We start from the raw sequence: 57671 nt of genomic DNA, 5'->3' as shown, positions 1-57671 counted from the left end.
AGGCTGCAATACTCGCGAGCCACCCCCAACTGATTGTTAAACCATTGTTCAAAGGGCGGCGATAAAAGGAGCGTTTGAACCCCCATAAAATCAAAGCAAATACGCATAGAATGGTTGCCTCTTCCCAATCAAGTCCTTTGGTGAGACAAAAAACCGCTCCTGCAAGCAAAAGGAAAATTGTGACAAACCAGGCATTGACCAGACGGCGCGCCAACCCATAGGAAATGACGAGTAACGTAACACCGATAAGACTTGCTGCAAGATTTGAGGTTTCGATAAAAATCAGAGGCAAAATATCCGACAATACGTCAAGCCGTATTCGCCGCCCCGGTGTGACAACCGATATTAACATCACAACACCGGCAAGAAATGTCAGTCCGGCTGAAATAGAAGGTATCATCGGTTCGATAATGCGGGATACCTGAGCGGCTTTTGCTGAAACACGCTTGCGTTGCCTGAACATTTCCCAAAACGCAATGCCGACGATTGCCACAAGAAGTGGGAGAATTGTGTATATCAGGCGATAGGTGAGGAGAGCAGCAACGCCTTCGGCATTACCTGCAAGACCGAGCCCACCGATAAGAATCGCTTCAAACGCACCCAGTCCGCCAGGTGAATGGCTCACCACGCCAACGACAATCGCTACTGCAAAAACCAGATTGAAAGCCAGAAAGCCGGTTTGCAAATCCGACGGCATAAGCACATAGAGAGTTGCAGAAGCCGAGGTAATATCGACAAGCCCCGCAAATATTTGCATCAATGCGCCGCGAGAGCCTGGAAGTTTTAGCGATAACGGGCCGATTTTAAGCTCCCTTGCTCCGCCATAAAGCCATAAGATAAGAGCAACAAGAACAAGGATGATGGCAATGCCGGCTATCCGGTCGCCCACGAGATTGAATGTTCCAAGAAGCGGAAGGTTTTCAGGTTCAAAAGCCAGCGCAAAACCGATAACCGTGAGCAACGCAAACCACATCGAGAACCAAGACATGCTGATAATGCGCCCGATATCGGCAAGACCGACACCTTCGCCCGCATAGACACGGTAGCGCAGTGCGCCGCCTGTAAGAAACGAAAAACCTAAAGCATTCGATACCGCATAACCGGCAGATCCCGCCAATGCCGCTACAGGCATTGTGATTTTTCCGGGCGCAATCGTTCGAGCCGCCACAACGTCATAAAGCGCGATACCGCAAAAACTCAAAATTGTGAAAAAAAGTGCCAATAACAGAGTAGGCGTTGTATAGCTTTTGAACGCTTCAATTGTGTCGTGTCTTGAGGTTGTCTTTAAAAGCTCCCAAAGTACGAAAAAGGAAATGGCCGCAATCGTCAGGCCCAATAAAGGAACGATAGATGTTTTTGCCAGATGTAAAAGGCGCGATGGCTGCTTGGAAGCGGCATTGCCAACGGCGTCTTCATCCAGTTTATTCTCGGTTGTCATGTGATTCCTTTTAGACCGTGGTCTCGTTTGCGATAGCGGACTTGTTCAGGCACTTATCGTAGAATTATATGAATTTTATTTGACATCCTTATATGAAGGAACATTTTTTTTAAACGGGAGTTTTCGCAAGGTTGAAGGTTTTCATACAGGTTAATATAAGATAGAACTATTGCAAACTTTATGGAACGAGACATTTGTTTTCAGAATTATCCACATTCGGAGTGTTTTTAGGCGGAGCATTATCTTTCCTCTCACCTTGCGTGTTGCCGCTCGTTCCTCCTTATCTTTGCTATATGGCCGGCGTCAGCGTTGAAGATTTTCGTCATAGTGGCGCGCAGGATAAACAGCCTGTCCGTTTACCTTTGTTCATCGCGGCCATTGCCTTTTCTTTAGGTTTTTCAACAGTTTTTATCGCTCTCGGCGCAACGGCCAGTACAATCGGTCACATTATAGGTCAATATCGCGATATATTGGCAATGATTGCCGGAGTTATTATCATCATCTTCGGGCTTAATTTTTTAGGCGTTTTCAGAATTGGTATTCTTGCGCGTGAAGTTCGCTTCCAGACAAGAAAAACACCGGCAGGGCCTTTAGGAGCCTACATTATAGGCCTCGCATTTGCTTTCGGTTGGACCCCTTGTGTGGGGCCGGTTCTTGGACCGATCCTTACTTTTGCAGGTACTAAAGAATCAGTTGGTGAAGGCGCATTTTTGCTCGGCATCTACTCATTGGGATTGGCGATTCCCTTCGTTCTCGCGGCACTATTTTCCAACTTCTTTATGTGGTTTTTGAGCTCTTTCAAAATGCATTTGGGGAAAGTGGAAAAAATTATCGGTATATTACTCATTGTCGCTGGTATCCTTTTTTTAACAGGTTATATGCAAAACGTGTCATTCTGGTTGCTTGAGAAATATCCGGCATTGAGCGCTATAGAAGGGTTAAGCTGGTCAGATATTGTCGAATTTTTTCGGACTCTTTTTTGATTGGTCGTGAGGAAAATAATGAACCGAAGCTGTCTTGCAATTATTTTAGCAGCCGGTGAAGGCACGCGAATGAAATCGGCATTGCCGAAAGTGTTGCATAAAATCGCCGGTTTACCTCTTGTTTGTCATGTTGTCCGACAAGTGCAGTCGGCAGGTGTTGACGAAATCGCCATTGTCGTCGGACGCGGTGCCGATGAAGTTTCCTCTGCTGTCAAAAACGTATCGGCGCGGGCGCAATTTTTTACGCAAAATCTTCGGCTCGGCACTGCGCATGCTGCCTTGAAAGCGCGTGAATTATTGAAAAAAGATTATGATGATGTGCTCGTTGTCTTTGGAGATACGCCGCTTGTTCAAACTGCTTCTCTCAAACGCGCCAGACAAGAACTGGAAGATGGTGCCGATATTGTTGTTCTGGGATTTGAAACGGAAAATCCTACCGGCTATGGGCGTTTAATCCAGGAGGGTGGAAAACTTAAAGCGATTGTTGAGGAAAAAGATGCAACCGCCGACCAGAAAAAGATAAAATTCTGTAACGGTGGCATTATGGCAATCAACGGCAAATATGCGCTGTCTTTGCTTGAACAGGTAAAAGACGATAATGCCAAGAAAGAATATTATCTCACCGATATTGTTTCGATTGGTGTTGCTCAAGGGCTTGATGTCACAGCGATTTCTATACCGTTTGAGAATGTTATCGGTGTTAATACGCGCGTTGAGCTGGCGCAGGCAGAAGCCCTCTGGCAAAAACGCAAAGCCGATGAACTTATGTTGTCGGGCGTAACACTGTTGCGGCCGGAGACTGTTTATTTTTCATATGATACCGAAATTGCCAATGATGTTGTCATCGAGCCGAATGTCTATTTCGGCCAAAACGTAAAAGTGAAAACAGGTGCAATCATCCATGCGTTTAGTCATTTGGAAGGTGCAATTGTCGAAGCGCAAGCAGAAATCGGGCCTTTTGCGCGCTTGCGTCCGGGGGCAATTGTCGAAAATTCGGCCAAGGTCGGCAATTTTTGCGAGATAAAAAAGGCAAAAATCGGTGAGGGTGCAAAAGTCAACCACCTTACCTATATCGGTGATGCCGAAATTGGCCGACACACCAATATCGGGGCAGGCACAATTACATGTAATTATGACGGCTTCAACAAGTGGAAGACTATCATTGGCGAAAATGCATTCATAGGATCGAATTCCGCTTTGGTTGCGCCGGTTGAAATAGGTGACGGTGCTTATGTTGCTTCGGGCAGTGTGATAACCGATAAGGTACCGGCTAATGGTGTGGCATTCGGGCGAGCACGTCAGTCAAACAAGGAAGGATACGCCGCGACATTGAGAGAGCGTTTTTCTTCCATCAAGAATAAAGATGGTTAATGGCGAAAAAATGCCATTTTTGAGGTTTTAAAGCCTCGGCGAGTTCTCTATTTTTGTTAAAAATGTTCTAAAAGAGGCCACGCGGAACAAACGAAGCTGGTAAACAGTTAATCGGGTGGTTTTTGTAAAACAGGTTTATTTTTTGATCCGGAGCGGAGTTATATATGTGCGGAATAATTGGAATCCTGGGCAAGCAAGACGTTGCACCTCTTCTGCTTGACGGATTAAAAAGACTTGAATATCGCGGTTATGACTCGGCAGGGGTTGCAACAGTCTATCAGAAACATCTTGGCCGGTTGCGTGCACCTGGAAAACTCGTCCATTTAGAAGAAAAATTGGCGAAAACGCCGTTAAAAGGCAATGTCGGGATTGGTCACACGCGTTGGGCGACCCATGGTGCTCCGATCGAGCGCAACGCCCATCCCCAGATGACTGATAAAGTCGCGGTTGTTCACAATGGTATTATTGAAAATTTTGCCGAATTACGTGACGAATTGATCGCTGACGGCTGTGTTTTTGAATCGGATACCGATACCGAGGTTCTCGCCCATCTCGTCACGAGAGAAATCAAGGGCGGGTTGACACCGGTGGAAGCAATGCGCGTCAGTTTGAAGCGGTTGCGCGGTGCATATGCCGTTGCACTGATTTTTGAAGGTGAAGAAGATTTGATGATTGCCGCACGTTTCGGCCCGCCGCTTGCCATTGGCTATGGCAAAGGTGAAATGTTCGTGGGATCAGACGCGATAGCACTTGCACCTTTTACCAACAGAATAAGCTATCTCGAAGATGGCGACTGGGTGGTACTTACCCATAATAGCGCGACAATCTATAATTCCGATGACCTCGTCGTTGAACGTGACATTTCTACCTCGTCGGGCAACGAGTTTCTCGTTTCAAAAAGCAATCATCGCCATTTCATGCACAAGGAAATGTTTGAACAGCCGGAAGTGATTTCGCATACGCTTGCGCATTATCTTGATTTGGGTAACGACAAAATAAATGAAAATGCAAACCCTATCGACTGGAAAAACGTTGAACGTTTAAGCTTTGCAAGTTGCGGTACAGCCTATTATTCAACTTTGGTTGCACGTTACTGGTTTGAAAAATTATGTGGGTTGATCGTCGAAAATGACGTTGCTTCGGAATTTCGCTATCGTGAGCCACCCATGACAGACAAAACTTTGGCAATGTTTGTTTCGCAATCCGGCGAAACAGCCGATACGCTTGCTTCCTTGAGATATTGTCGGGCAAAGGGGGTGAAAACCGCCACAGTTGTCAATGTTCTGGAATCGACTATGGGAAGAGAAGCGGATTTCGTACTTCCCACGCTCGCGGGACCGGAAATCGGCGTTGCCTCGACCAAGGCTTTTACCTGCCAGTTATCTGCACTGGCTTCGGTTGTTTTGACTGCAGCAAAACATCGCGGGACACTCGATCGCGCAATGGAAACGAAACTGGTTCGCCAACTTGCCGAATTGCCACGAATTATTACCGATGTGTTGAAGCTCGATAGCGATATTGAAGAAATTTGCAGAGATCTTATGACTGTAAAAAATATTCTTTATATCGGTCGTGGCACATCTTATCCGATTGCATTGGAAGGTGCACTCAAGCTTAAGGAACTTTCCTATATCCATGCGGAAGGTTATGCTGCTGGAGAACTGAAACACGGCCCGATTGCGCTGATAGATGAAACCATGCCAGTCATCGTTGTCGCCCCTCATGATAGATGGTTTGACAAGACCGTTTCCAATCTTCAGGAAGTGGCGGCACGTGGTGGGCGTATTATTCTCATTACCGATAAAGAGGGAGCGAACGCGGCCGGAATAAATAGTCTGTCAACAATTGTTATGCCGGATGTTCCCGAATTTATCGCACCGATTGTATATGCTGTTCCGGTTCAGTTGATTGCCTATCATACGGCTGTCTTGCTGGGTACAGATGTCGACCAACCAAGAAACCTCGCAAAATCGGTAACAGTTGAATAAATCAACAGGATGTAACAGGTAGAGATCATTCCGGCCTGCAAAAAGCAGGAATGATCTCATTGACCGGATTTTGGAACGGTTCTCTCCGGCTCAAGCGGGATCGTGACAGCGATGATCGGCCCCAGTCCATACCACCAATCATAACGCTTCAATTCCGGTGCATAGAGGCTTGAAATCGAACCATCGAGGAAAAGCGCGTTCGGCGTTTTCATTTCGTCACGAAAAAAACGCGCGAATTCATCAAAATTCACTCGTCCTTCCGAATTGACAAAGACCACAGTTCCGTCTTCTTTAACGCCGACGCCGTTACGATACTCAAGATAGGGGGAGTTTACGATAAAACGGGGATGGATTTTGTTGTCTATGACAAGCATAGGCCCCGATTGCGTTGCAATATCGGGTTTTATTTTTGACTTCAAAAAACTGTCTGTGTCCATAACGCCGGCGGTTTTATTTGCAATAAAGAAAATTCCGTTCGGCTTCATATGGAAATTTCCCGGCCCGTCTCTGGTTGACACGGACTGAAGTGTTTTACCATTTTCAATATATAAACCAACTGCCGAAAAATCTTTGTGATACATACCGCCATTTACCGCAAAAGCTATGCTTTGCCCGCGTTCATTCAGGTATTTTTCGACGTTGCGGAAATATTTGAATGGTTGCCCATCCGGATTGTTGAGAAAAAGTGAAATGTTGTTTTTGCGTGGATCGACTTCACATACAACATAAGACTTGTTTTCAAATTTTTGATGGAAACAAAAATTCGGTCGAGTTCTATTCTGCCGGTCTTCATCTGTCTTATTTCTGTTTTCGCTTTGCTCGCCACCGACTGATGATTTGCTCGAACTGTCAGGAGGCGTCGCGGGTTTCTCGACCAAAGGAGGTTGTCTAAAAAAGAGAAAGCCTCCAACAGTCACCAATATTCCCGTTAAAGCAATCAACAATGGTGTAATGATGTGGTTTTTTTTCATATTTTATCCGGCTCGCAGAAGTCTGATTGCTCCATCCTTTCTAAAAAGATAAAGCAAAAGGCGTAACGCTTTACCGCGTTCGGAAATCAAATGCGGGTCTTTTTCCAATATCAACTGCGCATCTTTTCTGGCAATAGTCAGTAAATCGCTATGAACTTCAAGGTCTGCCATATGAAATTCCGGAAGTCCTGATTGACGGGTTCCGAGAACTTCGCCTTCGCCGCGAAGCCGCAAATCTTCTTCAGCAATGCGGAAACCGTCTTGAGTCTCGCGCATAACATTCAGTCTCGCCTCGGCAATTTTCCCGATCGGAGCCTTGTATAGCAAAATGCAGGAAGATTGCTTGTCTCCTCTGCCTACGCGTCCTCGTAATTGATGGAGCTGGGAAAGACCGAATCTTTCGGCATGTTCTATGATAATGATTGATGCATCCGGCACGTCTACCCCCACTTCAACCACAGTTGTGGCAACAAGCAGACGGGTTTTTCCTTCCTTGAAGTCTTGCATGGCCTGATCTTTTTCCGAACCGGTCATTTTCCCATGTACAACGCCGACAATGTCACCGAAACGTTGGTGGAGAAATTCAAAACGTTTTTCTACCGATGTCAGCTCCAGACTTTCGGATTCTTCTACCAAGGGACAGATCCAATAAATCTTGTCTCCTCTTTGGAGCGCGACATTCACCCGATCGAGAAGTTCTCCCAATCGCTCCTCCGGTAATATAGCGGTGATTACATTTTTTCGTCCCGCCGGTTTTTCCTTCAATATCGAAACGTCCATGTCACCGAATGCCGTCATTACCAAAGTGCGAGGAATGGGGGTCGCAGTCATAACGAGCATATCCGGATGCACACCTTTTGCGAGCAGGTTTAAACGTTGGTGTACGCCGAAACGGTGTTGTTCGTCGATAATGGCGAGTGACAAATGATGATAATCGACGCTTTCCTGAATAAGCGCATGTGTACCGATTATAATGTCGGTTTTGCCGTCTTTTATATCGTCCAGAACTTGCTGGCGCAGTTTACCTTTTTCGCGGCCGGTGAGTAAAACCGTCTTAAGTCCGATGATTTCTGCGAGTGGCGCAATTGTCGCAAAATGCTGTTGGGCCAGAACTTCAGTAGGGGCCATCAAAGCCGATTGACCATTGTTTTCCGCAACCTGAGCCATTGCCATAAAGGCAACAACGGTTTTTCCGGAGCCGACATCCCCTTGTAAAAGCCGCAACATCGCTTCATTCGACGCGAGGTCTTTCGATATTTCGGCAAAGGCTTGATTCTGGCCTTGGGTCAAAGTGAAGGGAAGGGCATCGCGTAATTTTTGCGTATAGGTTCCCTTCAGAATATTGGCTTTTCCGGCGAGTTTTTTTGTTTTATGGCGAACCAGCCCAAGTGCCAATTGGCCGGCAAGAAATTCGTCATAAGCGAGACGCTTACGTGGTAAACTGTCAACCGGAAGATCAGCCGGATCAATCGGTGTGTGAATTTTGTGCAAAGCAACGTTGAACGAAGGAAGACCGAATTGCTTCACCATCGTTCGATCAATCCATTCCGGCAATAATGGCAACCTTGCGAGAGCCTCTGTGATTGCCCGTTGCAACGTTTTTGCCGACAAACCCGCAGTCAATGGATATACCGGTTCGATGAGCGGGAGTTTTTCATTTCGGGATGCCGGAATAATATAATCCGGATGAACCATTGAGAGCTGGCCGTTAAAACGTTCAACTTTTCCGGAAACAACCACTTTTTCGCCGATCGGAAGTTGGCTTTGTAGCCAGCTTGTCTGGGCATGGAAAAAAACCAGAGTGATCTCGCCCGTTTCGTCATGTCCAATAACCCGATAGGGCAAACGTTTGTTGAATTTCGGTGGTTCCTGATGATAGTCAACGACAATTTCAACAGTTGTAACAGCGCCATCTATCGCATTGGCGATGCCGGGCCGTTGTCTGCGATCAATCACCGAATGAGGCATGATTTGAATGAGGTCAATAAGCCGTGGCTCATCTTGCGCCGCGTCAATACCAAGCAATTTGGATATTGAAAGGCTCACTTTTGGTCCTATGCCGGGAAGGCTTCGTATTGTCGCAAAAAAAGGATCTAATATTGTCGGGCGCATGGGGATAAATCTAGCGGGAGTTGGTTATATTTACCAGTATCGACAATTATTTTTTTGTTTGAATCGCAATTTAATATCAGATGCAACGGTTCTAACTCGGTGGCTATTCAATGGTTCTGCGTCAAGAACCAATGGAAAAGATCAAGATTCGAGAAGAGTGAAAAAGTGAAGAAGTAATGTGAGGAGGGCGGATGCCTGTTTATTTCTCCGCTCATATATGGCTCATCATTTCCCTTCTTTTGTGCCGATCAACGAGTTCAAAGGCAAAAATCTTTTTTCAGCCAGAATGACTAAAAGCATGTTCTATCATTTCTGCTTTTATCCGAAACGTAAAAAACAACAAACCCCGATCGCCGGCAAACCTGAAAAAACCGGAAGGCTAACGATTTGTTAAGCATGAGGTCAATCATGAAAATTGATACTTGAAATAAGAACAAAACACGAACATAAAGGATACATAACATGAAAGGAAAAGATGATGTCCGATATTCTATATGATGTGTTATCCTTCATTTCTGTGAGTTTGTTCGTGACAACCGTGGGAATTTGGTTGATAACGTTCTAGTTTGAAGGAAGGCTTTTGTGCGATAATCTGTTGGCAGGTTGGGGCATAATGCCAACCATAACGGTAAGCCTGCCGCCATTGGGGGCATAAAGTTCGGATTGTACAAAACCGGCTATTCAGGATTCAATGATCGGGAAAAATAGAAGGCATAAACGTGTCAGACGATAGCAAAAGCAACAAAGAAGAGGCGATAGAGCGCCCGCGTTTTATCCATTTAAGGGTTCATTCGGCTTATTCATTGTTGGAAGGTGCATTGAAGGTCAAGGAGGTTATCAAATACGCGCTTCATGACGGGGCACCGGCTATTGCAATGACCGATACCAACAATCTATTCGGAGCGCTTGAATTTACCCAATATTGTTTTGCCGATGGTATCCAGCCTATCATCGGCTGCCAGTTGGCTATCGATTTTGAAGATGTCGGCTATGATCCGCGAATTACCAAATGGCGTTATCCTTCCGATTTTACCTCCATTGTTTTGCTGGCGGCGACCGAGACAGGTTATAAAAATCTGGTTCATCTTGTAAGCCGTGCCTATCTTGATAAGAGCGAAACCGATCCGGCCAATGCAAAAATAGAATGGGTCGAGGAACTGGGTGAGGGGATTATTGCTCTTACAGGCGGGCCAAACGGGCCGATCAATAGTGCAATTGTAGCCGATAAAAAAGAACGTGCAGTCGAACGGTTGCAACGCCTTCAAAAAATCTTTGGTGACCGTCTCTATATGGAATTGCAACGCCATGGCAATTATGACCATGTAACAGAGGCGGAAATAGTCGACCTTGCCTATAAATATGGAATCCCGCTTGTTGCAACAAATGAAGCCTTTTTTAAAGATAAAAGCGGTTACGAAGCGCATGATGCGCTATTGGCTATTGCCGAGGGACAAATAGTATCCAATCCGGACAGACGACGTGTAACGCCCGACCATTACCTCAAATCACAGGACGAGATGGTCAAACTATTTTCTGATCTTCCCGAAGCTGTTGACAATACGGTTGAAATTGCGTTGCGCTGCCATGCCTATACGCCGACAAGGAAGCCGATATTGCCGCGTTTCACCGGTCAATCCGATGACCCCGAAGCGGCTGTGAAAGCGGAAGCCGACGAAATGATACGGCAGGCAAGAGAAGGGCTGAAAATGCGTCTCGAAACAGCCGGACCATCGGAAGGTTATACAGCCAAAGATTATGAAGAACGGCTGGAATATGAAATTTCCATTATCACAAAAATGCAATTTCCCGGCTATTTCCTTATCGTTTCCGACTTTATCAAATGGGCAAAAGCCCATGATATTCCGGTCGGGCCGGGGCGCGGTTCGGGTGCCGGTTCGTTGGTTGCCTATGCATTGACCATTACCGATATTGATCCATTGCGTTTTTCATTGCTGTTTGAACGTTTTCTTAATCCGGAACGCGTTTCCATGCCGGACTTTGACGTGGATTTCTGTCAGGATAGACGTGAAGAAGTTATTCATTACGTCCAGTCGAAATATGGGAGTGAACAGGTTGCCCAAATTATTGCACTGGGTAAACTTCAGGCAAGGGCTGTTATTCGCGATGTCGGTCGCGTTCTCGAAATGCCTTATCGGCAAGTAGACTATCTTTCCAAATTGGTACCGCAAACCCCCGGCAACAATGTAGAACTCGCAAAAGCTATCAAAGATGAGCCGAAATTCGAGGAAGAAAAGAAAAAAGATCCTCAGGTAGGGCATCTTCTCGACATAGCTTTGCAACTTGAGGGGCTATATAGACACACGTCGACACATGCCGCCGGTATTGTTATCGGTGATCGTCCATTGTGGCAATTGGTGCCAATGTATCGCGATCCGCGCTCGAACATGCCGGTTACCCAGTTCAACATGAAATTTGTTGAAAAAGCAGGTTTGGTCAAGTTCGACTTTCTTGGTTTGAAAACATTGACTGTGTTGAAGACAGCTGTCGATTTTGTGGCTCGCAAGGGAATAAAAATTGATCTGTCCCATATCCCTCTGGACGATAAACTGACATACGACATGTTGACACGGGGTGAAACCGTTGCAGTATTTCAGGTTGAAAGCGCGGGGATGCGGAAGGCTTTGATCGGCATGAAGCCGGACCGTATCGAGGATATTACCGCCCTTGTCGCGCTTTATCGCCCCGGACCAATGGAGAACATACCGACTTATATTGCCCGTAAACACGGCGAAGAAGAAATCGCTTCCATTCACCCGAAGATCGATTATCTCGTGAAGGAAACACAGGGCGTTATCATCTATCAGGAACAAGTGATGCAGATTGCACAGGTTCTTGCAGGTTATTCTCTCGGACAAGCTGATCTTTTACGCCGCGCAATGGGTAAAAAAATCCATGAAGAAATGGAACGTCAACGCGTACACTTTGTTGCCGGTGCTGTTGAACGTGGTGTCGATAAAAATCAGGCAAATTCGATTTTCGATTTATTGGCAAAGTTTGCCGATTACGGTTTCAATAAATCCCACGCTGCCGCTTATGCATTTGTTTCTTATCAGACAGCTTATATGAAAGCGCATTATCCGGTCGAGTTTCTGGCTGCATCTATGACCTATGATATGAACAACACCGAAAAACTCAATGATTTTCGGCGCGAGGCAAACAGGCTTGGTATTGAAGTGGTTCCGCCTTCGGTTCAGACATCCTACCGTGCCTTTGAAGTTGGCGAAAAGCGTATTTATTATTCGCTAGCAGCGATCAAGGGGGTTGGGGAGCCGGCAGTCAACCATATTGTTGAAAAAAGAGGCAATAAACCGTTCAAGGATTTGGAGGATTTTTGCGAAAGGACTGATCCGCGCATCATAAACAAAAGAGTGATGGAAAGTCTCATCCATGCGGGAGCCTTTGACTGTTTTCATATTTCGCGTGAAGTGTTGATTGCCGGTATTGATATGATAAATGCCCGTTCGATGCGGGTGCTTGATGATAACCGGAGCGGTCAAACCGATATTTTCGGTATGAGCGACGGTCCTAAAGAACCGCTGATGTTGCCGCAGGCCAAACCTTGGCTACCGGCGGAAAAACTTCATCATGAATTTCAAGCGATCGGTTTTTATCTCTCTGCCCATCCGCTTGATGAATATAAAGATGTTTTGCAAAAGCTGCGCGTACAAAACTGGAGCGACTTTTCAAATGCCGTTCGTCGGGGTTCGACTGCCGGACGGCTTGCCGGAACCGTCAGCGCAAAACAGGTGAGAAAAACAAAGTCCGGTAAAAAAATGGGTATTATCCAGTTTTCAGACCCTACCGGTCAATTTGAAGCAATCCTTTTTTCTGAAGGTTTGAGCGCTTATGGAGATATGTTGGAACCGGGGCAATCGGTTGTCATAACCGTAAACGCTGAAAACCGGCCGGAAGGAATCAGTTTACGCATTGAAACCGTCCAATCTTTGGAACATGAAGCCGAACGTATTCATAAAACAATGCGCATATTTGTGCGTAATGCCGCAATGGTTGAAGAGATCGGCAGTAGCCTTGAACGTGGCGGAGATGGAGATGTCGGATTTATTGTTATCAAGGATAATGGAGCCCGCGAGATCGAGGTTTCTCTACCTCATAAATATCGGGTAACGCCGCAGGTGGCCGGAGCCATGAAAGCCATTCAAGGTGTGGTTGATGTTGAACTCGTCTAGAGTTAAAAAACCGGTTCAACATATAACAATAAATAACAGTTAAATAACATTAATTATACGACATGAAAAAACATATAGGCAGGCAAATTCATTGCCTGCCCGATGGAGAATTATCAGCTTTTGACAGGCCTTGTTTATAGCCCTGTTGCTGCCAATGCCTGTTCAAGATCGGCTTTCAAATCTTCAAAATCTTCAAGGCCTATCTGCAAACGTAACAATGACCCCATGTAAGAGTGTTTGACAGTCCTGTCGCCCAGATAAACTTCAACGGCAAGGCTTTCATAGCCTCCCCAGGAATATCCGAGTTTGAAAATTTTGAGCGAATTAAGAAAAGCATGGGCTTCTTTCTCGCCACCGCCCTTCAACACAACTGAAAACAGTGCTGAAGCGCCTTTGAAATCCCGCTTCCATAATTCATGACCTTTGTGGCTTTCCAATGCGGGATGGAGGACTTGCGCAATTTGTGGCATGGTTTCAAGCCAGCGGGCGAGGTCAAAAGCTGTTTTGCTCTGGTGAGCAAGTCGAATTCCCATGGTTCGCATCGACCGCAGCGTATTATATGCGTCATCTCCGGAAACGCTCATTCCTAAAAATTTATGCGTATCTTCGACAATTTTTTTTGTTCTCTCGTTGGCCGATATAAAACCGATGAGAATATCGGAGTGGCCGACGGGATATTTTGTACCTGCGGTTATCGAAATATCGACACCGTGTTCAAGCGGTTTGAAATTGAGTGGCGTAGCCCATGTATTATCCATAAGAACAATGGCATCATGGGCATGTGCCACCGCCGATATGGCCGGTATATCCTGAATCTCGAAAGTATTCGACCCTGGCGATTCGGTATAGACGACTTTTGTGTTAGGCTTCATCAACTGTTCGATTTCAGCACCGATGGTCGGGTCATAATATTCAACGTCAATTCCCATTTTTTTAAGCATATTATTGGCAAAACGACGTGTCGGGCTGTAAATGGAATCGGCAATAAGTACATGGTCGCCCTGTGCCAACGTTCCTAACAGCGGAACCGTGATGGCAGCAAGACCCGAAGGCACTAAAACTGTTTTTACTGCTCCTTCAAGCATATTGACGGCTTCACATAACGCATCTGTTGTAGGCGTTCCGTGTGTGCCGTAGGTGTATCGCTGATTCTCGGTTTTCAAGGTTGCAGCATCGGGAAACAATACCGTCGAGGCATGAACAACGGGTGGATTGACAAAGCCGAAATAATCGGCGGGGTTATTTCCGCAATGGGCGAGTTTGGTATTGATGCCAGACGGGTTGGATATTTTATTAACGGTCATCAACTGTACTTTCCAATTTTTAAAACCACGTTATATTTTACCTTTGATAATTCATGATAAAGGTCAAGCAAAATCTGTTCGCTTTTAGCCTTAATGATAGTATGCAATTTGCTTGACCTTGGGATAATTATGCTTTTCGATAGCCGTTAAGACAGATTTTTGCAAACGCAGGAGAAGACGTTATGTTTTTCAATACTTATATCGCCGCTATCGGCGTTGCTCTCACGGCCATCGGCACCGTTTCGGCCTCCGCCGGCACATTGGACGATGTTAAGGCAAGGGGATATTTACAATGTGGTGTCAGCACCGGACTTGCCGGTTTCAGTATCCCCGATGAAAAAGGTCATTGGACAGGTTTTGATGTCGACTATTGTCGGGCAGTAGCTGCGGCCGTTTTCGGTAGTGGCGACAAGGTGAAGTTTGTACCTTTGAGCTCCAAAGAACGTTTTACGGCACTTCAATCAGGCGAAATCGACGTTTTGATCCGTAATACGACATGGACGATCAACCGCGAAACTGCTTTGGGACTGGATTTTGTGGGCGTCAATTATTATGACGGCCAAGGTTTCATGATTAATAAAAAAAATCTCGAAGGTGTAACGTCTGCACTCCAATTGTCGGGAGCTTCGATCTGCGTACAATCCGGCACATCAACTGAGCTCACACTGGCCGACTATTTCCGCAACAATAAAATGGAATATACGCCGGTTGTTTTTGATAAGTTTACCGAAGTCAATCAGGCTTATGATGCCGGACGTTGCGACGTTTATACGACCGATCAATCCTCTCTTTACGGTTTGCGTCTGCAATTGAAAAATCCGGAAGACCATGTTGTTTTGCCGCAGATTATTTCCAAAGAACCGTTTGGTCCGGCTGTACGGCAAGGCGACCCGCAATGGGCAGATGTCGTGCGTTGGACACATAATGCACTTTTGAACGCCGAAGAATTCGGTATTACACAGGCCAATGTCGACGATATGCTAAAATCCGACAATCAGGACATTCGTCGTTTGTTGGGCGTAGAGCAGGGCAATACAATCGGCAAAGATCTGGGACTGGAAAACGATTGGGTTGTCAAAATCATCAAGTCTACAGGCAATTATGGTGAAATTTTTGAACGCAATATCGGGCAGAACACCCCGCTCAAGATCTCTCGCGGCATTAACGCGCTGTGGACCAAAGGCGGGCTGCAATATGGCCTTCCGATACGCTGATAATTATTTATTGTTCTAAATATTGCCAATGCCAAAACACAGCACAATGATGTCTGGACGTTCTTTAAAGGTGGAATTGGGTGCCTTTTTAAACGTGCGTTCACTTTCATCATTTGCTGTGCAGTGTCTGGTCATTATTGCATTATTTCTCGTTATTCGATGGATCACACATAATACAATCGTCAATTTGCGTGCCTCGAATATTGCTTCGGGTTTTGATTTTCTCGATAAAAGAGCGGGATTTAATCAACCATCAAGTATCATTCAATATGACGACAATGCAACGAATGGCGAAGTGATTGAAGCAAGCCTCGTCAATCTGGTTTTTATCTCCGCAATCAGCCTGATAACCGCTACATTTATCGGATTGTTTATCGGCATCGGGCGCTTATCCAATAATTGGCTGATAGCCAAACTTTCACTCTGCTACGTCGAATTTTTCCGGAATATTCCGCCTCTGGTACTGTTGTTTTTCTGGTCGATAGGGGTAATGCAAATTTTACCTCCCGCCAGACAAAGCCTTCATTGGGGTGCAATTGCAATCAATATACGAGGGATTTATTTGCCCCGTCCCGTATGGGGTGAGCATACGGGCTTATTCATCGTGATTTCAATTCTGTTGATCGCGGTTGCATTAGGACTCCATTTTCGTGCCCGCTACATGATAAAGGAGAGGGGATTGACCTCTATCCGATGGTGGTATGGTTTCGTTATCGGCGTTTTATGTCCAGTCATTTTGTTTTTCTTGTTAGCGTATCCCACCTCATGGGACATTCCGGCGTTGAAAGGTTTCAATTTTAACGGCGGTTACTATATCTCGCCGGAGTTCCTGTCACTTTACCTTGCTTTATCAATCTATACAGGAGCACTTATTGCAGAGACGATAAGGGCTGGCATTCAGGGCGTTGATAAAGGCATGTCCGAAGCGGGATCTTCGCTGGGGCTATCAAACGGTCTCATTATGCGTTTGATTATTTTGCCACTCGCACTGCGCATTATTATTCCACCGCTAGCAAGCCAATATATGAACCTCGTCAAAAATACTTCTTTAGGCGCAGCAGTCGGTTATTCCGAACTGATGATGGTTTCAAGCACAATAATGGAGCGAACCGGACAGTCTGTCGAGCTTGCGGTGATATGGATCGAGGTTTATCTGGGATTGAGCATCGTTGTTTCACTCTTCATGAACTGGTTCAACCGTCATATGGCTCTGGTGGAGCGTTAAAATGGTCGGGCGTTACGTTCAAACCGAATTTATTCCGGCTTCTCCTCCCCCTATTCTTGACAGGGGTATCTGGCATTGGCTGCGGAAAAATCTGTTTTCCACACCGCTTAACTGCGTAATCAGCATAGGACTTGTTTTTGCAATCACTTATATCATGGTTCCGCTGATTAATTGGTTGGTTGTCAACGCAGTCTGGACTGGTACCGATCGTCAGGCGTGCACCACGGTCACACAAGGTGGGCTGATGCCGGATGGTTGGAGTGGGGCATGTTGGGCCTTTGTCAAAGCCAATTTCTGGCAGTTTATTTATGGCCGGTATCCGGATGGTGAACGTTGGCGGGTCAATCTCACGGCGCTCGTGGTTATTATTATTAACCTGCCGCTTCTTATACCGTCCGTTCCGCTCAAAATAGCAAACGCACTTGTGTCACTTTTTGTTGTTCCGGTGATTGGCTATTTTCTACTTTTTGGTGGGCACTTCAATTTGCCGACAGTGGAAACGCAATTATGGGGCGGCTTGCTTGTAACCCTTACAATTGCCTATTGCAGTATTACGATTTCGCTTCCATTGGGAAGCCTGCTCGCACTTGGCCGACGTTCAAAAATGCCGGTTGTCCACCTCATCTCGGTCATTTTTATTGAAACCGTTCGTGGTATACCATTGGTTGCCGTGCTGTTTATTGCAAGCGTTATGTTACCGTTATTTTTGCCGCAAGACATGACGTTCGACAAATTTTTACGTGCCCTGATCGGCGTTGCACTCTTTACTTCCGCCTATATTGCAGAAGTTGTGCGTGGCGGTTTGCAAGCCATACCACGCGGTCAATACGAAGCTGCGGAAGCATTGGGGCTTGGCTACGTCAAGACAATGCTGCTTGTTATTCTGCCACAAGCTTATAGCCTTGTGATACCCGGCATTATCAATGTGCTCATCGGCATGTTTAAAGAAACAAGTCTCGTTTATATTATTGGTATGTTCGATCTTTTGGGGATTGTGCGACAAGCCATTCAACAGGCGCAATGGAGCACTCCGCAAACACCTTTAACGGGAATGGTCTTTATCGGTCTTGTATTCTGGATATTTTGTTTCGGCATGTCGCGTTATGCTCATTTTATCGAGAGGCGCTTGAATGCACCTAAAGTCAATGGTGCGGAAGGATAGATCATTGCGGAAAAGTCGCGACGAAAAAGATAAGCAATTGGAAGTATCCATGCACCATGTCAATAAATGGTATGGTCGGCTACATGTCTTGCGCAACATTAATCTCGAAGTCAAACCGAAAGAAAGAGTGATTATATCCGGTCCTTCCGGTTCCGGAAAATCCACATTGATACGGTGTATCAACGGGCTTGAACGCGCCGAAGAGGGCGACATAACGGTAACGGGTATTCCGCTTAAACATGGAATGTGGAGTCTTAATAAAATACGACGCAATGTCGGAATGGTTTTTCAACATTTCAACTTGTTTCCACATTTGACGGTGCTTGAAAATTGTGTGCTTGCGCCCATCTGGGTCAAGCATGTTGGTCGTCGCAAAGCCGAAGAGCAGGCGATGCATTATTTGGAACGGGTTAAAATACCCGATCAGGCCAACAAATATCCGGGGCAACTGTCCGGAGGTCAGCAACAGCGCGTTGCAATCGCCCGTTCGCTCTGTATGGAACCGCGTGTCATGTTGTTTGATGAACCAACTTCGGCTCTCGATCCGGAAATGATAAAAGAAGTTCTCGATACAATGATCGATTTGGCTGAAAACGGCATGACAATGCTTTGCGTTACCCATGAAATGGGCTTTGCAAGACAGGTGGCCGACCGTGTCATTTTTATGGATGAGGGGCAAATTCTCGAAGTTGCGCCACCGGATGAGTTTTTCGATCATCCGGTGCACGAAAGAGCCAAAGCATTTTTAAGCCAGATATTATGAACCGGTTAGCTTACGGGCTGCGCTCTCTGCATCATATCCGTAAAGCCAGTCGAGACTTGCCATAAAACTTTCGGAAGAGCGGAATTTCATTACAACATTGCGAGCAAAAGCCACCGGTCCTGTTGCATGATATACGAAACTGTTAAATGCTCCCCGTTTGTTCACCGCCGCAACACGCGGTGTGCGGATAGTGCTGTAAAGCCTCATCGCATCGGCAAGTGTCAAATTTTTGTTTGACAACAACTCGGCAAGAGTTGCCGAATCCTCGATTGCCATAGCAGCTCCCTGCGCCGCAAACGGTAAAAACCCGTGCGATGCGTCGCCGACAAAAACGCGAAAGCGATTGTCGGAAAACCGATGAGGAAGCATCTGGAACAATGGCCAATAAGTCCATTTTTCAACAAGATTGAAAATATTTCTTATTTCGGGATGCCAATCATTGAAATGTTTGAACAAATCGTTCTTGTCGCCTTCACGTGACCAGCTTTCACCCGGATTATTTCCTCGTGTAATTGCAACAAAATTGAACGATTTACCAGCCTTTAAAGGATAACCGACAAGGTGATTATCAGGCCCCATCCATGCAACGACCGTCTTTACATCGGCAAATGAGCGGATAAATTCCTTGGGAAGTGCATCTATATCGATTGTTGCCCGCCATGCGATAAAACCGCTAAAACTTGCGTGATCGTCAAGCGGCGGGAACTGTCGCATTTTTGACCAAACGCCATCACAACCAATAACCAACGGTGTAACAAAGCGGTCATCTTCGCCCTGATGATCGGACCGGATTTCCGCCAATTGCGGTGTTTCTTCGGATATTGCGGTGACTTTTTCCGATAATCTTATATCAATAAGAGAATTCTGTTTTGCTTTTTGATAAAGCACATTTTGGAGATCTGCGCGGTGAATGGTGATATATGAGCCGTGCCACCGGCGTTCCGACACATCTTGTAAATCCACCTGAAGAAGTGTTTTAGCCGAAAGACCATCTCTTAATTCGAGAAAGCGGGCTTTCACACCCAGATCCGTCAACTGGTCCAGCACATCCCATTTCTTTAACAGTCTGGTAGCGTTTGGTGCCAGTTGAATACCGGCGCCGACTTCTTCAAGGTGATCGCGGCTTTCAAGAACAAGAGAGCTTATTCCTTTTTCAGCCAATGCCAACGCCGAACTTAATCCGGCTATTCCTGCCCCCACTATGATTGGTTTTTCCTGGTTTTGCCAATCCATAGCTTATTCCTTGTATAGTGATTTTAACGATTATCCCGCTTTTTTATAGTTAATTTGCTCCGGATCAAAAGTGCAGTTGGCCGGCTTTGTTTCCAGTTCTCCAAGAGAAGGATTAAACCGGTAGAGCGTTGAACAATAAGAGCAAATCTTTTCGTCATCAGCTCCCATATCAATAAAGACATGTGGATGGTCAAAAGGCGGGTTGGCACCCACGCACATGAATTTCTTTACGCCGATTTCAATCATTTTATATCCGCCATCATTCTGGAAATGTGGAATGTGATGATCTGCCATGTCAGAACTCCATGTAACAATTGGATTGAAAGTGCAAAACCGCACTGCCGTTGATAACGTTTCTTTCTATAGCCTAATTGTTAGGAGATAGCCAATAGTTTGTAACGCAGGTTTGCCAAACTTTGTAGCCTAAGCTCTCATAGAAAAATACATAAAAGTCGTTTTACCGGATTACCGGCGTATTGCCCAAGATCGGAACTTAAAGCATTTATAATAAATGTCATAAAAAAATAATAAATAATTTTATTATTAAAAACATAAATAACAATAACATTTTATGCGTTTTTTAATTAAAATTTTATTATATATAAATTTAAAAAATTTATAAAAATAAAAATTCAATTATAACTCGAAAACTAAAATTATTTATATTTTTTCTTATAAAAAACTGAAGAAATTTATCAATTTTTGGAATTAATATGCTAATAAAAATTGGTTTCGTTCAAATATTTTTAAAATTCAAAAAATTTATGCCGATTGAGAAAGATCGCAATAGAAACATTGGATAAGATCAATATTAATATCAAAAAGTTGATATAGGATTTGTCATTAACGAGCGCGCGTTGTAAACTTTTTTCGCGGGTCATAAAGACCTTATGATTCAAAATATTTTTGTTTGACGCGGGCTGATGTAATCAAGTCGGTTGCAACATAAAACATCAGATTGAAGGGAAAAGCATATGGCTTTACGTACAAAAAACTCATCAAATTCAGAGATAAAGCAACCAAATGCCGAAACCATCAATATGGAAACTCCGGAACGCTTTGTAAATCGGGAATTTTCCTGGCTACAGTTCAATAATCGCGTATTGATGGAAGCAGCAAATAAAAAACATCCTCTTTTGGAACGCTTGCGTTTTGTATCGATTTCGGCAACAAATCTCGATGAATTTTTTATGGTGCGTATTGCCGGCCTTGCCGGTCAGGTGCGTGCAGGCATTGTTACTCGTAGTGCCGATGGCCGCACGCCACAAGAACAACTCGATTTTGTGCTGGCCGAAGTTGCCCGCTTACAGGCTAACCAGCAGCAGGAATTGCGGGCTTTGCGTCATGAGCTTGAACAAGAAAAAATTGTTATTATTCGTCCCGACCGCCTGACCGCGACTGAAAAATCATGGCTTGAGAACCATTTTCTGGAAACCATATTTCCGGTGCTTACACCCCTTTCAATTGATCCGGCCCATCCATTTCCCTTTATACCCAATTTGGGTTTTTCAATTGCGCTTCATTTGTTGCGTCGTGCAGACCATCAACCGATGACAGCACTCTTGAGGCTGCCAACGGCTTTGAAACGCTTCACACTATTGCCTGATGAAGGACAAGGTTACCGTTTCATTTCGCTGGAAGATATTGTGAGCCTTTTCATAGGCAAATTGTTCCCCGGATATGAAGTCAACGGGGCAGGGACATTTCGCGTCATTCGCGATAGCGATATCGAGGTTGAGGAAGAAGCCGAAGATCTTGTCCGATTGTTCGAGAGCGCATTGAAACGCAGGCGCCGCGGACAGGTTATCCGTATCGAATTCGACGCGGAGATGCCCGATGATCTACGCCAATTTGTAACGACCGAACTCGGCGTTCCTGATAACCGTATCAGTGTTCTTGACGGTTTGCTTGCACTCAACATGATTTCGGAAATCGTTTCTATTCCGCGTGAAGACCTGAAATTCGTTCCTTATAATCCGCGTTTTCCCGAACGTATAAGAGAACATGCCGGAGATTGTTTTGCCGCAATCAAAGAAAAAGATATTGTTGTTCATCATCCCTATGAATCGTTTGATGTTGTTGTACAGTTTTTGCGTCAGGCAGCGGCAGATCCGGATGTTCTTGCCATAAAGCAGACTCTTTATCGCACGTCCAATGACAGCCCGATTGTGCGCGCACTGATTGACGCCTCGGAAGCAGGTAAATCGGTTACAGCTCTGGTTGAATTGAAAGCCCGTTTTGACGAGGAAGCCAATATTCGTTGGGCGCGGGATCTGGAACGCGCAGGCGTACAGGTTGTTTTCGGTTTCATCGAACTAAAAACCCATGCCAAAATGTCGCTTGTCGTACGGCGCGAAGAAAACCGGTTGCGTTCCTATGTCCATCTGGGAACCGGTAATTATCACCCGATAACTGCCAAAATTTATACCGATTTATCTTTCTTCACCACAGATGATGACATAGGACATGATGTTCAGTTGATTTTCAATTTCATCACCGGCTATGCACAACCTGACGAGCCTATGAAGCTTGCCTTTTCGCCTTTGACGTTACGTCGTCGCATTTTAGGACATATTGAAGACGAAATTGCGCATGCAAGAGATGGCAAACCTGCTGCAATCTGGATGAAAATGAATTCACTCGTCGATCCGCAAATTATAGATGCGTTATATCGCGCCGGACAAGCGGGTGTTCAAGTTGATTTGGTGGTTCGCGGAATCTGTTGTTTGCGTCCCGGAATACCCGGTTTTTCCGAAAATATTCGTGCCAAGTCGATCGTCGGCCGGTTTTTGGAACATAGCCGCATTTTTTGTTTTGGAAACGGTGAAGATTTACCGAATGAAAATGCAATTGTTTATTTTGGTTCGGCCGACATGATGACCAGAAATCTTGACAGACGCGTTGAAACGTTAGTACCGGTATTCAACAAAACGGTTCATCAGCAAATACTCTCGCAAATTATGTTGGCAAATATAATAGACAATCAGCAGAGCTTCGAGATATTGAGCGATGGAACATCCCGGCGTATTACGCCACTTAAAGGTGAGAAACCATTTAATGCGCAGGAATATTTCATGACCAATCCGAGTCTTTCGGGACGGGGAAAATCTCTGAGATCTTCTGCTCCGCGCATTATTGCTCTTCGTCGCCAACAAACCGATGCGTCAAGTGCAGAAACAACGGATAAAGACTGAAATATAAATGGATAATTCTGTAGCTCAGGGCCGATTAAAAGGTCGAAAACCTGTTGCCGTCATAGACATCGGATCGAACTCTGTTCGTTTGGTTGTCTATGAAGGTCTGGTGCGTTCCCCGACTGTTTTGTTTAATGAAAAAATCCTTTGCGGTTTGGGAAAAGGCGTTGCAAAGACCGGTTGTCTCGAACCCGAATCTGTCGAGATGGCGTTAAGAACATTGCGGCGCTTTCATGCAATTTGCGAGCAAATCGGTGTGTCTGCAATTCACACATTGGCAACGGCTGCTGCACGCGAATCGAAGAATGGCCCTGCATTTATAGAAGACGCAGAAAAGATACTTCAAAACCGCGTAAAAGTTCTAACCGGAAAAGAAGAAGCAACCTATTCTGCCTATGGAATTATTTCGACTTTTCATCATCCCGACGGCATTGCCGGTGATTTGGGCGGCGGTAGCCTCGAATTGGTGGATATTCATGAAACAAAAGTTGGCGATGATGGCATTACCTTGCCGCTTGGTGGATTACGCCTTCAGGATATGTCGGATAACAACCTTTCAGAAGCGACAAAAATTGCGCGTAAATATCTGAAAAACAGTGAAATTCTGTCAAAAAACAAGGGGCGTAATTTTTACGCGGTGGGCGGTACATGGCGCAATTTGGCCAAACTCCATATTGCTGTCAAACGTTATCCCTTACCTGTTATGCATGCTTATGAGGTAGAAGCATCCGATATGGATTCTTTTCTTCATAGGGTAACCAAAGGCGAGATAGAACAGCTAAAAAACATTTCTGCTATCTCCAAGAACCGTCGCCAGTTATTGTCTTATGGTGCAACTGTTCTGACAGAAGTTTTGCGGTGTCTGGCGCCAAAGAAAGTTATTTTTTCCGGTGCCGGTGTCAGGGAAGGGTTTATGTTTTCCCAGTTGACGCAAAAAGTGCAGAGTGAAGATCCGCTGATTGCGGCATGTCAGGAAATGGCAACACTTCGTGCCCGCTCTCCTGCGCAGGCTTATGATCTTATCGGTTTTACCAAAAACGCTTTTGAAGTTTTTGGTGTCGAGGAAAATGAAGAACAAAGGCGTTATCGCGAAGCGGCCTGTTTGCTTGCCGATATTGGTTGGCGTTTTCATCCCGATTATCGTGGCGATCAATCAGCCAATCAGGTTGCATTCGGCCCTTATCCGGGAATTACGCATCGTGGACGTGTCTATGTGGCCTTGTCGGTTTTCTACCGGAATGAAGGTCTTTTCGTGGATGAAGATGCACCGGCAATCATAAAATTGGCAAATAAGGAAATGATAGAGAGAGCGCGTTTTCTAGGCGGACTTATGCGGGTTGCGAACCTGTTTTCGGCTTCAACCGCCGGTATTTTGCCCGATTTGATATGGAAATCGCAAGAAAAGAAGATAGTTCTGACAATTCCGAAGCGACACGCCGACCTGATCGCCGAACGGCCTTTGGGGCGATTGCAACAACTTGCTAAAATAACCAATAAAGAATTAAGCTATCTGGTTGTTTGACATATCTGGAAACTGAACTCTCGCCATTTCTATATTTTAAAGGTGGCGGTTCAGAACCACTTTCCGAAAGAAAAGCAGCCGCCAACTCGTAAATCCAAAATCGGATTTAACTTTACATAACAGCCAAACCGGAACGAAACGAACCACCTCGAAAAATTGGGAATCTGCCGTTTCGGTCGCCACAAACATCATGAAGTTAATCGCATGATGAAAGTCGGTCTGCGTTGATTTTGATAAATAATGTATAACGGTTACCTTCGCTTATCAATGATAGAAATTGCCTTACTGCTCTTCAACTTTTGATCTATTCGGAAATCACTTTTGATCTATCCGGAGATGAAATGTGTTATCAGCGTGTATAGAGTTGCTCTTGTGGTGCAAGGCCAGTTTGTTTCGCTTATTGCGTCTTAAACGTTGAATAATGAGACAAATTCCATTCCGGTTGAGGTTCCTTTACGAGCAGACAATAAACCGGAGATCGTCTAATAAACCGGTACTTACTCAGTTCACGACCTTTTTTGAACAAGCCATAGCCGTTTTGATGAAGTGCACCTCCTTACTCAAAGCATGAGAGGCAATTTACCGCTTCATTCGTTCGAGCTTCCTTGCCACTATAGTCACCGCCTGATGTTGAACACTTTCTCTTTTCAAGCTTGCCGTTTTCCAGGCAATATTGGGGTCGTCTTTTGTTTTTAGAACGAGATCAAGTAATACGTCCGGAACAGACACCGGAATTCGGGAGGCTATCCCGCAGTATGCAATCGACTATCGAACCCGTTTACTCCGGATTTTGCGCAATGAAGTGTTTTCACTAAAAGCACAAAACCGTTGTCGATAGATTTTTTTAAATTTAAATAAGCCTGACCTGACACAATCAGGCGTTAAAAACATCGGGCCATGTAAAACTGTTCAGCGGCTATTCACTTCACCCGTAAATTCACTTCAAACCGTAATTTTCCAAAATTTTGCAGTTATAATTACGCAGCAAAATATATCTGGAAATCCTGCTAACCAAAAACGGTCTAACAATGAAATTGTCGTGTTTTCTCATGTCTAACCGTACTTGCTCACTCTTGAGATAGTGGTGCAGAACCCGCATTCTTACCCTTACGAGCAAGATAGTTATAAAGTCGTTTGATGTTGGGTAATTGACAAAGACCATTGCCTTTTTCGGCCACTGCTGCTGTGCCGCAGGCGGTAGCCAGCCGGAAAGCATCTTCCGCTTCCCAACCAACAGCCAGCCCATGAACCATACCGGCTACAAAGCTGTCTCCGGCGCCGGAAGCACTGATAACCCGAACGTGGGGTGAGGGAAGATAAAGTGTCTTATCTTTTGTCGCCAGCACTGCTCCCTGATGTCCGAGTGTCACAGTGATAATATCCGAAGCTCCTTTGAGACAATATTCTTGAGCAGCTTTGGCAATATCATCAGTCAAATTATAGGTTTTTCCTGTGCACGCCTCAAACTCGCCCTGACTTGGTTTTACGAGTGTCAAACCGCCTTTTTGAAGAACGTGTTTAAGCGCATCTCCTGACGTATCAATAACAATACGGGCGTTGCGCTTATGAGCAATGTCTATCAGCATATCATAGACATCAATTGGAACATTACGTGGCAAACTACCGCTTACGACAATCCAGTCCCATTCAAGCTCTTTGGTTGTTTCGACTACCGCTTTCCATTCAGCTTCTTCCATGACAGGGCCTTCGGCTACAAAGCGGTATTCCATGCCGGAAGCTCTTTCATGAATGACATTATTGACGCGTGTATTTCCGGAAATAGAAATTTTAATGCATTGAATGCCGCGATCTTCCAAAAGATGATTCAATACATTCCCCATAATTCCGCCGCTGGCATAAAGTGCCTTCACGTCACCACCAAGACGATGAATAACCCGTGCGACATTGATACCGCCACCACCGGGGTGAAAACTCTCGTCAAAAGTTCTGATCTTGTGGGTAGGGCGCACCACTTCAGCTTCACTTGCTGCATCAACGGTAGGATTGAATGTAACTGTCAGGACTTTTTCCATTATCTGCCTCTGCAAACAAAGCACGCTTTTCTGCGGAACTAAAAAAGCTGTATATAAAGCTCGTCTGATTATCTCTCTACAGCTAAAGTTCTTTTGTCAATATTTTACCGTTATGAAAGTAAAATCCCAAATGGCCATTCAACATTTTTTCGGCCTTTTTTCCGAAAATATTATACCGCCATCCTTGCATGGCGGATAAGGTGTCGAGGTGGTCTTGTTTGGCTATTTTTTCCAGCTCGTCATTATTTGCGATAATGCGCGGAGCTATATCTTCCTCATCGGCCACGAGCTTTAAAAGAACACGCAACAGTTCGATTGCGGCGGCTGTGCCATTTCCCGTTGCCACATGTTTGTGTATCGCCGGCAAATTATCAAGATCAACAGAATGACCTTTTTGTACCGCTTTCAACAATTCGGCAGCGCTACCGGAATGTTCCCAACCTTTCGGGATGCTGCGCAATCTGGATAAAGCCGTTTCGTCTTTAGGGTGTTGTATGGCGATCTCGACAAGACATTCGTCTTTTAAAATACGTCCGCGTGGAACATTGCGATTTTTAGCTTCCTGTTCACGCCAGGCTGCCACTTGTTGAAGGACAGCAAGCTCCCGCGGTTTACGTATGCGACCCTTTATTCTTTTCCAAGCTTCATCATTCGGCATAATGTAGGTTTTTGGAGAGGTGAGGATCGACATTTCGTCGTCAATCCAGTGTGTTCGACCGTTTTTCTCAAGCTTTTCATTAAGATATTTATAGACATCACGTAAATGGGTTACATCAGCCAAAGCGTAAGACAATTGTTTATCGCTCAGTGGACGCCGACTCCAGTCGGTATAGCGGGAGGATTTATCAATATGTTCGCCGGTTATGCGTTCGACAATTTGTTCATAGGAGACACTTTCACCGAATCCGCAAACAGAACCGGCAATCTGCGTATCAAATAGCGGTGTAGGAATAATATTGCCGAGTTTATATATGATTTCGACATCCTGCCGCGCAGCATGGAAAACTTTTACCACATTTGTATTCGCCATTAATTTGAACAATGGCGACAAATCGATTTCAGGTGAAAGCGGATCAACGATCACAGCAATATCGGGAGAGGCCAACTGGATCAGACAGAGTTCCGGCCAATAGGTGGATTCTCGAATAAATTCGGTGTCTACCGTCACAAAATCGGATTTTGACAGTGTCGATATAACGTCTTCGAGCGTATGTGTATCAGTAACAAGTTTCATATTTCCGGCTATAACGCATTATATTGTATTTGTCTTTTGCTATATTTTTTCATACACAATCCTTCGATAGCTTGACAAATGGGCGGTAAAATGCGCTTTTTCGCACAAGTTTATTATTTCAGAATGCATGTAACAAAAAGGCAAGACTATGCATCGGTATCGCAGTCATAACTGTGCCGCTCTTCGTAAGAGCGATGTTCAATCGAAAGTTCGTCTCTCAGGATGGGTTAATCGTGTCCGTGACCATGGCGGAATATTGTTTATCGATTTGCGTGATAATTACGGCATAACGCAAATTGTTGCTGATCCGGATTCGCCAGCCTTCAAAGTTGCCGAAATGGTTAGAAGCGAGTGGGTTTTGCGTGTTGACGGAGAAGTTCGCGCTCGTTCCGACGATACGGTAAATAGCAATCTACCAACGGGTGAAGTTGAAGTATTTGCCAACGAAATCGAGATTTTGTCGAAATCGGACGAATTGCCATTACCTGTTTTTGGTGAACCGGATTATCCCGAAGATATTCGCTTGAAATATCGTTTTCTGGATTTGCGGCGCGAAACATTGCATAAAAATATCTTGCAGAGAACAAAAATAATCGCTGCCATTCGCCGGCGTATGCAGGAAGCCAGTTTTACCGAGTTTTCTACGCCGATTTTGACAGCGTCATCACCGGAAGGTGCGCGCGACTTTCTTGTTCCGAGTCGCATTCATCCGGGAAAATTCTACGCTCTCCCACAGGCGCCTCAGCAATATAAACAACTTTTAATGATGTCGGGATTTGACCGGTATTTTCAGGTCGCACCATGTTTTCGCGATGAAGATCCACGTGCCGACCGCCTTCCTGGTGAATTCTACCAATTGGATATGGAAATGAGTTTCGTCGAGCAGGAAGACATCCTGCAGGTTATGGAACCGATCATCCGTGGCATTTTCGAGGAATTTTCCAATGGTAAACCCGTCACGCAGAAATTTCCACGTATTCCATATAATGAAGCAATGAGAAAATACGGTTCCGATAAACCGGACCTGCGCAATCCCATTGTTATGGAAGAAGTGAGCGAACATTTCCGCGGATCCGGTTTCAAAGTATTTGCCCATATATTGGAAAGCGACGATAAAGCCGAAGTTTGGGGCATACCAGTCAAGACAGGTGGCAGCCGCGCTTTTTGTGATCGCATGAATTCCTGGGCTCAGGGCGAGGGACAACCGGGGCTCGGTTACATTTTCTGGCGTAAAGAGGGTGACAAAATTGAAGGTGCTGGCCCGATTGCAAAAAATATCGGACCGGAACGCACCGAAGCCATACGCAATCAGCTTAAGCTTGCCGATGGTGATGCATGCTTTTTTGTAGCGGGCGATCCCCGTAAGTTTGCTTTATTTGCCGGAGCTGCAAGAACACGCGCGGGCGAAGAGCTTGGTCTGATTGACCGTGACCAATTCGCGCTGGCATGGATTGTCGATTTTCCTTTCTATGAATGGAACGAAGACGAAAAGCGGATCGAGTTTTCCCATAACCCGTTCTCTATGCCGCAGGGTGGCAAACAGGCATTGGATACTGAAGAGCCTTTAAATATCAAGGCTTATCAATATGATGTCGTCTGCAACGGTTTCGAGCTAGGATCTGGCGGTATACGTAACCATTCACCTGAAACGATGGTTCGTGCATTCGAGATTGCCGGACTTTCACGAGAAACAGTTGAAGAGCGTTTCGGAGCACTTTACCGCGCCTTCCATTATGGAGCCCCGCCGCACGGCGGAATGGCCTGCGGAATTGATCGTATGGTTATGCTGCTTCTGGGTGTCAAAAACCTGCGTGAAATATCGCTTTTCCCGATGAATCAACAGGCTCTTGACCTTCTGATGGGGGCGCCTTCGGAAGTGACGGCAGCCCAACTGAGCGAATTGTCGCTGCGTATTGCGCCGATGAAAAAAGATAACTGATAAATAGAAGTGCCAATCAAAAAAAGCCCGGTTTTACCGGGCTTTTTAATGATTGAAACAATTTTGTAATTGCGTAGGCTATTTGTTGGCTTCTACCTTCAGTTTTATCAAATCAATAAGTTTAGCCATAGAGATACTTCCGGTAGCATAGAGCACCGGCAAGGGAACCGATTTGTCGGGAGTAGCACTGACGGTAAGTGACTTCGGATTATCAAGAAAATTTCCGATTTGTTCCGATGTCGCTTTGACGAAATCCGGATCATCAATCTGGCTCCCCAATAATGGCAACATTGCCTTGGTTTGCTTTATGAAATCTTCGCGTGTTACACCATTTTTTTTCGCATAATAGTCGAGGATTCTATTGGTAAGGGAATTATCATCATAACGTATAGAGACATCGCCAAATTTTAGCTGTTGGATAATTCCAAAAACACTCAACATCTCGGCCGTTGTATCATCCGGGTTATTCGATCTCTCTAACTGCTTCAGAACGCCGATATTTTTGACAAAATCTTCTGTAAGTCCTTCAACATTTGTGGTGATCGCCAGTTTTCCGCCGTTATCAATGGTAATCTCGTTCTGGTCGCCAATATATTTGCCGCTTTCGATATCCCAACTGGCATGAACATTCAAAGAACCCGACAGCTTGTCATAGCCAATATCCGTTAGCCATTTAGACGCCCCGGAAATGCCGGTCTTGTTTGGCTCGTAACTGAAAGATTTTATGCCGACTGTAATGTCTACACCTTTCGTACCGTTTTTGAAGAGATATGCTATCTTCAGATCTTCGGCATTAAAAACTGTCTGGTCGGACGGTGCCAAATAAATCTGAGCTACTTTTACACTCTCATAGGGGAATTGAACAAATAAGGGATTGGCGTCTTTTTTCGGTGTAAGCCTGAGTTTATCTATAGAGATGTCTTTCAAATTCCCTGTAGCATCTGAACTTGTACTCTTCAGCAGAGGTATGGAAACATTTTCTATAAAATAAGTGCCATCCTGACCTTCCGTTACATTTTTAAAGCGCAAGCTGTCGATTTTATCAAAAATAACGCCCTTGGCGGTGCTCACATTTTGATCCCGTTCTTTCGATTGTTTGTCCGACGGTAAAGATTGATCATTTTCTTTTCCACTATTTTGCAACTCCTGAAGCTTTATAGTTACATCACGCAAAACAATATCGTTGCCGTCAGCTTCACAATTCGATGAATCAATCGATAGTTGAGTATTTTTGATAGTTTCTTGCAAGCGGGAATTGAATGCATTCGGATCAACTGCCCATGAGTTCAGGTGAACCGTTGTTGCAGCAAAAAAAGTGCAAGTTGTTAGTAAGAATGCTTTTTTGAATTGTCTCATTGGAAGATACCTTCTCTCTTCGGACGCTTTGAAGATTAGAACTGTCTTGGTGTCATTCCTATCATAGTTAAGTAAGGCTGGAAACAAGTCCATGACTTGCGGTAGATTCTGCGAATTGCTATTCGATACCTATGTCAAATAAAGTGATTCGTTTATCCGAAAAAGACCATATAGAGCCGATAGAATTGCGTTCTGCATTGCAGGAACGTTATTTGGCTTATGCACTTTCTACGATTATGGATCGTGCATTGCCCGATGTCCGCGATGGATTGAAGCCGGTTCATCGGCGCATCCTCCACGCAATGCGCCTATTAAAATTGAACCCCGATCAGGCTTATGCAAAATGTGCTCGTATCGTCGGCGATGTGATGGGAAAATTCCACCCGCATGGCGATTCATCTATCTATGATGCACTTGTGCGGTTGGCTCAGGATTTTGCTGTTCGCTATCCGCTCGTAGACGGGCAGGGGAATTTCGGCAATATTGACGGCGATAATGCTGCTGCAATGCGTTATACCGAAGCACGAATGACAGAAGTGGCGACGTTGCTTCTTGACGGCATCAACGAAAATGCTGTCGATTTTCGCCCTACTTACAACGAGGAAGATGAAGAGCCGGTTGTTTTACCGGCTGCCTTTCCTAATCTTTTGGCAAACGGGTCTTCCGGCATCGCTGTCGGTATGGCAACGTCAATTCCGCCCCATAATGTAGCCGAGCTTTGCGAAGCCGCAACATTTTTGATTGCCCATCCGGACGCAACCAACGATGATCTGGTAAAATTTGTAAAAGGCCCCGATTTTCCCACCGGCGGTGTGTTGGTGGAACCGGCGGATAGTATACGTGAATCCTACAGAACCGGACGTGGTGTCTTCCGTCTTCGTGCACGTTGGCATAAGGAAGAGGGAAGTCGCGGTAGCTATTCTATCGTTGTTACAGAAATTCCTTATCAGGTACAAAAATCTCGACTGATTGAAAAGACGGCCGAGTTGTTGCTCGCCCGTCGCCTGCCAATGCTCGACGATATTCGCGACGAATCGACAAAAGATATACGCATTGTTCTGGAGCCGAAAACACGTACAGTGGATCCGGAATTGTTGATGGAATCAATCTTCAAGCTTACAGATTTTGAAGTCCGTGTCCCTCTCAACCTGAACGTGCTTACCCTTGGAAAAATACCGAATGTTCTTTCACTCGGTCAGGCTTTGCAACAATGGCTCGATCACCGCAAAGATGTGCTTGTCCGCCGTTCCGAATTCAGACTGCATGAAATTACCCGCCGTCTCGAAATTTTGGGCGGTTACCTTATTGCTTATCTCAATCTTGACGAAGTCATCCGAATTATTCGCGAAGAAGATGACCCCAAAAAACAACTCATGACAAGCTTTTCGCTTACTGAAAATCAGGCAGAAGCAATTCTGAATATGAGATTGAGATCGTTGCGAAAACTGGAAGAAGTCGAGATTCGTAAAGAATTCGACACTTTAAAGGCAGAGGAAGCCGAACTTGATGCGCTCTTGCAATCCGACATAAAACAGTGGAAAGCAATTGCAAGCGAAATTGCCAAGGTTAAAAAAGTTTTCGGCCCGGATAGCCCGCTTGGCAGGCGACGCACGAGTTTTGAAGACGCTCCCGATCACGATATTAAAGATATCGAACAAGCGATGATCGAGAAAGAGCCGGTAACAATCGTTATTTCAGAGAAGGGCTGGCTAAGAGCACTTAAAGGGCACTTGAGTGATTATTCCGGCCTTACCTTCAAGGAAGATGACAGGTTAAAAATCGCATTTCCGGCTATGACAACAGATAAGATCATTGTTATGAGCACCGGTGGTAAATTTTTTACCATTGCAGCGAATGCATTGCCGGGCGGAAGGGGACATGGTGAACCTATTCGTATTCTCGTCGATATGGATAATGATGAGGATATATTAACCGCTTTCGTCCACGAGGAAGACAGGAAGTTGCTGCTTGTCTCTTACCATGCAAACGGATTTATCGTGTCTGAAAACGATGTGCTTGGAACGACGCGCAAGGGTAAGCAGGTTATGAATGTAAAACAGCCTGACGAAGCAAAACTGTGTTTGCCGGTTACCGGCGATCATTTGGCGATCGTTGGCGAAAACAGAAAAATGCTCATTTTCCCACTCGACCAAATCTCCGAAATGACCCGTGGCAAAGGCGTGCGCCTGCAACGTTATAAAGACGGTGGCGTCAGCGACGCTATTACTTTCGATCTATCCGAAGGCCTTACATGGCGTGATGCAGCAGAAAGAAACTTTACCCGTGGTGCTGCCGAACTCGTTGAATGGTTTGGAACCCGCGGCAGTGCAGGGCGGATGGTACCAAAAGGTTTTCCAAGGTCCGGAAAGTTTTCAGGCTAATTCAAAACAATTTTTACAAGTCTACGCGCTGTAAACGATAGTTGGACTTAACTTGCTTTAATTAATCGTCATAGTGGTTATTTGACAGTTATCTATTAACCACGACCACGGTAATTGGGTACATTTTGTTCCGGAATCCAGACGTTTTCCGGCTTTTTTCCAGTTTGCCAGAAGACATCAATAGGTATACCCCCGCGAGGATACCAATACCCCCCGATGCGTAGCCAATGTGGTGACAATAATTCCACCAAACGACGGGCTATCGTGACCGTGCAATCTTCATGAAATGCGCCGTGATTGCGGAATGCTCCCAAATAGAGTTTCAGCGACTTACTCTCGACAAGCCATTTGTCGGGAACATAATCAATCATCAGATAAGCAAAATCGGGTTGACTGGTGATTGGACATAAAGATGTAAACTCCGGCGCAGTAAAGCGCACACAATATTCGACATCCGCCTGCGGATTGGGAACGCGTTCCAGAACGGCATCTTCAGGAGACTCCGGAAAAGGTGTCTTCTTTCCTAATTGTTTTAAATTTTCATAAATTGAATGGTCTGAAGTCATCGACAAGAACCTTGAGAACAGAAATTGAAACAAACAAGAATGCTATTTTAACAACTTGCTATTTTTATTACGCTTGACAGCTTCAATCCAGAATTCATTATCTTCATAAATTGTTGGATCATCCACTCCGGCCAATGCGAAAGCTTCCCGCCGTTCAACGCAGGTTCCGCAGCGCCCACAATGATGTTCTCCTCCTTTGTAGCAAGACCAAGTCTCTGTAAAAGGAACGTTGTATTTTACGCCATCTTTAACAATGTCCGACTTGTCGCACGTGACATAGGGCGCAACGAGCTGACATTGCCCTTCCAGTGATAATTGTTCCATTGCGTTGAACGCATTGATAAAATTTTCACGGCAATCGGCGTAAATAAAATGATCTCCACCGTGTACTGCAATAGCAACGCTATCGCCATGTTTAGCCGAGGCAATAGCAAAAGCGATCGAAAGAAAGACAGCATTCCGATTGGGAACGACCGTGGATTTCATATTATCTTCGGCATAATAACCATCGGGAACATCAATATTATCGGTGAGTGATGATCCGGAGAGATTCTTTCCGATTGCCGAAATATCAATTGGATAATAGTCCGCGCCAAGAGCACGCGCACATTCTTTCGCAAAAAACAGTTCTTTTTTATGCCGCTGACCGTAATCGAAAGAAATGATACCTTGAAGGCTTTTCTCGTGAGCCAGACGATAGGCTAGGGTGACGGAATCAAGTCCGCCTGAACAGATAAGATAGGTTTTCATTTTATCCCTTGTTTTTAAAACCGGGTGGGCTGCGACCGGTATCTTTTACAGCTATCAAAGGCTTTGATAGCTGTAAAGCCTGTCATTACTTTCCGTTTTTTATTCGCTCCATAAAGCGCTGGAAACGTGCATAAACTTTAAGATTTTTCTTCGCATTGATCGAAGGAAAATAGGTTCGGAATTTCAGTGCGGACTTTTCCGATATACCATCAATAATCACAATTTCCTGTTTGCCATTGCGATGGGCAAGAACCAAATTCCAAGGGTTCAAGTCATATAAAATAACATCGGTTTGTTTAACCCAATTCTCGAATTCATCAAGTGCATCGCGAATGGGGCTTACATCCTTGGCAAAGGCAGCCACGGGTTGCGCATAGTTGTTGTTCTCATCCTTTTCGGCTCTAACAACAAGTCCCCAACCGAGATCGGTTTGCTGAAGCCCGACAACCGAAAACATGTGCGGCAGCAAGGTTTCAGCATGGGGATTGACGCGGACAATCTCGAAGAATTCGTGCATATTGACAGAATTGGCACCCAACGGCTTAAAACGCTTTTTCCATTCGGCTACTTGTCTGGTTTTAGCAATCCATTCAGGGCGCAGAACTTTCACCAATAAGTCGGGGTTGTCGGGATGAACGAAGACCAGACGTGCATTTCCCTTGAAACGAGGCTTGCACCCCTTCAACTCGATCATCTCTTTAGACAACATATCAATTTCCTCGGCAGATAAACTCTGTCTTATTCTTTTGTTAACGTCCATCCGCTGGATGTCAAATGTTCTTGCGGTCGATAACGGGATTTATAGTCCATTTTCGGTGAACCTTTGACCCAATATCCCAAATAAACATAGGGAAGCCCCAATTGACGAGCTTTGCGGATGTGATCCAAGATCATAAACACCCCAAGTGAAGCGTGTTTTTCAAATGGTGAATAAAAAGAATAGACCATCGAAAGACCATCATCAACTTTATCGGTAAGAGCGGCGGCAACAAGCGAAAAATTATTTTTCTTATTCGCGTCACCGGATAGCTTTCTTCTATATTCGATTAATGACGTTTCAACCTCGGTATCTTCAACCATCATCCGGTAATCCTGAAATGTCATATCGCTCATTCCACCGCCGGCATGACGAACGCCGAGATAATTTTTAAAAAGCGAATATTGCTCTTCTGTTGCGTCACTCCCGCAAACTTCACCGACGAGATCGGCATTTTTTTTGATAATACGTTTCATTGTTCGATCGGGAACAAAATCATCCACAACAATGCGCACCGATACGCATGCATTGCACCCGTCGCAAACAGGGCGATAAGCAATATTTTGCGAACGTCGAAAACCGCATTGCGTCAAAACGGTATTTTTATCTTTTGCGAATTGGCCGGTGAGATAGGTAAATACTTTTCTCTCCCAATGCTCGGCGAGATACGGGCAGGGCGCCGGAGCTGTAAGGAAAAATTGTGGTTCATCTTTATCGCTGTGTGTCATGCTTATCGCATTTAAAGATACCGTCAAGTTGAAACAAATTTACATTTACATAGGAAACTATAGCGCAATCGCCGATCCTTCAAGGAATGATCTTTAAATAAACAGCGATCCTACCGCCTAAACTATCATACCATAGAGATCATAATCATCCGACTGTTCAATCTTTGCGGTGACGAGTTCTCCTGTCCGTATGGGACGACGTGAAGTCAAATGCACGACACCATCAACCTCCGGAGCATCATATTTCGTGCGTCCAATGCCTGTATGTCCATTGGCCTCGTCTACGAGAATTTGCAAACGTTTGCCGACTTTCTTCTTGAGCAAATTGGCCGAAATGGATTTTTGATGAACCATAAAACGGTCCCAACGGCTTTTCTTGACATCATCAGGGACTATTTCCAGCCCCATATCATTGGCCGATGCACCCTCAACAGCCTCATATTTAAAACATCCAGCCCGATCTATCTTTACTTCACTCATCCAATCAAGAAGCATTTTGAAATCTTCTTCGGTTTCTCCCGGAAAACCGACAATGAACGTTGATCTTAAAGCAAGATCAGGACAGATTTTGCGCCATTTCTCGATGCGCTGATTAATTTTTTCCAAATGCGCAGGACGCTTCATGTTGCGTAACACGTTGGGGGACGCATGTTGGAACGGTATGTCAAGATAGGGCAGAATTTTTCCATCGGCCATCAATTCGATGACATCATCGACATGCGGGTAGGGATATACATAATGCATCCGCACCCAAACACCCATATCGCCCAATTCTTTGGCGAGATCATAGAACCGTGCGCGAACCGTACGGTCTTTCCATGGACTTTCGCTATATTTAAGATCAAGCCCGTATGCACTGGTGTCTTGGGAAATGACAAGTATTTCTTTGACGCCTGCTTTCACAAGCCTTTCCGCCTCCCGCAGCACATCGGATGCCGGTCGGGAAACCAGATTTCCCCGTAATTGTGGAATAATGCAAAAGCTGCAATGATTTGAACAGCCTTCGGAAATTTTTAAATAAGCATAGTGACGAGGCGTCAAACGTATTCCCTGAGGGGGAACAAGATCAACAAACGGGTCATGGACAGGCGGTGCAGCTTTATGAACAGCCTCCATAACACTCTCATACGCCTGAGGACCTGTAACAGCCAATACATTCGGATAAGTTTTTGTTACCACTTCCGGCTCTGCACCAAGGCAACCGGTTACAATGACTTTACCGTTTTTCTTTAATGCGTCGCCAATATTGGCCAGCGATTCATCGCGGGCCGAGTCAATGAATGCACATGTATTGACGATAACAAGATCCGCACCATCATGTCTGGGTGCTATTTCATATCCTTCAGAGCGCAATTTTGTAATGATGCGTTCGGAATCGACAAGTGCCTTAGGACATCCTAAAGAAACAAAACTAACGCGAGGAGCTGACATATCACTTCCTGTAGAAGACACGAATTTCTAAAAACGATCAGATGAGACCTAATCTATTTTGTTAAAAATACAAGTTTGTTAAAAATACAAGGCTGTTTTGCAAAAATTTCGCCAGTCCTGCCGGAGGACATATCCATCTATTCGCATTTTCATTATATCCGGACGATAATCACGCCCGAAAAACCTCAAACGCCGCTTCTCTCCCGAACTCGTTAAAACAGCTCTAATAGAACTTCCGTCATTCCCGTTGAAAAACACTATCCGACAATTATGATTGAATTTTTTTACACCATAAACGTTTAAAACATTCAATGACGTGAGCTTAATAGCGGCGTATCAAGCCGACAAGCTTGCCTTGAATTTTGATACGATTAGGACCGAATATCCTTGTTTCATAAGCAGGATTTGCAGCCTCCAAAGCAATAGAGGCACCTTTTCGCCGATAACGTTTCAAGGTTGCTTCTTCATCATCAACAAGTGCCACAATAATTTCACCGGGATTTGCTGTATCTCCACGTCTGATTATAACGGTATCACCATCGAAAATTCCGGCATTAATCATAGAATCGCCCTTGACTTCGAGCGCATAATGTTCACCGCTGCCCACCATATCGGATGGTAGAGAAAGCATATTTGTCTGGTTCTGGATTGCCGAAATAGGAACACCGGCCGCAATTCGTCCCATTACTGGAACATTCACATTGGCTGCCTGCCCACTTTCGCCACTCGACAGTTCCCTGCGAACAACATTCTTCATATTCTTGTTTTTCTGGCCATCTATAACACTGGGTGAAAACTTCCTTACGCTATTTATCGCAGGTGCCATTGTTTCCGGCAGCTTCAAAACTTCAAGAGCGCGCGCACGATTGGGAAGGCGACGTATAAATCCACGCTCTTCCAATGCCGTTATCAACCGATGAATGCCGGATTTCGAAGCGAGATCCAAAGCATCCTTCATCTCGTCGTAAGAGGGGGGTATACCGGTTTCTTTTAGCCGGTTATGAATAAACAGAAGCAACTCATACTGCTTGCGTGTTAACATAAAACTCTCCAATGATGCGAATCAACGAGAAACAAAACCAGAACGTACACTATATGTTCTAGTATTGTTCCACAAGTTATTTTGCGTTTTATGTTCGTGTTTTTATTTTTATGTTCAAATATCCAATCTAACAGAACGTAAAATTATTTCTAACAAGTTCTGCAACATAAAATTCATCCCGATACGACCTGAAAATCGTGACTTTTATGAGAAATACATTTGTCTTCTATAGGGCTTCAAAGATTAAAGAGCATGAATTTTCTATTTTCAAAAACTTGTCTGATCCGATAGTCGATTTAGGTTTTTGACAGGTCATGGACGAGTGCAAAGCGATATGGCCGTAAATATGGCAAGGGATGCAGTCAGAATTTGTCCATCTGTGCGACATTGTTTGAGCAAGGCGGAACGGCGTATTTATAGGCTAGCCATGAAAACCGACGAATTTGAATACAATAAACGCTCATAAAACAGGTTTAACATAAATTGACCTGCGACATTTCAAATCGGCAATGAGACATCATCTGGCAAAGACGAAAATTCCATAGCTGAAAAGGACGAAGTTTTCATTGGAAATGCCGATACGTTGTCGGGTGAATATTGGCATAGAAGGCATTGTGGATTGTTCGAGTGAATGGCCATATGTTATTATAGAAAAAGAAAGCAGCCATGTCATTTTGAAAACGGCATCTATGTGATTTAAGGAATTGAGCGTCTTGACGTGATAGTTGCACAATTGTTGTTTTTTAACGGTTCTCGCCCCTCCTATACAAAAAAGTTCCATAATATATCTTATGCAATTATTCGAGAATAAAACTCCAGCGGCAAAAAGCCCGAATGACCAAATGACAAAGCGCCAAAAAGCCAGAATAAGCGAATGACCAAATGACCAAATACAGAACGATAGAACGGATAAAATGACAAGATGCCAGAATGTTAGAATGTTAGTTAGACTGACATATCCTGCTATCAAATACCGGTATAGAATTTTTATCGATCAGCGAGAAAACGGATTTTCGCCTCTTTTCCATATCTTTCGAGTTTTGGTGAAACCTCTTCCCTCGGCTTTTAAATTGCACCAGAAACCCGATTTCACAAAAAAGTCTTAACGATAGTTCGGCATAGTGCTTCAGTCATGGTTCGGAACGCTGTTTCGATTGTCGTTCGGAATGTTGTTTTGATGATGTTTTGGTATCATTCCGCGGCTATTTCAATTTCCAATTTTTGATTAAGCACGTGAATATCAATGATAACACGTGAATATCAATGACGAATGCTGGTGAACGTTTGGGCTTGTTTCACTTGCCGGATTTTACCATGCATCTTCAAATTGCATTCAACATCTTCCGATAGAATTGCGACTTTAAATTTTTCTGAAGAGCTGTCGATTTTAAAATCCATCCGAAAAAACTTTGAAATTTTTCACAATATTGCAAAATCAATGTCAAAAGGTAAATTGTGCCATTTATTCAATATATTATGAAGGCGTCTTAATATACGACATCTGGTGCTTGGTCATTAACATTTGTTAGCACTAAGGCCTATCAAAAGGTTAAACCCGATAAACGATCGTTCGATTTTCCGATAACCATCGGCTGTCAATCAATGAAACACTAAGACATTTGCAATCTTATCAATCCGGTTTTGAATTCCGGTAACAGGTAGTGTTTTTTCACGCCTTTATTGCTTTTCAGAATTGCTCGAATTTTGAAGATAATATCGGCTTTTAAACGCTCCCAATTTAAGCGTGAGTTCCCTGCTCTTTCTCGGAAATCGTATCAAGAACGGAAAGACATCCAATAATGAGCGCTTGTATACCAATAGCGTATTCGTCATCAATCCCCGGAATACCCAAATCGGACTGATAACGTGTTAAATCGGCTTCATCTCTATTATCCGGCAAAACACTATCGGCTACTGAAAGTGTGTGATAGGAAATAGTGAATGCCAACCAATGCGCTTGAATCAGAGAAAGATTGTAGGCTTTTGCAAGTCTTTGCTGATGATGTGAAATCCGCTCTTCAATTGCCGGCGTAATCATATCTCTGCGCAAGAGATAGGGCGTGATTCCTTGATGGGTTTCTACGAGCTTCCACATAGACGAAGCGAGCTTTACAAGATAGTCGCGCAACGCAATTTCGGGCGTCCAATGAGGCAATTCCCACTTCAAGAAAATTGTTTCGGCAACCAAGGTCTTTAAAGCTTCGAGACCGTCAACATGATTGTAGAGCGCCATATGGCTTACACCCAACTTTTCAGCGACACCCACAAAGGTGATCTTGGGGATGCCAATTTCAATAGCGGCCTCCACTATCCTGTCACGACTGATTGTAGGTGGTCGCCCCCGTGGGAGCTTTTTGGGCGATTGGGTCATTATAGCAATTTTCTGAGTTTGTTATGAATGAGCGAGAAATGTATCACGGATAATTGAACGGTACAACAAAGCGTTCTGTCTTTACTGATACAGCTTATTTATTATGTGACAAGGTGGCCAACATATGGCGCGAAATAGATTTTGCTGTCTTTTTGCGGAAAAGTTAAATCGAACGCGGTATTAGTCTTTTATCTATTGTGACAAGCAAATCATCTCTATTATGACAAGCAAAACAGTTGATAAACCGGAAATACCGATTGAGTTTCAGAATGATAACTTTAGCCGATTGTTTGTGATTTTTTCGAGCGTTCCGGCATCAATGCGCACCTCCTCCCCGTTTTATATTTTATTCCCCCCTATTCAACTTTCAGCTTCTAACGAAGTGGCGGATAATCCGGATAAAAACAAGAAAGCCATACAACAATTCGCGTTCTGTATGGCTTTCTTGGCTTTTGATTGGTTCTGGCCAATCAGATTCAAATTAGAACTTCATTTTGAGGCCGACACCAAATTCGCGCGGTTCGGTGATATAGGCCTGAATTCCGGCTACACGGTCTCTGTTTTTTTCCGTTGGTACACGTTCGTCAAACAAATTCTTCGCATAGCCAAAAATCTCCATATGATCGTTCGGTTTATATGAAATCTGCATATTGGCAATTGCATAAGAACCGACGCGCAAAGCAGGATCGTTATCGTCCGTTGAATAATAATCATCGGTATAACGGACATCGCCGCTCAAGCGCAGATTTTCGATGATGTCCCAATCGGCACCGACATTGAACATGTAACCGGGAGCTTTTGCAAATTTTTTCCCGTCAAAGACATTGCCGCGTGTGTCACCGAATTCACTGGTGTCTGTGTGGAGAAGCCCAAGTCCACCACGCAATAGGAGGTTATCGAGAAGCTGATAATCTGCCCCCAATTCTGCACCATATGTTTTTGCTTCATCGGCATTAACAATGATGGAACCGAATTGTTTGCCGTTCATATAATCGGTAACCGAACGCTGCGAGTCCGTATAACGCGTGTAGAAAATATTCGGCGTAAACGAAAGCTTGCTATCAAGCACTGTGATACGGGAGAAAATTTCATAGTTCCAGGCTTTTTCAGCGTCGAAATTATAATAACGTTTGCCTGAGAAGTTCAAACCTGTACCACCCGGAAGGTAGCCGCGAGATGCCATAACACCGACGGTTATATCGTCACGAATATCATAGGACAGCGAGATCTTCGGCAGTACAGCGTCAAAACTTTCGTCATAAATATGGCGAACACCGGGAACATAGCTTGCAACACCGTCATGTCGGATGCCGTCATATTGATACCGTAGACCACCTGTCAGAGCCCATTTTTCAGCAAAACGGTATGTCAACTCGCTGAAGACACCGACACTATCCTGATCGACGGTAAAGTCAGTCGACGCAAAATCATGTAACATATGGTTGTCGTTGTTGCTTTTTGAATAAAAAACGCCGCCAAGGCCGCTTAGAGTCGTTGTTTCATCACCAAAGTTGACACGGAATTCGTTCGATATATTGTCATAATCTCTTGATGCGGTACCATTGAAGGATCGCCCGAAATTATAATCGTAAGTGCCGTTGGAATATTGCAACTCGTTAAAAAGAATAACCGTGTTTCCAAGATCATATTTCACGTCGAAAACACCGACATCGGTTTTTGTCTGGATGTTGTCTGTGCTATTACGTGTATCATGAAGTTGGTCATAAGGGTGTGAGGCAATCTCGAAAGCCGGACGCCGTGAATCCATGTGTGAATAGGTGAGCTTACCTTCCAATCCCGGTATTTCGGAAGGCTGCCAAAGCAATTTTACACGACCGTTGACATTCCGAGGGTCGTTATCCATTTCCGAATCCAGAAAGTAGGGATTGGTATATTTTATGAAAGTATCACGGCCGCTATAATCAAGGGCGATACGTCCGGCAAGTTCTTTGGTAATCGGCCCTGATGCCATAAGAGAGCCACGTTTTTGTTGTCTGGTGCCATAGAGAGTTTGTATTTCCGCTTCAGGCGTAAATGTCGGATCTTTCGTCTTGATGACAATGGCACCGGCGATCGCGTTTGCCCCTTGTGTTGTGGTCTGCGGGCCGCGGAATACTTCGACGGATTCGACATCCCAAATTGGCGCTGCACCAATTCCGAATTCGCCCGCACTCAGATAGCGGCCGTCAACGCTGATCGTGGCGCGAGGTATAGGATTGGCCAGATAAGCATTGCCTTTAACCAATGGGCCTTTGGCGTCGACACCGCGGATAATCGGCGCATCGCTGTCGTTCGTATAAAGTACGTTCGGTGTACCCTTTAAAAGATCTGTCAGCGTTGTCACCGCCGGTCTTTCGGCAACTGTTTCGCTGCTAAGCACACTGACCGAACTGGCAGTATGCTGAAGCGAGCGGAGTGATTTTTCACCGCTGATGACGACCTTTTGCAATACAGTTGTGTTGGACTGATCTTGTTTTTGTTCATTGCCATCCTCAGCGAAAGCACAGGGAATTGCAGACGATACCAGTATAACCCCGCAAAAAAGTTGGTAATGGGCTGACGATAGAAGAAACCTAGTTTTCGATAACACTTTTGACATCGGATGGAACCTTTTTAGGCAAACAAAGAAAATATGACTTTATTACTCATGATATAAACTAAGTCAACATTAATTTTATATAGTGAAATAAATTATCCCTATTTGGTTTTTGCCCAGTTTCTAACCTCGCTTAAAGTGTAGTGCGCACTCTTGAAGCTGGGGGTGAAAACTTTCGATCCATCGAGATAAATGACACGTCCTTCACGTGCCGGCTTCATATAATTTTCCCATCCCGGAACCAGTTTGTTCAAAGCTTCGCGTGTGGCTTCAGCACTTTTATCAGGTGCTCCCCAATTAATGATAACGACGAGAATATCCGGATCGAGCGAGCCGAATGCTTCGGCGCTGATTGGCAGCACAATTTTGGGAGAACCATCCGAATGCGTTTTATCTTTCGATACCTCGAACGGTTTCATGCCGAGATCATTAAGTGGCTGGGAAACGCCGATTCCTTCACCCACAATATTGATCTGATCCATAATGATAACGGGTAGATAGGTTTTGTTTTCCAGACTTTCCGGCAATTGTTTTTTGGTTTCTTCAACATCTTGCTGGTAATCGGTTTTCAATGCTTGAAAAGCATTTTCCTTACCGAAGAGTTTCGCAAGATTTTCTTCGATCGCAAAATTGTCCAGATGTCCGGTTGTGTAATGCTGCATATAGACCGGAGCAACCGAAGATAGCTGCTTGAGCTTGTCAACGTCGAACTCGGTGCCGATAATAAGATCAGGCTTCATCGCGTAAAGCTTTTCAAGATCAACTTGACGATTATTTCCTATGCCTTGGGGTTTCTTCTGGTCGGGTCCGAACAGAATATCAATGAAGTCCGCACCGACTTGATAAGTACCATCATCAGCACGACCAAAACTACCGATGGGATTAACGCCCAGTTCAATCATCGGAACACCGATGGCCGGCTCGCTCATCACCACCACCCTATCCGGCTTGTCGGGAATATCGACGGTTCGCCCCATCGTATCAACAACTTCCCGCGCCTCCGTGTTGCAAAGTATTGTCAATGGAAGAGCAAGCATGAAAATAAAAAAGGATAAGATACGCATGAGATATTTCCCTATTTGTGAAAATATTGCCGGAGAGTTCTAAGTCGCAAAACCACGATGAATAACGGAACGCCCAGAATGGTGGTCGTTAGCCCCAGAGGCATTGAAATCGTGGTTGCGTTTTTGGAAATAATATCGGCGCCGATGATAAGATTGGCGCCGACAAGGCCAGAAAGATAAAGTCGGCCGCTGCCATTTGCCCCTGTCAAAAATTGGGCAAGTTGGGGGGCAAGAATACCGAGAAAAGCAAGTGGGCCAACAATTGTCACCGAAGCGGCACTCAAGAGCACCGCGAATAGAAGTAACAATGGACGAGAAACAATAACCGGTTCGCCGAGCGCCAACGCCAATTCATTTCCCAAATCATAACGGTTAAGCGAATGACCGGCTATCAGCATTGCAACTAGGCTGAACAGGAATAAGGGGATAAATGCCGTAACACTCAGCCAGTTTGCCTGAAAAAGCGACCCCGCCATCCAGCTTGATGCATTATAAGAAGCTTCGGTAGGCAGGTAGAGAATAAGAAAAGAGTTGACCGATGCCAAGACTGTGGCAACGGCAATTCCCATTAACAGAATGACCAAACCTCCCGCATGACGGTTACCGACCAGAACAATCAGCAGTATTGCTGTTCCCAAACCTCCGGCCAGTGAAGCAAATGCGATTAGTACGCGCGAGGCTGCGGGGACAAAAGCCAGTAACAAAATGGTCGTTGTCAGCGATCCATGGCTGATGCCGAACAATCCGGGATCTGCCAAAGGATTGCGCGCAATCGGTTGTAGTATAGCGCCTGACACAGCGACACACCAACCAATCAGGAAAGCCAATGCCAAACGTGGCAATCTCACATCCCATAGTGCAAAATAGGATTGCTGTTCGATCTCCTCTCCTCTCATCAACCTCCAGAAGTCATGAAGGCCAGTGTCAATCGTACCAAGGTTCAACGATATGAGAAAGAGAATGAATATCGAAATTATGAGAAACAATCCGGTAACGAGATTGCGTAGGATAAGCTCTTTACCGTTAAAAAAGCGGATTGATAACCGCCCGTCAAGCGTGCGTGACATCATCATATATCTCTCCTGTTTTGGGGAGAAACATAGAATTTCCGAATCAAAAGGATGAAAACTATGCCACCGAATAAATCCAGAATAATGCCGGTATTGACGACATAAGGCTGAAACGCATTTTGCGAAACACTGCTTGCCAACAGGCATAATATAGCACCTATCAATGCCGATGCCGGTAATGTCAGCCGGAAATCCTGCCCAACAAGCGATTTGACCATATGGGGAACGATAAGACCTATGAAACTGATTGGTCCACACACAGCCGTTGCCGAACAAGATGCAACAATCGCACATGCCATTGCAAAACGTGAAATTGCTACCGTTCTTACCCCCATAGAGGAGGCTTTCTCGTTACCAAGAAGAATAAGCGTAAGCGGCTTCGATAGTAGAAAAACAAAAAACAGTGCGATCAGACCAATCCACCAGAATTCGTAAAGGCGATCAATATAGGCATGGTTGATATTACCGGCTATCCAGGAAAGAAATTCGCTCCTTCTATCTGCATAAGAAAGCAGAAGTGCATTGCTTAAACCGATGAGCAGCATAGTTGTGAGCGAACCTGATAAAATGAGCATAAGTCCGGTTGTTTTTTCGCTGACACCCGCGATCCTTGCAATAGTGGTACAAAGCAGAAAACCAAAAAGTCCGCCAAGTAGCGCAGCGCTCCCCTGCTCTGCTAAATTCGCCTCGAATATCAGAGCACTTCCGACGACAAAAAGTGTCGCACCGGCGTTGACACCGAGTGATGACGCAGAAGCAAGGGGATTGCGTATGAGCCCTTGAAATACCAGTCCGGAGCTAGCCATGATGAGACCGGCATAAATCGCAATCATTGCGCGTGGAAAGCGTTGATAAAGAATGGATGCCTGTTCATAGCTTTCCGGCTTTCTCGAAATCAGAACGCGAAAAACTTCGGAAGGAGATGAAAAAGTTCCGCCCCACGCGATGCTGAGATAGAAAACAACAAGAAATATGATGATGCAGCTCAACCAGAATTTGGAAAAATACATCTTATTCTTCCATATGATGAACGGATTGGGCTGAATCGGGATAAGGCTGGCAAATAATATGCCCGTTATGGATAAATAATTCTGCCGGAATGCCGAAGACCTGCTGCAAATTCGTCTCGGTTACGACTTCCTGCGTTCGCCCGTGAGCGTGAATTTTACCTGCTTTCAGCATAACAACATAATCGGCAAAATAGGTAGCCAGATTGATGTCGTGCAGAACAACAATGATTGTTTTTTTGAGTTCGCAACTCAAGTCACGAACGAGTTTCAAAATGGCATATTGATATTTGACATCGAGATGGTTAACCGGTTCATCAAGCAAAATCATATCGGTCTTTTGTGCGAGAACCAAAGCAAGCCAGGCTCTTTGTTTTTGCCCGCCAGAGAGTGAATTAACAGGCAAATGTGCTTTGTCTCCGAGCCCTACAATTTCAAGAACCTCATGAAAATATTGACGATCTTCGTCAGAAGGTCCTGAAAATAGAGAATTTCTGGCATAAGATGAAAGTTCGATAAGTTGCCCTAATGTCAAATAATCGGGACAATAGCTCTCTTGAGGAAGATAAGAAACGAGCTGGGCAAGTTTTTTGCGATGAAAAGACCGAATATCCCGACCGTCCAATGTGATAGAGCCTCTTTGCAAATCGAGAAACCCCATAATTGTTTTGAGAAGGGTGGATTTGCCGCAACCATTTTGTCCGATAAGGGCGGTCACCTCGCCGGGAACGAAATTGACGGAAATATCATGCAAGATCGTCAACTTGCCATATCCGGCTTTTACATTCTGCAAATCCAGTTTCATAGCACCCTCGATTTAATTTTAGGGCTTAAACTATATAAAAATAATCAAGTTTGCAATCTCAAAAAAATAAGGGATTTTGCATCATCCCGATATACCCCAGCCGACCTTTGCAGAAAAATCGGGTGAACTTTTCATCAATTATTTTAAGCAATCAATTAAATGATGAGAATAATAAATATGATAGAGAAAACGAATTTTATTTATTTTATAAATTCTCTATTATTTATAATTTCATTCAAAAATAAATCTTTCCATTTAAAACGACGTTCAATTGGAAATTTATGTCATTTTATATATAAAAATAATGTCGAATTCAATATTACAAGATTGTTTCAATAGACAATTATTTTCAATAAAAATTATTTATAAAATCGATATTATCCGGAACCGGTTTGATAAAAAAATTGTCTTTTCCGGTTTCTGACCGGAATGATTTCGCAGGACTGACGGTAAATCAATTGACAATCAATTTTTAAAACCGTTGGCAAGGGACTCGCGCAGAGAGCCGGAACCTCGCCAACCATTTATCTTCAAATGTACTTTTATTTTGCGTCGACTTCAAATGTCAGACCATGATAGGCCGGTTCGACGTTGTCCGGGGTGTATTTCATCACTTCATCATAATCCAGAGGAATATGCATATGTGTCAGAATAACCCGTTTCGCATTGAGCTTTTTGCCCCATTCAACTGCCTGATCGACAGAAAAATGGCTCGGATGGGGGCGATATTGCAGTGCGCCGATAATAAGAACGTCAAGGTTTTCCAGATATGGAGGTGTTTTCGTCGGAAATTCGTTCACATCGGTACAATAAGCCACATTATCCAGCCGGAAACCGAGGGAATGAATATCCCCATGAATTTGCAAAACCGGCATTAAGGTGATTGACCCACCCTTCCCGTCTATTGTGAATTTTTCATAAGGTGTGATTTTTTTCCGATTCAATATCGGCGGATAATTTGAACCTTCAGGCGTCTTGAAACAATAACCGAAAGCTTCGTTCAACCTTTGAAATGTTTCATCGTCTGCATAAATATCCATCAACCTATGTTGACTTATTGCATAGGTTCTTAAATCATCAATGCCGTGGATGTGATCGGCATGGGGATGGGTATAAACAACAGACGTTATTTCACGAACCCCCTGCTCGATCATTTGCGATCGGAAATCCGGACCGGTATCAACGACGATTGTTGTTCGTTCGCCATTGCCATTGATACGTTCAATCAATATTGAAGCGCGATACCGATAGTTTTTCGGATTATCGGGGTTGCAAGCCCCCCAATCACCGTTAGCGCGGGGAACACCCGGCGAGGAGCCGCAACCAAGTATTGTAAACTTGTAGCGATCTTGCATAAATCCTGTCCTATTTCATCTTCGAGAAAACACGAAATGCATTTTCCGTTGTATGCTTGGCCACCTTTTCAAATGGAACGCCAAGGACTTCTGCCAATACTAACGCAGTCTGTTTGACAAAGGAAGGTTCATTTGTCTTGCCCCTGAACGGAACAGGTGCAAGATAGGGTGAATCTGTCTCGACCAGAACGCGATCAACGGGCACCGTTTTTGCAATATTTCTTACATTTTCGGCACTTTTGAACGTTAATATGCCGGAAAACGAAATATATCCGCCAATTTCGAGAGCTGTCTTTGCCAACTCTTCGCCCGATGAAAAACTATGAAGAATGAAAGAAAACTTTCCTTTTTTCATTTCTTCGACGAGAATATCGCTCGTATCAATATCGGCATCGCGCGTATGGATAACCAGTGGCAAACCGCTTTCGCGAGCCGCGACAATATGTTCATGAAAATTACGTTTTTGTTCCTGAGGAGTCGCGTCATCATAATGATAATCGAGCCCCACCTCGCCTATCGCAACAACTTTCGGATTCTTTGCATATTGTAGAAGTTTTTCGGCAGTTGTGTCATTCTCTTCATGCGAGGAACTGGGGTGGGTTCCAACCGAACAATAAACGTCATCGAACCGTCGGGTAATATCGAGCAACTTCTCCATATCGCGAACAAGTGTGGAAATAGTCACCATACGTTTGACATCGGCTTGATGGGCGCGCTCGACGACCGCGTCCAGTTCATTGCTGAAAGTCTCGAAATCCAGATGACAATGTGTATCGACAAGCATGCTCAGTCTTCATCTTCCGTAGGAATATAACGAGGGAAAACCGGTTCAGGCGTAGGCAATTTTGTGTCAGGCATGATCTTTTTATTGACAATATCATCCAGCATACGTTCATTTTGATCGATTGCCAGCAAATCAAGCAATTTTGCCGCTGATTGCGGGATAAAGGGGCAAAGCATAATGCCAACGCGCCTCAACACTTCAACAGTCACATATAGAACAGTCGAAAACCGCTCCGGATCTGTCTTCTTCAGCGCCCAAGGTTCTTCTGTCGCGAAATAACGGTTTGCGTCCGAAATTACTGAAAAAATAGCCGATAATGCCAAATGGGGAGCCTGTCTATCCATGGTTTCACGAGCAGTTTGAAGCGCATTGCGGCATTTTTCCAAAAGCTCGTTATCCTGATCGAGATACTTGCCCGGCTTCGGTACGAGACCGCCGCAATTTTTCATAATCATTGAAAGCGAGCGTTGCGCGAGATTACCGAGATCATTGGCAAGATCCGCATTTGTCCGATTGACGATTGCATCGTGGCTATAGCTTCCGTCCTGCCCGAATGGAACTTCTCGCAGAAAGAAATAGCGCACCTGATCGAGGCCGTAATGTTCGACCATTTTGAACGGATCAATAACATTTCCTACCGACTTCGACATTTTTTCACCGCGGTTCAACAAAAAACCGTGTGCAAAAACGCGTTTGGGCAAGGCGATACCGGCAGACATCAAAAATGCAGGCCAATAAATTGCATGGAACCGGATAATATCCTTTCCGATGACATGGACATTTGCCGGCCAAAAATCCGATCTCGGTGTATTTTTCTTCGGAAAACCGGTGGCAGTCAGATAGTTGGTCAATGCATCGACCCAAACATACATGACGTGTTTGGGATTGCCCGGAACAGGTATCCCCCAATCGAATGTCGTACGCGATATTGAAAGGTCTTTCAGGCCTGATTTCACAAAGCTAATGATCTCGTTGCGACGTTCGTTAGGCCCGATGAAGTCGGGATTTTTTTCATAAAAATCCAATAATCTGTCTTCATATTTGGAAAGGCGGAAAAAATAGCTTTCTTCTTCATTCCATTCCACTGGCGAACCGACTTCTTTTTCCCGCCGGATTCCATCTTCCCCTACTTCAGTATCGCTCTCGTCATAGTAAGCTTCCTGACGCACAGAATACCAGCCGGAATAGCGATCAAGATAAATGTCGCCATTGTCTTCCATCATTTTCCAGATCGCCTGACAGGCCTCGTAATGGCGTTTTTCAGTGGTGCGAATAAAGTCATCATTCGACACATTCAGCGTCTTCAACATTTTTTGAAAAACAGCACTGTTAATGTCGGCCAATTCCAGTGGCGTTAACCCCTGTTTTTCGGCAGTCTGCTGCATTTTCAATCCATGTTCATCGGTGCCGGAGAGAAAAAAAACATCTTTACCATTGGCCCGCTGGAAACGTGCCATCGCATCTGTTGCGATAGCGTTATAGGCATGGCCGATATGGGGATTACCATTCGGATAAAAAATCGGTGTCGTTATATAATATTTTTCACGCATAGGATACCCAACTATATCAATATCAGCTTTCAACCTGACATAGCGGTAGTTGAAGCAGTTGTCACGGAAAAACCAACTATTCAGGTATTTTCCGCAATCAATTTATGAAGTTTATAAAGAACATTAATCACAAATTGTTTTTTATCGAGGTTAAATGCTTCCGTTTGCGCAACCTCTTCAGCAATATTTTTCCAAGCTTCAGCGTAGCGATTGCTCAAAGCAGAACGCCCGTCAATTGCTGCTCGCATCGCCTTTCCTGATACGATATTAAGAAGATTATCACAAAATTGGTGAAACTGTATGATAGCGTCGCGACCGGACAAAGCTTGTGCAATTGTCTGCGCTTTGACGACATCAAAAACGGGTTGATTCAAGATTTCTCTTTGTACACGGATAATTTCCATCCCGCCATAACAAACCAATAAAGCCGCTTTGCGCACACTCCCTTCGGACTCGCTGATAATTGCATCCAATTCCGCCGGTTTCGGCAATTGATTTGCCAACACGTGATGAAGCGCTTTTTGCATATTATCATAATCGAGCGGGCGAAATTTGACGAGATGACAACGTGAGCGAATTGTGGGCAATAAACGCCCCGAAGAATGTGAGACCAAAATAAAAAGCGTTTTCTGAGGCGGCTCTTCAAGAGTTTTTAAAATACCGTTGGCGGCTGCTCTGTTCATGTCATCGGCTGTGTCAATGATGACAATGCGCCAGCCTCCATTATAGGAAGTCTGTGCCAGAAAACGGTTGATTTCTCTAATATCGTCAATGGTTATACCCGTATTGAAGCGTTCGGTTTTATTATCGAATCGCCTTGATATATGGGTAACTGAAGGATGGCTGCCTTGTGCAATTTGGCGCCAGACCGGTGATGTTTCATCAGGTGACTTGAACTCGCCCGAAGACGATACCAGAATATTCCAGGCCAGATGATAGGCCAGCGTTGCTTTCCCGATACCAAGTGGCCCCTCGAACAATAGTGCATGGTGCAGGCGTCCGTCTTCAAGCATTCGGGTAATTGACGAGATGACATCCTCATGACCAAAAATACAGGTATTTTGTGCAGGACGGATAACGCCATCAATATCATCATATTGGCGCGGCGTCTCAATTTCCTGCATCATTTTTCCTTTTCAGAAAATTTAAAGTAATTTGTTCGATGTCCTTGGCAATTTCGTCAATATTACGGTTTGCGTTAATAACACGACAACGTTCCGGTTCAGCTGCTGCTATTTCAAGAAATGCTTGCCTACGCGCTTCCTGAACTGCCAGATCGTCTTTTTCAAACCGGTCGACTGTTACCGTTTTTTCCCGACGTTTATCCGCTCTTGCCATTCCGATTTTCGCCGGTAAATCCAATATGAATGTAATATCCGGCATATAACCGACAATGGCTGTTTTTTCGAGCAGCTCAAGCTTACAGCGATTATTGTCCTTTTCATCACCCTGATATACGCGGGTCGAATCAATAAAACGGTCGCACAATACGATTTTTCCCTGTTTCAAGGCCGGTGCAATCACTTCATTAATATGGTCGATGCGCGCTGCAGCAAAAAGCACAGCTTCAAAACACCTTCCCATCTTTTGAGCATTCCCTGAAAGGAGAACATACCTTATCGCCTCGCTGCCCGTCGTACCACCGGGTTCGCGAGTGACAACAACTTCATAACCTTTTTGTTTAAGAAATTCTCCCACTATATTGATTTGAGTGGATTTTCCAGCACCCTCCCCGCCCTCGAATGTGAAAAAATAACCACTCACAATAACATCCCGATTTCATAAACAACGATTAAAGATATTTTCTTAACCAACCTAATGTCAGTTCATATAAAGCATCTTTGGCTTTTCCGACAAGTCCTGTCTCGGCGACTTCATCAGCGGTAAAGACCGGCTTTTCCAATAAAACGGTTTTATCAGCCAATATTTGCAGTTTTCCAACTTCCACGTCGGCTTTTACAGGAGCATCCAACGGACCATGATAGATAATTTTTGCAGATATAACAGACTTCTTCTCGACATTCATCAGAATATCGACAGGCTCCTTGACTAACAGCGGTACCAGCGGTTTTTTACCTCCGAATACATGTGCATATCCGACAATGACATCTTTCGGAAAAACCTGCTTGAATTCAAATGCAGTCATTCCCCAGTTGAAGAGCTTTGCTGCTTCCGCCGGTCTGTCTTTTTCTTTTTTAATACCATTCAAAACCAGAAACAGTTGTCGATTATTGTTTTGAATAACGGCAGAGGTCGAAAATCCGGAACTTTCGCTGAACGCATTCGCAAACCCTTCGGCTCCGATATTCAAAGCAAAAAGCGGATTTTTGTTACGTTGGGTAATTTTGCTCCAACTTATTTCCGGTTCCGAATAAATCTTGAAATATTTTGGATAACTATGCGCAATATGACGTGACAAGCGGATAACATCACTCACATTTGTATATTGCCCATTTTCCGGCAAGCCCGTTGCATTGACAAAATGACTCGAATTAAGCCCCAATTCTTTGGCGCGTTCATTCATCAAATCAGCAAATTTTTCTTCACTTCCCGAAATGCCTTCGGCTAAAGCAATTGCTGCGTCATTGCCGTTGACGATAATCATACCGCGCAAAAGATCAAGCACACTTATGTCACTATTAACCGGCGCAAACATTGTATTTGTACGCGACGGTGCTCCCCCTGTTCGCCAGGCATTGACGCTGATGTGGAAAAGTTGGTCCTCACGTAATGCTCCACTTTCAAGCAAATGAAACACAACTTCGGCCGTCATCAATTTCGCAAGGGAAGCCGGTTCAAATCTGGTTCGGGGACTTTTCTGGTATAATATCGAGCCGGTCTCGCCATCAACCATAATCGCTTGCGTGGCAGTAATCTGGAAATTTTGAGCAAATGACTGCGTTGCTATAGAACCAAACAAAAAGGATCCAAACAAATAGATGATGACTGCGCGCATAAATCGTCTCCGTGGTTTGTTTTCAGCACAAACCAACGGTTCACTCAAGTATCTAATGTTCACTACCGATGCTGAAAGCTTCGCTCACACCTGTCGCCCATGCAAGTTCCAATGCCCGATCAGCTTTTTTGCCACTATTTTCGGCCACATCACTCATAGACTTTGCAGGGTTCCCGACATTCTCATCATCAATCGTTTTATGGGTCGGGTCGTTCATCTCGCCTTTCATAACCGGCTTTGCCGTTTTTGCCGAAGCGCCGGTTTTGGAAGGCATGATATTTCCTGAAGGCTTATCATTGCCTGCGGAATTCAGAACACTGTTGAAAACCTCCTGTCGTGAATTGGTCGAGGTTTCATCAGCAAATGCCAACAGTTGCGAATTATCCGGTTTGAATGCCGGAAGAGGACCTATTTCTGGCAATTCCGGATAAGTTACACGCATAATTTCCGGCCTGTACGTGCTTTGAACGGATAAAGGCGCAAAGCCTTCCATCGCCTGTGTAGCACTGTCGGCAACCGGTGAATTCAAATTTACGCCCGCCATTGCAAGCAATGTATCCGGTGTAATATTGCCAGGCTTATAGGAAGCCATCAGAAATTCATTATCATTTCCTTCAATCGGCGCCCTTCCGACATATTCCACTTTCACATCTGCCAAACCGTCATCTTTATAATCAAGCATCGTTGCAGCCTGTTTTGACAAATCAATCACCCGATCGGCCGCGAAAGGTCCTCTATCATTGACACGGACAATGAGAGAAGCTCCATTTTCCAAATTTGTTACCCGCGCATAGCTTGGTAAAGGCATTGTCGGATGGGCAGCGGTGAGATTGTGCATATCGTAAATTTCACCATTTGCCGTCAAACGGCCATTGAACGCCGCACCATACCAGGAAGCACGCCCGACCTTTTTATAGGCCCTTTCGGATGGAGAAAGATAGGCAACCTCCCCTATTTCCTTGATCTTGTTATGGATTCCGTTCTCTCGTTCTGCAGTTTTCTTGAAACGGGCAATTGCCGGCTTTGTCGCAGGTATAACCGAATAGGCTTTGACTTGTTCGCTTCCGGTCTTCGTTGGTGCTGTAGCCGCTATATCTTTTGCATGATTGGCACAAGCCGCAAGCATCATTGTAGATATTGAAACAACAATTCCGCGAACAAATACAACGCCTTTTTTCTGTGCGTTCTTTCTAGCTTCTGACAACATCAATTACACCGTCCTGTTATGCCACCGGTGACGAAGCAAAATCGGAAGATGTTATTTTGAATGAACAACACCCGTTTTTGACTTCGCCGCCTTGGCGGAAACGTTTTCTGTTGTCCGATTAACACATCTTTAATAATTGTTTAAGAAGCGTATACGCAAGTTCGCCTTGTTTATTAAAACATCGTTAACGCGGCTCAATCGTCAGTCGACGTTGGTATCATTTGACCGCCTTCATGATTGACGAGAGCCACCGGAAATAATGGCTCTGGAAAAAGCGGATTGTCGTAAGCCGAGCAGATTGTCGTAAGAAATGAAACGGTCTTGTCAGTAACCATTAAAAATCAGGTAGGCACACTGAAGCTTTGACTGCCGACAACTTTAATCGCAGACAATGCGGAACGCGACAATAACAGGAGGAGTTTGTTGTTGGGAAAGTGGTGAGCGCGCAGGGATTCGAACCCTGGACCTACTGATTAAAAGTCAGTTGCTCTACCGGCTGAGCTACGCGCTCTTTCATGAAGGTGATTACCTGATGAAAGTGGGCGGAACATACGGGCGAGATCGCTTCAGGTCAACACCTTTTAGCAAAAAATTTTTTTCGTTTTGAAAAAATCTTTAGTTTTGGCAATCCCATCGGCGTTATCAGGGCAAAATACCGGCGTTCGGCTATTATTGCTTGCAATTCCTCTCAAACAGCATTTTAAAAAATGTGTTCTGCTTTACAAAAAAGATAAATGAAAGCCTCACATTCTTTGGGTGGAACAAAATGATTGCTTATTCATTTGTCTCTTAAATGTTTCGCCAGATATAAAAATTGCCGGTCTCCCGGTATTCTGCCTTTTCGGCTTCGATATTATGTCCATGTCTTTGTAACATAGAAAATAGCTGTCGGGTCGATCGCGAATCGTTATGTGGAAAGGATTTCCATCAGAACTATGAACAAGTGGAATGCGGCGCCTTATACCGATTCGTCATAAAAGATGACGCCGTTACGCTTGAAATGGGGGATTAAATGGGATTACAAGGCAAAATCGTTTTTTAGAATTTTAGGAGCTTGGTATGTCGCTTCCGGATAAAGCTTTTCCCGTAAGCTGGGATCAATTTCACAGGGATGCCCGCGCTTTGGCTTGGCGCATTGCAGACCAGAAAAAAGAATGGCGTTCGATGGTCGCTATCACACGCGGAGGACTGGTTCCCGCTGCAATTATTTGTCGTGAATTGGGTATCCGGCTTATCGAAACCGTGTGTATTGCCTCTTATCACGATTATCGCCACCAGTCGGAAATGGAAATTCTTAAAGGGATTAGCGACAATGTCAGAGTGAATGATGGTGAAGGCGTTCTGGTTGTAGATGATCTCACCGATACCGGAAAAACTGCTCAAATCGTTCGCAGTATGATTCCGAAAGCACATTTCGCAACAGTGTATGCAAAGCCGAAAGGGCGGGCTTTAATAGACACATTCGTTACAGAAGTCAGCCAAGACACCTGGATCTATTTCCCGTGGGATATGGGATATGCATTTCAAAAACCGATTGCAGATTCACATGCCGGTTGATGGTTTAATTTGTGAATCGATTGATTTCACTCTTTAATCCGGTTTTCGTTTATCCCCAATCCGGATAATAGGAATTAAAAAACAGGCTCCATGATGGTCGACATTCTGGAGCCTTTTTATTTATCTTGCAGACACAGGAATCCGATTCGCTATAGCAGATTTTCCGGTTATCGAATTCATGACGTATGAACCGGATTATTAAAAAACGATAATAAGAGATTGTTTTACCATACTAATAACATATTTTCCAATCGTCGGCGCAGCATTTCTTCATTGCAGCGGTTTGGCTGGAACGACGAGGTCAGCGTTTCGCTGCTCAGGATGACAGAACTTTGAGGCTTTGAGGCTTTGAGGCTTTGAGACTTTGAGACTTTGAGACTTTGAGACTTTGAGACTTTGAGACTTTGAGACTTTGAGACTTTGAGACTTTGAGACTTTGACTCT

Annotated in this window: 42 protein-coding genes and 1 tRNA gene (1 of these 43 running past the window's edge); 13 read left to right on the top strand and 30 right to left on the bottom strand. The window is 44.6% G+C overall.

What is annotated here, in order from left to right:
* Window positions 1-1438, bottom strand: partial view of a bifunctional lysylphosphatidylglycerol flippase/synthetase MprF gene (gene mprF / locus GQS64_RS07285; RefSeq protein ID WP_198231130.1) — the 5' portion only. Its footprint begins 1187 nt before the window's first position; the window shows 1438 of its 2625 coding nt (coding positions 1-1438); the start codon lies at window positions 1436-1438; its stop codon lies beyond the left edge, outside the window.
* Window positions 1439-1632: 194 nt separating this feature from the next.
* On the opposite strand from mprF, the gene GQS64_RS07280 reads away from it, so the two are divergent.
* The 3 genes from GQS64_RS07280 to glmS all read left to right on the top strand — a co-directional run bounded on the left by GQS64_RS07280 (window position 1633) and on the right by glmS (window position 5780).
* Window positions 1633-2421 carry a cytochrome c biogenesis CcdA family protein gene (locus tag GQS64_RS07280; RefSeq protein ID WP_077992231.1) on the top strand — a complete coding sequence of 263 codons (789 nt, stop codon included), beginning with the start codon at window positions 1633-1635 and terminating at the stop codon, window positions 2419-2421.
* A gap of 18 nt (window positions 2422-2439) precedes the next feature.
* Window positions 2440-3792, top strand: a complete 1353-nt coding sequence (glmU, locus tag GQS64_RS07275) for a bifunctional UDP-N-acetylglucosamine diphosphorylase/glucosamine-1-phosphate N-acetyltransferase GlmU (protein ID WP_198231129.1) — start codon at window positions 2440-2442, stop codon at window positions 3790-3792.
* A gap of 164 nt (window positions 3793-3956) precedes the next feature.
* Window positions 3957-5780: a glutamine--fructose-6-phosphate transaminase (isomerizing) gene (gene glmS / locus GQS64_RS07270; protein WP_077992228.1), complete on the top strand. Its 1824-nt coding sequence runs from the start codon at window positions 3957-3959 to the stop codon at window positions 5778-5780.
* Between the two features lie 56 nt (window positions 5781-5836).
* Here glmS and GQS64_RS07265 read toward each other — a convergent pair whose 3' ends face one another.
* Window positions 5837-6751 carry a phosphodiester glycosidase family protein gene (locus GQS64_RS07265; RefSeq protein ID WP_198231128.1) on the bottom strand — a complete coding sequence of 305 codons (915 nt, stop codon included), beginning with the start codon at window positions 6749-6751 and terminating at the stop codon, window positions 5837-5839.
* Window positions 6752-6754: 3 nt separating this feature from the next.
* Window positions 6755-8863: an ATP-dependent DNA helicase RecG gene (gene recG / locus GQS64_RS07260; protein WP_198231127.1), complete on the bottom strand. Its 2109-nt coding sequence runs from the start codon at window positions 8861-8863 to the stop codon at window positions 6755-6757.
* A 719-nt stretch (window positions 8864-9582) separates the two neighbouring features.
* On the opposite strand from recG, the gene dnaE reads away from it, so the two are divergent.
* Window positions 9583-13071 (top strand): DNA polymerase III subunit alpha, encoded by a 3489-nt coding sequence (dnaE, locus tag GQS64_RS07255; protein ID WP_198231126.1) that lies wholly within the window; start codon window positions 9583-9585, stop codon window positions 13069-13071.
* A gap of 134 nt (window positions 13072-13205) precedes the next feature.
* Here dnaE and GQS64_RS07250 read toward each other — a convergent pair whose 3' ends face one another.
* Entirely contained in the window at window positions 13206-14375 is a 1170-nt protein-coding gene (locus GQS64_RS07250; RefSeq protein ID WP_198231125.1) for a cystathionine beta-lyase, read from the bottom strand.
* A gap of 182 nt (window positions 14376-14557) precedes the next feature.
* Between GQS64_RS07250 and GQS64_RS07245 the strand changes: the two genes are divergently transcribed.
* The 4 genes from GQS64_RS07245 to GQS64_RS07230 are packed head-to-tail and all read left to right on the top strand — an operon-like array spanning window position 14558 to window position 18739.
* A complete protein-coding gene (locus tag GQS64_RS07245; protein WP_077992218.1) occupies window positions 14558-15589 on the top strand; it encodes an amino acid ABC transporter substrate-binding protein in 1032 nt (343 codons plus the stop codon).
* 46 nt (window positions 15590-15635) lie between these two features.
* Entirely contained in the window at window positions 15636-16814 is a 1179-nt protein-coding gene (locus tag GQS64_RS07240) for an amino acid ABC transporter permease (RefSeq protein ID WP_198231124.1), read from the top strand.
* Between the two features lies 1 nt (window position 16815).
* Window positions 16816-17976, top strand: a complete 1161-nt coding sequence (locus GQS64_RS07235; RefSeq protein ID WP_198231123.1) for an amino acid ABC transporter permease — start codon at window positions 16816-16818, stop codon at window positions 17974-17976.
* A 49-nt stretch (window positions 17977-18025) separates the two neighbouring features.
* On the top strand, window positions 18026-18739 hold the full coding sequence (locus GQS64_RS07230; protein ID WP_210329460.1) for an amino acid ABC transporter ATP-binding protein: 714 nt from the start codon (window positions 18026-18028) through the stop codon (window positions 18737-18739).
* Here GQS64_RS07230 and GQS64_RS07225 read toward each other — a convergent pair.
* Complete coding sequence (locus GQS64_RS07225; protein WP_198231122.1) at window positions 18734-19972, bottom strand: FAD-binding protein; 1239 nt, start codon at window positions 19970-19972, stop codon at window positions 18734-18736. The genes GQS64_RS07230 and GQS64_RS07225 overlap by 6 nt on opposite strands.
* A gap of 30 nt (window positions 19973-20002) precedes the next feature.
* Window positions 20003-20266, bottom strand: coding sequence for a zinc-finger domain-containing protein (locus GQS64_RS07220; RefSeq protein ID WP_198231121.1), 264 nt, complete (start codon window positions 20264-20266; stop codon window positions 20003-20005).
* Between the two features lie 680 nt (window positions 20267-20946).
* Between GQS64_RS07220 and GQS64_RS07215 the strand changes: the two genes are divergently transcribed.
* Window positions 20947-23166 (top strand): RNA degradosome polyphosphate kinase, encoded by a 2220-nt coding sequence (locus tag GQS64_RS07215; protein WP_077992207.1) that lies wholly within the window; start codon window positions 20947-20949, stop codon window positions 23164-23166.
* A gap of 7 nt (window positions 23167-23173) precedes the next feature.
* Window positions 23174-24688, top strand: a complete 1515-nt coding sequence (gene ppx / locus GQS64_RS07210) for an exopolyphosphatase (protein ID WP_077992202.1) — start codon at window positions 23174-23176, stop codon at window positions 24686-24688.
* Window positions 24689-25755: 1067 nt separating this feature from the next.
* On the opposite strand, the gene GQS64_RS07205 is transcribed toward ppx, so the two are convergent.
* A complete protein-coding gene (locus GQS64_RS07205; protein ID WP_198231120.1) occupies window positions 25756-26721 on the bottom strand; it encodes a 1-phosphofructokinase family hexose kinase in 966 nt (321 codons plus the stop codon).
* 82 nt (window positions 26722-26803) lie between these two features.
* Window positions 26804-27955: a ribonuclease D gene (gene rnd, locus GQS64_RS07200; RefSeq protein ID WP_198231119.1), complete on the bottom strand. Its 1152-nt coding sequence runs from the start codon at window positions 27953-27955 to the stop codon at window positions 26804-26806.
* 148 nt (window positions 27956-28103) lie between these two features.
* Here rnd and aspS point away from each other — a divergent pair, with 148 nt between their 5' ends.
* Window positions 28104-29894 (top strand): aspartate--tRNA ligase, encoded by a 1791-nt coding sequence (gene aspS / locus GQS64_RS07195; RefSeq protein ID WP_198231118.1) that lies wholly within the window; start codon window positions 28104-28106, stop codon window positions 29892-29894.
* A 78-nt stretch (window positions 29895-29972) separates the two neighbouring features.
* On the opposite strand, the gene GQS64_RS07190 is transcribed toward aspS, so the two are convergent.
* Window positions 29973-31250, bottom strand: a complete 1278-nt coding sequence (locus GQS64_RS07190) for a hypothetical protein (RefSeq protein WP_198231117.1) — start codon at window positions 31248-31250, stop codon at window positions 29973-29975.
* A 131-nt stretch (window positions 31251-31381) separates the two neighbouring features.
* Here GQS64_RS07190 and parC point away from each other — a divergent pair, with 131 nt between their 5' ends.
* Complete coding sequence (gene parC, locus GQS64_RS07185) at window positions 31382-33631, top strand: DNA topoisomerase IV subunit A (RefSeq protein WP_198231116.1); 2250 nt, start codon at window positions 31382-31384, stop codon at window positions 33629-33631.
* A gap of 95 nt (window positions 33632-33726) precedes the next feature.
* Here parC and queF read toward each other — a convergent pair whose 3' ends face one another.
* The 21 genes from queF to GQS64_RS07080 all read right to left on the bottom strand — a co-directional run bounded on the left by queF (window position 33727) and on the right by GQS64_RS07080 (window position 56181).
* Window positions 33727-34197 carry a preQ(1) synthase gene (gene queF, locus GQS64_RS07180; RefSeq protein WP_198231115.1) on the bottom strand — a complete coding sequence of 157 codons (471 nt, stop codon included), beginning with the start codon at window positions 34195-34197 and terminating at the stop codon, window positions 33727-33729.
* A gap of 42 nt (window positions 34198-34239) precedes the next feature.
* On the bottom strand, window positions 34240-34947 hold the full coding sequence (queC, locus tag GQS64_RS07175) for a 7-cyano-7-deazaguanine synthase QueC (RefSeq protein WP_198231114.1): 708 nt from the start codon (window positions 34945-34947) through the stop codon (window positions 34240-34242).
* A gap of 85 nt (window positions 34948-35032) precedes the next feature.
* Window positions 35033-35656, bottom strand: coding sequence for a YrbL family protein (locus GQS64_RS07170; protein ID WP_225868160.1), 624 nt, complete (start codon window positions 35654-35656; stop codon window positions 35033-35035).
* 29 nt (window positions 35657-35685) lie between these two features.
* The gene (locus GQS64_RS07165; RefSeq protein WP_198231113.1) at window positions 35686-36432 is read right to left on the bottom strand and encodes an arginyltransferase; all 747 of its coding nucleotides are present in this window, start codon (window positions 36430-36432) and stop codon (window positions 35686-35688) included.
* 117 nt (window positions 36433-36549) lie between these two features.
* On the bottom strand, window positions 36550-37863 hold the full coding sequence (gene rimO, locus GQS64_RS07160; protein ID WP_077992188.1) for a 30S ribosomal protein S12 methylthiotransferase RimO: 1314 nt from the start codon (window positions 37861-37863) through the stop codon (window positions 36550-36552).
* Between the two features lie 322 nt (window positions 37864-38185).
* Complete coding sequence (gene lexA / locus GQS64_RS07155) at window positions 38186-38905, bottom strand: transcriptional repressor LexA (RefSeq protein ID WP_198231112.1); 720 nt, start codon at window positions 38903-38905, stop codon at window positions 38186-38188.
* Between the two features lie 1738 nt (window positions 38906-40643).
* The gene (locus GQS64_RS07150; protein ID WP_198231111.1) at window positions 40644-41276 is read right to left on the bottom strand and encodes a TetR/AcrR family transcriptional regulator; all 633 of its coding nucleotides are present in this window, start codon (window positions 41274-41276) and stop codon (window positions 40644-40646) included.
* Window positions 41277-41757: 481 nt separating this feature from the next.
* Window positions 41758-43875, bottom strand: a complete 2118-nt coding sequence (locus GQS64_RS07145; RefSeq protein ID WP_198231110.1) for a TonB-dependent receptor — start codon at window positions 43873-43875, stop codon at window positions 41758-41760.
* 98 nt (window positions 43876-43973) lie between these two features.
* Window positions 43974-44936 carry an ABC transporter substrate-binding protein gene (locus GQS64_RS07140; protein WP_198231109.1) on the bottom strand — a complete coding sequence of 321 codons (963 nt, stop codon included), beginning with the start codon at window positions 44934-44936 and terminating at the stop codon, window positions 43974-43976.
* Window positions 44937-44947: 11 nt separating this feature from the next.
* On the bottom strand, window positions 44948-46009 hold the full coding sequence (locus GQS64_RS07135) for a FecCD family ABC transporter permease (RefSeq protein ID WP_369805235.1): 1062 nt from the start codon (window positions 46007-46009) through the stop codon (window positions 44948-44950).
* Entirely contained in the window at window positions 46006-47016 is a 1011-nt protein-coding gene (locus GQS64_RS07130; RefSeq protein WP_198231108.1) for a FecCD family ABC transporter permease, read from the bottom strand. The genes GQS64_RS07135 and GQS64_RS07130 overlap by 4 nt, the downstream gene beginning before the upstream one ends.
* 1 nt (window position 47017) lies before the next feature.
* Window positions 47018-47818, bottom strand: coding sequence for an ABC transporter ATP-binding protein (locus tag GQS64_RS07125; protein WP_198231107.1), 801 nt, complete (start codon window positions 47816-47818; stop codon window positions 47018-47020).
* 542 nt (window positions 47819-48360) lie between these two features.
* A complete protein-coding gene (locus GQS64_RS07120; RefSeq protein WP_198231106.1) occupies window positions 48361-49173 on the bottom strand; it encodes an MBL fold metallo-hydrolase in 813 nt (270 codons plus the stop codon).
* 10 nt (window positions 49174-49183) lie between these two features.
* Window positions 49184-49957 (bottom strand): TatD family hydrolase, encoded by a 774-nt coding sequence (locus GQS64_RS07115; RefSeq protein WP_198231105.1) that lies wholly within the window; start codon window positions 49955-49957, stop codon window positions 49184-49186.
* 2 nt (window positions 49958-49959) lie between these two features.
* Window positions 49960-51507, bottom strand: coding sequence for a methionine--tRNA ligase (metG, locus tag GQS64_RS07110; RefSeq protein WP_198231104.1), 1548 nt, complete (start codon window positions 51505-51507; stop codon window positions 49960-49962).
* An 80-nt stretch (window positions 51508-51587) separates the two neighbouring features.
* The gene (locus GQS64_RS07105; RefSeq protein ID WP_369805233.1) at window positions 51588-52634 is read right to left on the bottom strand and encodes a DNA polymerase III subunit delta'; all 1047 of its coding nucleotides are present in this window, start codon (window positions 52632-52634) and stop codon (window positions 51588-51590) included.
* Window positions 52618-53271, bottom strand: coding sequence for a dTMP kinase (tmk, locus tag GQS64_RS07100; RefSeq protein ID WP_077992169.1), 654 nt, complete (start codon window positions 53269-53271; stop codon window positions 52618-52620). Before tmk ends, GQS64_RS07105 begins: the two co-directional genes overlap by 17 nt.
* A 28-nt stretch (window positions 53272-53299) precedes the next feature.
* Complete coding sequence (locus GQS64_RS07095; protein WP_198231103.1) at window positions 53300-54463, bottom strand: D-alanyl-D-alanine carboxypeptidase family protein; 1164 nt, start codon at window positions 54461-54463, stop codon at window positions 53300-53302.
* Window positions 54464-54515: 52 nt separating this feature from the next.
* Window positions 54516-55670 carry a septal ring lytic transglycosylase RlpA family protein gene (locus GQS64_RS07090; protein WP_198231102.1) on the bottom strand — a complete coding sequence of 385 codons (1155 nt, stop codon included), beginning with the start codon at window positions 55668-55670 and terminating at the stop codon, window positions 54516-54518.
* A 194-nt stretch (window positions 55671-55864) separates the two neighbouring features.
* Entirely contained in the window at window positions 55865-56005 is a 141-nt protein-coding gene (locus GQS64_RS07085; RefSeq protein WP_198231101.1) for a hypothetical protein, read from the bottom strand.
* Between the two features lie 100 nt (window positions 56006-56105).
* Window positions 56106-56181: transfer RNA gene (locus GQS64_RS07080), tRNA-Lys, on the bottom strand.
* 548 nt (window positions 56182-56729) lie between these two features.
* On the opposite strand from GQS64_RS07080, the gene gpt reads away from it, so the two are divergent.
* Window positions 56730-57227: a xanthine phosphoribosyltransferase gene (gpt, locus tag GQS64_RS07075; protein ID WP_077992167.1), complete on the top strand. Its 498-nt coding sequence runs from the start codon at window positions 56730-56732 to the stop codon at window positions 57225-57227.
* The last annotated feature ends 444 nt before the right edge of the window (window positions 57228-57671 follow it).

The sequence above is a fragment of the Bartonella sp. P0282 genome (assembly GCF_048452985.1).
Taxonomy (GTDB): domain Bacteria; phylum Pseudomonadota; class Alphaproteobacteria; order Rhizobiales; family Rhizobiaceae; genus Bartonella; species Bartonella choladocola.
The sequence above is the reverse complement of the archived record's forward strand: the minus strand, read 5'-3'. Positions and strand labels throughout refer to the sequence as shown.

Bases quoted from the DNA above. Each gene is read 5' to 3' on its own strand.
- glmU (WP_198231129.1), top strand. From the start codon at position 2,440: ATGAACCGAAGCTGTCTTGCAATTATTTTAGCAGCCGGTGAAGGCACG.
- glmS (WP_077992228.1), top strand. From the start codon at position 3,957: ATGTGCGGAATAATTGGAATCCTGGGCAAGCAAGACGTTGCACCTCTT.
- GQS64_RS07265 (WP_198231128.1), bottom strand. From the start codon at position 6,751: ATGAAAAAAAACCACATCATTACACCATTGTTGATTGCTTTAACGGGA.
- recG (WP_198231127.1), bottom strand. From the start codon at position 8,863: ATGCGCCCGACAATATTAGATCCTTTTTTTGCGACAATACGAAGCCTT.
- GQS64_RS07250 (WP_198231125.1), bottom strand. From the start codon at position 14,375: ATGACCGTTAATAAAATATCCAACCCGTCTGGCATCAATACCAAACTC.
- GQS64_RS07245 (WP_077992218.1), top strand. From the start codon at position 14,558: ATGTTTTTCAATACTTATATCGCCGCTATCGGCGTTGCTCTCACGGCC.
- GQS64_RS07240 (WP_198231124.1), top strand. From the start codon at position 15,636: ATGATGTCTGGACGTTCTTTAAAGGTGGAATTGGGTGCCTTTTTAAAC.
- GQS64_RS07235 (WP_198231123.1), top strand. From the start codon at position 16,816: ATGGTCGGGCGTTACGTTCAAACCGAATTTATTCCGGCTTCTCCTCCC.
- GQS64_RS07230 (WP_210329460.1), top strand. From the start codon at position 18,026: ATGCACCATGTCAATAAATGGTATGGTCGGCTACATGTCTTGCGCAAC.
- GQS64_RS07225 (WP_198231122.1), bottom strand. From the start codon at position 19,972: ATGGATTGGCAAAACCAGGAAAAACCAATCATAGTGGGGGCAGGAATA.
- GQS64_RS07220 (WP_198231121.1), bottom strand. From the start codon at position 20,266: ATGGCAGATCATCACATTCCACATTTCCAGAATGATGGCGGATATAAA.
- GQS64_RS07215 (WP_077992207.1), top strand. From the start codon at position 20,947: ATGGCTTTACGTACAAAAAACTCATCAAATTCAGAGATAAAGCAACCA.
- ppx (WP_077992202.1), top strand. From the start codon at position 23,174: ATGGATAATTCTGTAGCTCAGGGCCGATTAAAAGGTCGAAAACCTGTT.
- GQS64_RS07205 (WP_198231120.1), bottom strand. From the start codon at position 26,721: ATGGAAAAAGTCCTGACAGTTACATTCAATCCTACCGTTGATGCAGCA.
- rnd (WP_198231119.1), bottom strand. From the start codon at position 27,955: ATGAAACTTGTTACTGATACACATACGCTCGAAGACGTTATATCGACA.
- aspS (WP_198231118.1), top strand. From the start codon at position 28,104: ATGCATCGGTATCGCAGTCATAACTGTGCCGCTCTTCGTAAGAGCGAT.
- GQS64_RS07190 (WP_198231117.1), bottom strand. From the start codon at position 31,250: ATGAGACAATTCAAAAAAGCATTCTTACTAACAACTTGCACTTTTTTT.
- parC (WP_198231116.1), top strand. From the start codon at position 31,382: ATGTCAAATAAAGTGATTCGTTTATCCGAAAAAGACCATATAGAGCCG.
- queF (WP_198231115.1), bottom strand. From the start codon at position 34,197: ATGACTTCAGACCATTCAATTTATGAAAATTTAAAACAATTAGGAAAG.
- queC (WP_198231114.1), bottom strand. From the start codon at position 34,947: ATGAAAACCTATCTTATCTGTTCAGGCGGACTTGATTCCGTCACCCTA.
- GQS64_RS07170 (WP_225868160.1), bottom strand. From the start codon at position 35,656: ATGTTGTCTAAAGAGATGATCGAGTTGAAGGGGTGCAAGCCTCGTTTC.
- GQS64_RS07165 (WP_198231113.1), bottom strand. From the start codon at position 36,432: ATGACACACAGCGATAAAGATGAACCACAATTTTTCCTTACAGCTCCG.
- rimO (WP_077992188.1), bottom strand. From the start codon at position 37,863: ATGTCAGCTCCTCGCGTTAGTTTTGTTTCTTTAGGATGTCCTAAGGCA.
- lexA (WP_198231112.1), bottom strand. From the start codon at position 38,905: ATGTTAACACGCAAGCAGTATGAGTTGCTTCTGTTTATTCATAACCGG.
- GQS64_RS07150 (WP_198231111.1), bottom strand. From the start codon at position 41,276: ATGACCCAATCGCCCAAAAAGCTCCCACGGGGGCGACCACCTACAATC.
- GQS64_RS07145 (WP_198231110.1), bottom strand. From the start codon at position 43,875: ATGTCAAAAGTGTTATCGAAAACTAGGTTTCTTCTATCGTCAGCCCAT.
- GQS64_RS07140 (WP_198231109.1), bottom strand. From the start codon at position 44,936: ATGCGTATCTTATCCTTTTTTATTTTCATGCTTGCTCTTCCATTGACA.
- GQS64_RS07135 (WP_369805235.1), bottom strand. From the start codon at position 46,009: ATGATGATGTCACGCACGCTTGACGGGCGGTTATCAATCCGCTTTTTT.
- GQS64_RS07130 (WP_198231108.1), bottom strand. From the start codon at position 47,016: ATGTATTTTTCCAAATTCTGGTTGAGCTGCATCATCATATTTCTTGTT.
- GQS64_RS07125 (WP_198231107.1), bottom strand. From the start codon at position 47,818: ATGAAACTGGATTTGCAGAATGTAAAAGCCGGATATGGCAAGTTGACG.
- GQS64_RS07120 (WP_198231106.1), bottom strand. From the start codon at position 49,173: ATGCAAGATCGCTACAAGTTTACAATACTTGGTTGCGGCTCCTCGCCG.
- GQS64_RS07115 (WP_198231105.1), bottom strand. From the start codon at position 49,957: ATGCTTGTCGATACACATTGTCATCTGGATTTCGAGACTTTCAGCAAT.
- metG (WP_198231104.1), bottom strand. From the start codon at position 51,507: ATGCGTGAAAAATATTATATAACGACACCGATTTTTTATCCGAATGGT.
- GQS64_RS07105 (WP_369805233.1), bottom strand. From the start codon at position 52,634: ATGATGCAGGAAATTGAGACGCCGCGCCAATATGATGATATTGATGGC.
- GQS64_RS07095 (WP_198231103.1), bottom strand. From the start codon at position 54,463: ATGCGCGCAGTCATCATCTATTTGTTTGGATCCTTTTTGTTTGGTTCT.
- GQS64_RS07090 (WP_198231102.1), bottom strand. From the start codon at position 55,670: ATGTTGTCAGAAGCTAGAAAGAACGCACAGAAAAAAGGCGTTGTATTT.
- GQS64_RS07085 (WP_198231101.1), bottom strand. From the start codon at position 56,005: ATGGTTACTGACAAGACCGTTTCATTTCTTACGACAATCTGCTCGGCT.
- gpt (WP_077992167.1), top strand. From the start codon at position 56,730: ATGTCGCTTCCGGATAAAGCTTTTCCCGTAAGCTGGGATCAATTTCAC.